This window comes from Herbaspirillum hiltneri N3, from assembly GCF_001267925.1.
GTDB classification, from domain to species: domain Bacteria; phylum Pseudomonadota; class Gammaproteobacteria; order Burkholderiales; family Burkholderiaceae_D; genus Herbaspirillum; species Herbaspirillum hiltneri.
This window is the reverse complement of sequence record NZ_CP011409.1, coordinates 1,548,150-1,605,820: the sequence shown is the minus strand read 5'-3', so window position 1 is coordinate 1,605,820 and position 57,671 is coordinate 1,548,150. Positions and strand designations below refer to the sequence as shown.

Annotated in this window: 44 protein-coding genes and 1 tRNA gene (2 of these 45 cut by a window edge); 15 read left to right on the top strand and 30 right to left on the bottom strand. The window is 60.0% G+C overall.

Features of this window, described 5'->3' with window-relative positions:
• On the top strand, positions 1 to 2,075 hold the 3' portion of the coding sequence (locus F506_RS07215; protein ID WP_053196154.1) for a CusA/CzcA family heavy metal efflux RND transporter. The gene continues 1,141 nt to the left of window position 1, outside the view; only the last 2,075 of its 3,216 coding nucleotides appear in the window; the start codon falls outside the window, past its left edge; its stop codon occupies positions 2,073 to 2,075.
• A gap of 153 nt (positions 2,076 to 2,228) precedes the next feature.
• Here the strand turns inward: F506_RS07215 and F506_RS07210 are convergent, their stop codons facing one another.
• The 7 genes from F506_RS07210 to F506_RS07180 form a co-directional block, all read right to left on the bottom strand.
• Positions 2,229 to 2,900, bottom strand: a complete 672-nt coding sequence (locus F506_RS07210; protein ID WP_053196153.1) for a DUF4145 domain-containing protein — start codon at positions 2,898 to 2,900, stop codon at positions 2,229 to 2,231.
• 19 nt (positions 2,901 to 2,919) lie between these two features.
• Positions 2,920 to 3,726 (bottom strand): hypothetical protein, encoded by an 807-nt coding sequence (locus F506_RS07205; RefSeq protein WP_235471416.1) that lies wholly within the window; start codon positions 3,724 to 3,726, stop codon positions 2,920 to 2,922.
• On the bottom strand, positions 3,726 to 4,787 hold the full coding sequence (locus F506_RS07200) for a ComEC/Rec2 family competence protein (protein ID WP_144424008.1): 1,062 nt from the start codon (positions 4,785 to 4,787) through the stop codon (positions 3,726 to 3,728). The genes F506_RS07205 and F506_RS07200 overlap by 1 nt, the downstream gene beginning before the upstream one ends.
• Before the next feature lie 344 nt (positions 4,788 to 5,131).
• Positions 5,132 to 6,280 carry an ABC transporter ATP-binding protein gene (locus F506_RS07195; RefSeq protein WP_053196150.1) on the bottom strand — a complete coding sequence of 383 codons (1,149 nt, stop codon included), beginning with the start codon at positions 6,278 to 6,280 and terminating at the stop codon, positions 5,132 to 5,134.
• A 29-nt stretch (positions 6,281 to 6,309) separates the two neighbouring features.
• Positions 6,310 to 7,209 carry a carbohydrate ABC transporter permease gene (locus F506_RS07190; RefSeq protein ID WP_053196148.1) on the bottom strand — a complete coding sequence of 300 codons (900 nt, stop codon included), beginning with the start codon at positions 7,207 to 7,209 and terminating at the stop codon, positions 6,310 to 6,312.
• On the bottom strand, positions 7,199 to 8,158 hold the full coding sequence (locus F506_RS07185; protein WP_053196146.1) for a carbohydrate ABC transporter permease: 960 nt from the start codon (positions 8,156 to 8,158) through the stop codon (positions 7,199 to 7,201). Before F506_RS07185 ends, F506_RS07190 begins: the two co-directional genes overlap by 11 nt.
• A 175-nt stretch (positions 8,159 to 8,333) precedes the next feature.
• The gene (locus F506_RS07180; protein WP_053196144.1) at positions 8,334 to 9,587 is read right to left on the bottom strand and encodes an ABC transporter substrate-binding protein; all 1,254 of its coding nucleotides are present in this window, start codon (positions 9,585 to 9,587) and stop codon (positions 8,334 to 8,336) included.
• A 251-nt stretch (positions 9,588 to 9,838) separates the two neighbouring features.
• Here F506_RS07180 and zwf point away from each other — a divergent pair, with 251 nt between their 5' ends.
• Both zwf and F506_RS07170 read left to right on the top strand, forming a co-directional pair.
• A complete protein-coding gene (gene zwf / locus F506_RS07175) occupies positions 9,839 to 11,314 on the top strand; it encodes a glucose-6-phosphate dehydrogenase (protein WP_053196142.1) in 1,476 nt (491 codons plus the stop codon).
• Positions 11,315 to 11,436: 122 nt separating this feature from the next.
• Positions 11,437 to 13,398, top strand: coding sequence for a glucokinase (locus tag F506_RS07170; protein WP_053196140.1), 1,962 nt, complete (start codon positions 11,437 to 11,439; stop codon positions 13,396 to 13,398).
• Positions 13,399 to 13,522: 124 nt separating this feature from the next.
• Here F506_RS07170 and F506_RS07165 read toward each other — a convergent pair whose 3' ends face one another.
• The 6 genes from F506_RS07165 to rpoD all read right to left on the bottom strand — a co-directional run bounded on the left by F506_RS07165 (position 13,523) and on the right by rpoD (position 21,554).
• Positions 13,523 to 15,364: an Lcl C-terminal domain-containing protein gene (locus F506_RS07165; protein WP_144424007.1), complete on the bottom strand. Its 1,842-nt coding sequence runs from the start codon at positions 15,362 to 15,364 to the stop codon at positions 13,523 to 13,525.
• 358 nt (positions 15,365 to 15,722) lie between these two features.
• A complete protein-coding gene (locus F506_RS07160) occupies positions 15,723 to 16,829 on the bottom strand; it encodes a porin (protein ID WP_053196137.1) in 1,107 nt (368 codons plus the stop codon).
• 514 nt (positions 16,830 to 17,343) lie between these two features.
• On the bottom strand, positions 17,344 to 18,372 hold the full coding sequence (locus tag F506_RS07155) for an NADP-dependent oxidoreductase (RefSeq protein WP_053196135.1): 1,029 nt from the start codon (positions 18,370 to 18,372) through the stop codon (positions 17,344 to 17,346).
• Between the two features lie 119 nt (positions 18,373 to 18,491).
• Positions 18,492 to 19,091 (bottom strand): TetR/AcrR family transcriptional regulator, encoded by a 600-nt coding sequence (locus F506_RS07150; RefSeq protein WP_053196133.1) that lies wholly within the window; start codon positions 19,089 to 19,091, stop codon positions 18,492 to 18,494.
• 128 nt (positions 19,092 to 19,219) lie between these two features.
• Positions 19,220 to 19,298: transfer RNA gene (locus F506_RS07145), tRNA-Ile, on the bottom strand.
• Positions 19,299 to 19,331: 33 nt separating this feature from the next.
• Positions 19,332 to 21,554, bottom strand: a complete 2,223-nt coding sequence (gene rpoD, locus F506_RS07140) for an RNA polymerase sigma factor RpoD (RefSeq protein ID WP_235471414.1) — start codon at positions 21,552 to 21,554, stop codon at positions 19,332 to 19,334.
• Between rpoD and F506_RS23620 the strand changes: the two genes are divergently transcribed.
• Positions 21,469 to 21,951 (top strand): hypothetical protein, encoded by a 483-nt coding sequence (locus tag F506_RS23620; protein WP_235471578.1) that lies wholly within the window; start codon positions 21,469 to 21,471, stop codon positions 21,949 to 21,951. The genes rpoD and F506_RS23620 overlap by 86 nt on opposite strands.
• Before the next feature lie 276 nt (positions 21,952 to 22,227).
• On the opposite strand, the gene dnaG is transcribed toward F506_RS23620, so the two are convergent.
• From dnaG to F506_RS07100, 8 genes are all read right to left on the bottom strand, one after another.
• Positions 22,228 to 24,042 carry a DNA primase gene (gene dnaG / locus F506_RS07135; protein WP_053196129.1) on the bottom strand — a complete coding sequence of 605 codons (1,815 nt, stop codon included), beginning with the start codon at positions 24,040 to 24,042 and terminating at the stop codon, positions 22,228 to 22,230.
• A 24-nt stretch (positions 24,043 to 24,066) separates the two neighbouring features.
• On the bottom strand, positions 24,067 to 24,516 hold the full coding sequence (locus tag F506_RS07130) for a GatB/YqeY domain-containing protein (RefSeq protein WP_053196127.1): 450 nt from the start codon (positions 24,514 to 24,516) through the stop codon (positions 24,067 to 24,069).
• Between the two features lie 182 nt (positions 24,517 to 24,698).
• A complete protein-coding gene (rpsU, locus tag F506_RS07125; protein WP_005665410.1) occupies positions 24,699 to 24,911 on the bottom strand; it encodes a 30S ribosomal protein S21 in 213 nt (70 codons plus the stop codon).
• Between the two features lie 158 nt (positions 24,912 to 25,069).
• Positions 25,070 to 26,278: a BaiN/RdsA family NAD(P)/FAD-dependent oxidoreductase gene (locus F506_RS07120; RefSeq protein WP_053196124.1), complete on the bottom strand. Its 1,209-nt coding sequence runs from the start codon at positions 26,276 to 26,278 to the stop codon at positions 25,070 to 25,072.
• Between the two features lie 43 nt (positions 26,279 to 26,321).
• On the bottom strand, positions 26,322 to 27,542 hold the full coding sequence (locus tag F506_RS07115) for a YbdK family carboxylate-amine ligase (RefSeq protein WP_144424006.1): 1,221 nt from the start codon (positions 27,540 to 27,542) through the stop codon (positions 26,322 to 26,324).
• Complete coding sequence (locus F506_RS07110) at positions 27,539 to 28,747, bottom strand: cation:proton antiporter (protein WP_053196123.1); 1,209 nt, start codon at positions 28,745 to 28,747, stop codon at positions 27,539 to 27,541. The genes F506_RS07115 and F506_RS07110 overlap by 4 nt, the downstream gene beginning before the upstream one ends.
• 225 nt (positions 28,748 to 28,972) lie before the next feature.
• The gene (locus tag F506_RS07105) at positions 28,973 to 32,332 is read right to left on the bottom strand and encodes a UvrD-helicase domain-containing protein (RefSeq protein WP_200907716.1); all 3,360 of its coding nucleotides are present in this window, start codon (positions 32,330 to 32,332) and stop codon (positions 28,973 to 28,975) included.
• Entirely contained in the window at positions 32,329 to 35,061 is a 2,733-nt protein-coding gene (locus F506_RS07100) for a PD-(D/E)XK nuclease family protein (protein WP_053196119.1), read from the bottom strand. Before F506_RS07100 ends, F506_RS07105 begins: the two co-directional genes overlap by 4 nt.
• A 392-nt stretch (positions 35,062 to 35,453) precedes the next feature.
• Here F506_RS07100 and trxA point away from each other — a divergent pair, with 392 nt between their 5' ends.
• The 6 genes from trxA (at position 35,454) to F506_RS07070 (ending at position 42,713) form a co-directional block, all read left to right on the top strand.
• On the top strand, positions 35,454 to 35,780 hold the full coding sequence (gene trxA, locus F506_RS07095; protein ID WP_016836562.1) for a thioredoxin TrxA: 327 nt from the start codon (positions 35,454 to 35,456) through the stop codon (positions 35,778 to 35,780).
• Between the two features lie 156 nt (positions 35,781 to 35,936).
• The gene (gene rho / locus F506_RS07090) at positions 35,937 to 37,205 is read left to right on the top strand and encodes a transcription termination factor Rho (RefSeq protein ID WP_053196117.1); all 1,269 of its coding nucleotides are present in this window, start codon (positions 35,937 to 35,939) and stop codon (positions 37,203 to 37,205) included.
• A 442-nt stretch (positions 37,206 to 37,647) separates the two neighbouring features.
• Entirely contained in the window at positions 37,648 to 38,862 is a 1,215-nt protein-coding gene (locus tag F506_RS07085; RefSeq protein WP_053196116.1) for an ABC transporter substrate-binding protein, read from the top strand.
• Between the two features lie 247 nt (positions 38,863 to 39,109).
• Complete coding sequence (locus tag F506_RS07080) at positions 39,110 to 39,379, top strand: type B 50S ribosomal protein L31 (RefSeq protein WP_053196114.1); 270 nt, start codon at positions 39,110 to 39,112, stop codon at positions 39,377 to 39,379.
• A 196-nt stretch (positions 39,380 to 39,575) separates the two neighbouring features.
• Positions 39,576 to 41,294, top strand: a complete 1,719-nt coding sequence (locus tag F506_RS07075; protein ID WP_053196112.1) for an ArnT family glycosyltransferase — start codon at positions 39,576 to 39,578, stop codon at positions 41,292 to 41,294.
• A gap of 48 nt (positions 41,295 to 41,342) precedes the next feature.
• Positions 41,343 to 42,713, top strand: a complete 1,371-nt coding sequence (locus F506_RS07070) for an MATE family efflux transporter (protein ID WP_053196110.1) — start codon at positions 41,343 to 41,345, stop codon at positions 42,711 to 42,713.
• 8 nt (positions 42,714 to 42,721) lie between these two features.
• Here F506_RS07070 and F506_RS07065 read toward each other — a convergent pair whose 3' ends face one another.
• Positions 42,722 to 44,782 (bottom strand): putative bifunctional diguanylate cyclase/phosphodiesterase, encoded by a 2,061-nt coding sequence (locus tag F506_RS07065; protein ID WP_053196108.1) that lies wholly within the window; start codon positions 44,780 to 44,782, stop codon positions 42,722 to 42,724.
• 619 nt (positions 44,783 to 45,401) lie between these two features.
• Here F506_RS07065 and F506_RS07060 point away from each other — a divergent pair.
• Positions 45,402 to 45,827: a hypothetical protein gene (locus tag F506_RS07060; RefSeq protein WP_053196106.1), complete on the top strand. Its 426-nt coding sequence runs from the start codon at positions 45,402 to 45,404 to the stop codon at positions 45,825 to 45,827.
• A 36-nt stretch (positions 45,828 to 45,863) separates the two neighbouring features.
• Here F506_RS07060 and ybiB read toward each other — a convergent pair whose 3' ends face one another.
• Positions 45,864 to 46,835 (bottom strand): DNA-binding protein YbiB, encoded by a 972-nt coding sequence (gene ybiB / locus F506_RS07055; protein ID WP_053196104.1) that lies wholly within the window; start codon positions 46,833 to 46,835, stop codon positions 45,864 to 45,866.
• Positions 46,836 to 46,985: 150 nt separating this feature from the next.
• Between ybiB and tsaD the strand changes: the two genes are divergently transcribed.
• Together tsaD and F506_RS07045 are read left to right on the top strand one after the other, a co-directional pair.
• Positions 46,986 to 48,011 carry a tRNA (adenosine(37)-N6)-threonylcarbamoyltransferase complex transferase subunit TsaD gene (gene tsaD, locus F506_RS07050; RefSeq protein ID WP_053196102.1) on the top strand — a complete coding sequence of 342 codons (1,026 nt, stop codon included), beginning with the start codon at positions 46,986 to 46,988 and terminating at the stop codon, positions 48,009 to 48,011.
• Between the two features lie 77 nt (positions 48,012 to 48,088).
• Positions 48,089 to 48,745, top strand: a complete 657-nt coding sequence (locus F506_RS07045) for a hypothetical protein (RefSeq protein ID WP_053196100.1) — start codon at positions 48,089 to 48,091, stop codon at positions 48,743 to 48,745.
• Positions 48,746 to 48,773: 28 nt separating this feature from the next.
• On the opposite strand, the gene plsY is transcribed toward F506_RS07045, so the two are convergent.
• The 4 genes from plsY to F506_RS07025 are packed head-to-tail and all read right to left on the bottom strand — an operon-like array spanning position 48,774 to position 51,403.
• Positions 48,774 to 49,382, bottom strand: coding sequence for a glycerol-3-phosphate 1-O-acyltransferase PlsY (plsY, locus tag F506_RS07040; RefSeq protein ID WP_053196098.1), 609 nt, complete (start codon positions 49,380 to 49,382; stop codon positions 48,774 to 48,776).
• A 47-nt stretch (positions 49,383 to 49,429) separates the two neighbouring features.
• A complete protein-coding gene (ybaK, locus tag F506_RS07035) occupies positions 49,430 to 49,924 on the bottom strand; it encodes a Cys-tRNA(Pro) deacylase (protein WP_053196096.1) in 495 nt (164 codons plus the stop codon).
• Positions 49,925 to 49,956: 32 nt separating this feature from the next.
• The gene (gene xerD / locus F506_RS07030; protein WP_053196094.1) at positions 49,957 to 50,916 is read right to left on the bottom strand and encodes a site-specific tyrosine recombinase XerD; all 960 of its coding nucleotides are present in this window, start codon (positions 50,914 to 50,916) and stop codon (positions 49,957 to 49,959) included.
• The gene (locus F506_RS07025) at positions 50,906 to 51,403 is read right to left on the bottom strand and encodes a methylated-DNA--[protein]-cysteine S-methyltransferase (RefSeq protein ID WP_053196092.1); all 498 of its coding nucleotides are present in this window, start codon (positions 51,401 to 51,403) and stop codon (positions 50,906 to 50,908) included. The genes xerD and F506_RS07025 overlap by 11 nt, the downstream gene beginning before the upstream one ends.
• 94 nt (positions 51,404 to 51,497) lie before the next feature.
• Here F506_RS07025 and F506_RS07020 point away from each other — a divergent pair, with 94 nt between their 5' ends.
• On the top strand, positions 51,498 to 52,151 hold the full coding sequence (locus F506_RS07020) for a VOC family protein (RefSeq protein ID WP_053196090.1): 654 nt from the start codon (positions 51,498 to 51,500) through the stop codon (positions 52,149 to 52,151).
• Positions 52,152 to 52,525: 374 nt separating this feature from the next.
• Here the strand turns inward: F506_RS07020 and F506_RS07015 are convergent, their stop codons facing one another.
• The 3 genes from F506_RS07015 to F506_RS07005 all read right to left on the bottom strand — a co-directional run bounded on the left by F506_RS07015 (position 52,526) and on the right by F506_RS07005 (position 55,486).
• Positions 52,526 to 53,806 carry a TRAP transporter large permease gene (locus F506_RS07015; RefSeq protein WP_053196088.1) on the bottom strand — a complete coding sequence of 427 codons (1,281 nt, stop codon included), beginning with the start codon at positions 53,804 to 53,806 and terminating at the stop codon, positions 52,526 to 52,528.
• On the bottom strand, positions 53,803 to 54,363 hold the full coding sequence (locus tag F506_RS07010; protein WP_200907735.1) for a TRAP transporter small permease: 561 nt from the start codon (positions 54,361 to 54,363) through the stop codon (positions 53,803 to 53,805). Before F506_RS07010 ends, F506_RS07015 begins: the two co-directional genes overlap by 4 nt.
• 118 nt (positions 54,364 to 54,481) lie before the next feature.
• Positions 54,482 to 55,486, bottom strand: a complete 1,005-nt coding sequence (locus tag F506_RS07005; protein WP_053196085.1) for a TRAP transporter substrate-binding protein — start codon at positions 55,484 to 55,486, stop codon at positions 54,482 to 54,484.
• 217 nt (positions 55,487 to 55,703) lie between these two features.
• Between F506_RS07005 and F506_RS07000 the strand changes: the two genes are divergently transcribed.
• Positions 55,704 to 57,671, top strand: the 5' portion of a protein-coding gene (locus F506_RS07000; RefSeq protein ID WP_053196083.1) for a PAS domain S-box protein. 57 nt of this gene lie beyond the right edge of the window; 1,968 of the gene's 2,025 nt are visible here — the first part of the coding sequence; it begins with the start codon at positions 55,704 to 55,706; its stop codon lies off the right edge, out of view.

The window sequence follows — 57,671 nt, the reverse complement described above, 5'->3', positions numbered from 1 at the left end:
TCACCTTCACCGGCATGGTGTCCAACCACGTCAGCGCCAACCTGCTGAGTCTGGGCGCGCTCGACTTCGGCATCATCATCGACGGCGCCGTCGTGATCGTGGAAAACTGCGTGCGGCGTCTGGCCCACGCGCAGCAGCATCACGGCCGGCCGCTGACACGCAGCGAACGCTTCCACGAAGTCTTCGCCGCCTCGCGTGAAGCGCGCCGCCCGCTGCTGTTCGGCCAGCTCATCATCATGATCGTGTACCTGCCGATGTTTGCGCTGACCGGCGTCGAAGGCAAAATGTTCCAGCCGATGGCCTTCACCGTGGTCGCAGCCTTGCTGGGCGCGATGATCCTCTCGGTCACCTTCATCCCGGCGGCAATTGCGCTGTTCATCGGCGACAAGGTCGACGAAAAGGAAAACGCTCTGATGCGCGCCGCCAAGCGCATCTACGCGCCGCTGCTGCAAGCCTCGCTGCGCAACAAGCCGGTGGTGCTGTCGCTGGCAGCTGCGGTAATCGTCCTGTGTACGCTGCTCGGCACCAAGCTCGGCAGCGAGTTCGTGCCCAGCCTCAACGAAGGCGACCTGGCGATCCAGGCCCTGCGCATACCCGGCACCAGCCTGACGCAATCGGTGGAGATGCAGCAGCAGCTGGAACGCACGCTCAAGGACAACTTCCCCGAGATCGAGCGCGTGTTCGCCCGCACCGGCACCGCCGAAGTGGCGTCCGACCCGATGCCGCCGAACATCTCCGACGGCTACATCATGCTCAAGCCGCAAGACCACTGGCCCAAGCCGAGGAAGACACGCGACGAACTGATCGCCGCCATCCAGGAGACCGTCGCCAGCCTGCCCGGCAACAGCTACGAGTTCTCGCAACCGATCCAGTTGCGTTTCAATGAACTGATCTCGGGTGTGCGCAGCGACGTCGCGGTCAAGGTCTTCGGCGACGACATGGACGTGCTCAACGACACCGCCGCCAAGATCGCAGCCACCTTGGGCAAGGTCCCCGGCGCGACCGAAGTCAAGGTCGAGCAATCGACCGGCCTGCCGATGCTGACGGTGAAGATAGACCGCGAGAAGACCGCCCGCTACGGCCTCAACATCGGCGACGTGCAGGACACCGTCGCCATGGCCATCGGCGGCAAGGAAGCCGGCACGCTGTTCCAGGGCGACCGCCGCTTCGACATCATCGTGCGGCTGCCGGAAAACGAACGCAACGACCTCGACGCCATCAAGCGCCTGCCGATCCCACGACCACAGGCCGACGGCAAACTCAGCTATATCCCGCTGGGTGAAGTCGCCGACTTCGACATCGCCCCCGGCCCCAACCAGGTCAGCCGCGAAAACGGCAAACGCCGCGTCGTCGTCAGCGCCAACGTGCGCGGACGCGACCTCGGCTCCTTCGTCGACGACGCTGCCGCCGGCATCGCCGCACAGGTAAAAATCCCGACCGGCTACTGGATCGCCTGGGGCGGCCAGTTCGAGAACCTGCAGTCGGCAACACAACGCCTGCAAATCGTCGTGCCGGTCGCCTTGCTGTTGGTGTTCGTGCTGCTGTTTGCGATGTTCAACAACGTCAAGGACGGCCTGCTGGTCTTCACCGGCATCCCGTTCGCGCTGACCGGCGGCGTGCTGGCGTTGGCCATGCGCGGCATCCCGCTGTCGATCTCCGCCGCCGTCGGCTTCATCGCACTGTCAGGCGTGGCGGTGTTGAACGGCCTGGTGATGATCGCCTTCATCCGCACCCTGCGCGAAGAAGGCCGCTCGCTCGACGACGCCATCTTCGAAGGCGCAATGACGCGCCTGCGACCGGTGTTGATGACTGCGCTGGTGGCGTCGCTGGGATTCGTGCCGATGGCGCTGGCAACCGGCACCGGAGCGGAAGTACAGCGGCCGCTGGCGACCGTGGTCATCGGAGGGATTTTGTCGTCGACCTTGTTGACGTTGCTGGTGCTGCCGTTGTTGTATCGGTTGGTGCATGCACCGGATTCAGAGGATAAGGACGAAGGCAATACAGCGCGATCATGGCGCACCTGCTTGCAGGCTTGGCTGCGCCGCGATAGGCGCAAGGATGTCTCGTCAATGTAAAAAGAAAAGCCCCGCAACATGATCGTTGTGGGGCTTATTTCGTTTTCTCTGCCTCTTCCCAATCGATTTCTGACCTCATCTTCCGCCGCTAAACTGGCCTTAGAACATCCCATATTGAGCTAAGGAGAACGGACTTGAGGACTCGTCAGGTCTTCATTTAAAAGTCTTTTTTGCATGATCTGGCAAGATATAAACACCCAGTAAAAGATGGTCAACCACATCGAAGGCAAGGCCAAGCTCTTGAAGAGAGTGGGGCTTAACTTCGTGAGCTGCATCGTTTCCGAGAGTACGAAGCTTATGTAGGATATCGGCGCCATCTCGTGTTAGTACGCCGAGCCCGACTAGCGAGTTAATCTTGTTATATAGATCGCCACCGGTTGCATTCTTGTCTTTACAGACGGTCTCTATGATTGCACGAGTGCCTATTCCGCAAAGAACTGGCTGAATGTCATTCAACGCCTGGAGTGATTCTTCATAGATCCGTTGAATCTTATCCGGCAACAACCCTGCGTCGGCTAGGGGTTGCCGACCTTGGCGAGGGTTCGGATATATGTCGATGCTTGCTTGGTATTCCCACTCGTTTTCGTCGATTTGCACATAGTCATGTTCTGTTCCGGCGATTTTCCTAAAAGAGAATGTTTCGCAACCGAGACATCTTATTATTTGATGCTCAATAGCCCAGCCAGTTGAATAGCCACCCGACTCGTCGGAACCGCTTAGAGTCGCTTCGGCAATAATTTCATGCTTTGTTTCACGATGGCAGTCGCGACAAAAGCAAGTGATCTTTTGGCCTTGTTGCTTGTTTATTGTGAGGTTACCTGTCATTTTTGCAATTTCGATTTGGTTAATCAGACGGCGGGCTAACGTTTTCAGTCTTTGACGCACTCTTGCGCGCGGTTGTCTTCTTAGCAGGGCTGCTCGACTGCGCTAAGAACGACTCACAGCTAAGAATCAATTCCCGACCGTACGCTTTAGAGGCATCCCATACGGCAGTTCGGCTCACAGCCAGAAGCATGTAAGCGGCGTGAGCTACCGCAACCAACAATACCACTGTAATTCGGCTTCCTTGAGGCGTGTCGACGTCCCAAGATAGACGCCACAAGATGAACGTGCAAACAGCGACGACGATGACGTTCAAGCACAGCGCCAACATTTTTACCCCGAGCAAATTTCGACGAAAACCGTACGTGATATTTTCCGTAAACAAGATGGGAAACTTCTTCGTATCGCGAGTGTTCTGACGAAGCCAGTTGCCGCATTGGCCATAGAATTCGTCAGCGGAGGTCTGGTTTGTGCTCTCATCTAAGGGGCTAGGTACCTCCATAGCCAGCTTCCCTGCTAGAAAAGATCGATATCGGTCTTTCGAACCGGCATCAATGGTCTTGTCGTTTCGGCGAAACATGGTGATCGATGGCATACCTCCGTGTTCTGTATAGAGCTTGCCTTCTATCGCGCGGCCCCGAACGCGCGAGAAATCTGCGATAGCAAACAGGAGCACAAGTGTCCCGAGAGTCGCTATAAGGTTCGAAAGCTCAAACGATTTCCACGAAATCAAAAGTGTCAGTGCAGCGAATGCGGGTGCCGCGGCGATGATCGCGGGAAATAACCTTGCGCGTATAGAGTAGGCATCGAAGAACTTGAAAATTTCCATCAGAGGCTCTCCACTTTGTTAGCAAACTCTTCTGCAACTGCCGGAATCATATTGGCGTGACCGCTGCCGGCGTAGTGCGATAGCCATTTGGTACGGGTCGAGTAGACCTTGAAGCCTCTGCGCATAAAAGCATTCGTAACTTGGCCACGTGGGTAGTCCGCCTTGTTTGAACCGACTGAGCAGAATGCTGTGCCGACTACTGTGCCTTGGGGTTGCTTAGGTCCTAACCATATGTCCAAGACCGACGGAGTTACGTTATGCCTACTTCCATGATGCGGCACTTGCACGAATTTGGGCCGGTCCAATCCAAGCTGAGCGCCAAAATTGGCAGCCTCCATTAATCCGATGGGGCCTACGTCCGCTGTGAGCAAAGCTCCTTTGCCGCCTAGTACGCCATACTGCACCACGCAGCTTTCGTTGGACGCAGAAGTCTTAGTGTCTTTCGCAAGCGTTTCCACATCCCACTTTTCTTCCAACCATTTTTTCGCAGCTTCTGCCAAAGACCGTAGCAGTCCAAAGCTCGGAGATCCGGCAGCTTCAGTCGTATATCTTTCAGGAGCTTTCTCAAAATCAGGGATCGAGTTGACATACCGATCTCTCGTGGGCGCAAGGACCTTGAATGCACCAATTGTAGAACCCTGAAAGACCTCATGTATTTGGGTCCCTTGCTTAATGGCAAGCTCCTCAAGTTCGACCAGATAAGGATGTCGCCCTTTAATGTCGTCAATCAGGCCTTGCAATGTGAAGTTGCCGTGGAAATGATCAAGAATTTCCGAGGCATAAAGCCACGGCCTGTTCATCCACAGATTCTTAACTTTGATTTTCTCCATCACACCAACAAGCCCGGTCGCGTGATCGTCATCAGCGTGCGAAAGCACCATGTGGTCGATGTGGTAGTTCTGGTAAAACTTAGTGATGTGGTTGATGATGGTTTCTGCCGTCCCAGCACGTCCCCCATCCACTACGTGAAGGTGATAGCCCGCGGTATCGTCGCCATAGCGAATAACAATTGCGTCCCCAGAACCTTCCCCTACAGGCAAGAAGTCGACTTCATAGTTCATTTTTTTGTCTCCCCAATTCTGAAATGACATCATAACAGCTGGCACTATCAAGGCTTCTTCAGATGATCACGTCGCAAGCGACATCCAGATGAGATAAAAAACATGCACTCCTAGCGGCACCAACGGGCAAGGTGCCTCTCTCCCGTCAAGAGGAGCAGCTGGCAAAGACCGAATCTAGCGACTCCTATTCGATGCACTATCATGAATTCGAAAAAGGACAAGCTCAACACCCCACGATACTGGACCCACTGAGGAGTTTTTAACTAAAATTGGCGCTCCTCAACACATCAGAAAAAAGCCCCGCAACATCACTGTCGCGGGGCTTCTTTTATCTACCCAACACGTCAAGCGATCCGCTGCTCCGAAGCCGGATCAAACAACAAGGCCTTGGTCAGATCGAACGCCAGCTTCAACGGCTCATTCGGCAAAGCGCCTGCGCGCGGATGCGTGCGGCAAGTCACCGGCGCATCGTTGAAGCGCGCCACCACCAGAGTATCCGGGCCGGTCGGCTCGGTCAGTTCGACGGTGCAGCTGACTTCGGTCGGACGGTAGTTGCCGCCGTGGCCGTTGCTCAGCGGATCTCCGTTGCGAGCGCTCATGGCGTCGGTCACGTGTTCCGGACGAATGCCGAGCACGATGTCGCGACCCACCCATTTGGAAACCGCATCGGCGTTGCCGTTCAGCGGCAGGCTCAGCAAAGTCTTCTGGCCGCCATGCTCCAGTTCGAATGCAGGGGCGGTGCCGTCAGTGGTGAGCTTGCCGCGCAGGAAGTTCATCGACGGCGAGCCGATGAAGCCGGCCACGAACAGGTTGCTTGGCGAGTCGTAAATTTCTTGGGGGCTGCCGAACTGCTGGACCACGCCGTCCTTCATGACGGCGATGCGGTCGCCCAGGGTCATCGCTTCAATCTGGTCATGCGTGACGTAGACGATGGTGCTGCCCAGGCGCTGGTGCATGCGCTTGATTTCGGCGCGCATTTCGACGCGCAGCTTGGCGTCCAGGTTCGACAGCGGTTCGTCGAACAGGAACAGCGAAGGATCGCGTGCGATGGCGCGGCCCATAGCGACACGCTGGCGTTGGCCGCCCGAGAGCAGCGCCGGCTTGCGGTCCAGCAGATGGGTGATCTGCAGGATGTTGGCGACGCGCTCGACGATTTCCTTTTGTTCGGCTTTGGGGATCTTGCGGATGCCGAGGCCGAAGGAAATGTTTTCGCGCACGGTCATGGTCGGGTACAGCGCGTAGGACTGGAACACCATGGCGATGTCGCGCTCTTTCGGGGCGACGTTGTTGACGACGCGGTCGCCGATCATGATCTCGCCTTCGGACACGCTCTCCAAGCCTGCGATCATGTTGAGCAGCGTCGACTTGCCGCAGCCGGAGCCGCCGACCAGGATCAGGAACTGGCCGTCTTCGATTTCGAGGTCGATGCCCTTGAGGACTTCATTACCGTTCGGGTAAACCTTGCGCACGTTGCGAATTGATAAGCTTGCCATTCTCTTACTTCTCCAAATAGATTCTTCTTTTAGCCTTTGACTGCGCCGGCAGTCAAACCACGCACAAAGTATTTACCAGCGAGGATGTACACCAGCAGCGTCGGCAGCGCAGCGATGATCGCCGCTGCCATGTTGACGTTGTACTCGGTCACGCCGGTCGAGGTGTTGACCAGGTTGTTGAGCGCTACGGTCACCGGTTTTGCATCCGAGCCGCCGAACACCACGCCGAACAGGAAGTCGTTCCAGATCTGCGTGAACTGCCAGATGAAGCACACCATGAAAATCGGCAGCGACAGCGGGAAGATGATCTTGCGGTAAGTCAGGAAGAAACCGGCGCCATCGATGCGCGCCGCCTTGACCAGCTCTTCCGGCACGGTCACGTAGTAGTTGCGGAAGAACAGCGTCGTGAACGCAATGCCGTAGACGATATGGACGAAGATCAGGCCGGGCGTCGTATTGGCCAGGTCGAACATGCCCAGCAGACGCGCCATCGGCAGGATCACCACCTGGAACGGGATGAAGCAGCCGACCATCAGTGCCGCGAACAGCGCCTCCGATCCGCGGAAGCGCCAGTGCGCCAGCACGTAGCCGTTGAGCGAGCCGATCAGGGTGGAGATCAGCACGGCCGGGATCGTCATCTTCAGCGAATTCCAGAAGAATGGCGCGAGGCCGCCGCAGTCGACGCCGGTGCAAGCTGTATCCCAGGCTTTGCCCCAGGCGGCAACTGTCGGCGCCATCGGCGGCGCCAGCAGGTTGCTGGTGCGGATTTCGTCGAGCGACTTGAGCGAGGTGGTGATCATCACGTACAGCGGCGCGAGGTAGTACAGCGCCACCAGCACCAGCAGGATGTAGATCAGCACGCGGCCGATGGTGAGCGGCTTGCGCTCCTGGTTCGGGCCCCCTTTGGGAGCGAAGGTATCAACGGCCATTGCGGGTTCCTTTCGTTTCCAGGTACATCAAAGGCACCAGCACGGCCAGCACGGTCGCCAACATCATCACGGCGGACGCGGCGCCGAGGCCGAGCTGTCCGCGCGTGAAGGAGAACTGATACATGAAGATCGCCGGCAAGTCCGACGAGTTGCCGGGTCCGCCGGCGGTCAGCGCCATCACCAGGTCGAAGCTCTTGATGGCGATGTGGCCGAGTACCAGCAGCACGCTGAAGAACACCGGACGTAGCGCCGGAATGACGATGCGGCGATAGATGGTCGGCAAGCTGGCACCGTCGACCATGGCAGCCTTGATGATGGAGTCATCGATGCCGCGCAGACCTGCGAGGAACAGCGCCATCACAAAGCCGGACGACTGCCACACTCCGGCGATGACCACGGTGTAGATCGCCATGTCGGAATTGACCAGCCAGTCGAAATGAAAGTTGAGGAAGCCCCAGTCATGCATCATTTTTTCCAGGCCGAGGCCGGGATTGAGAATCCATTTCCAGGCGGCGCCGGTGACGATGAAGGACAGCGCCATCGGATACAGGTAGACGGCGCGCAGTGCGCCTTCGGCGCGGATCTTCTGGTCCAGCAGGATCGCCATGAACAGGCCGATGGCCAGGCACAGCAGGATGAACAGGCCGCCGAAGATGCCGAGGTTGCTGGCGGCGGTCCACCAGCGGTCGAGCGCGAACAGTCTGGTGTATTGGTCGAAGCCGGCGAATTCGTAGTTGGGCATCAGGCGCGAATTGGTCAGCGACAGATAGCCGGTGAGTGCGATGAAGCCGTAGACAAAGACCAGCGACAAAATGATGGTCGGTGATAAGACCAGGCGCGGCAGCCAGTTGTCGGCCAGCGCGGCGAATTTTCCACTGCGCCGGGACTGGGGTGCGGCTTTGCTACTGTGGGTGCCGGTCGACGACAGGGAAACTGTTGAATTGGACATGCATGTCTCCTGAACCCGGGGAGGTATCGCGAAACCGGTCAAACAATCCTGCCGGCCTTTCACGATGATGGGCGCCCGACCGCTGCGCCCGCCCCGTAAATACCCTGTCCGCAAACACGCCGGAGCGTGCTGCGAGACAGGCCTTATTACACTGCTTCTGATTACTTCTTATTGCTTACTGAGTTTTAGCTGCTTTTGCCAGCGCTTGCACGGCGGCTTGCGAAGTCATGTTGGAGTTCATGAACTTGGCAATCACGTCAAACATCGCGCCTTGCGCTGCCGAGCTGACAGCCATGCCGTGGGCCATGCTTGGCTCCAGGGTATTGGCCTTGCTCGATGCGGCGAAGTCGTCCATCGACTTGGTGGCGCAGCTGTCGAACTTGCCGCGTGGGATATCAGGACGGACCGGGATCGAACCCTTGTTCAGGTTGAAGACTTCCTGGAACTCAGGGCTCATGATGGCGGTTGCCAAGGTCAGCTGGGCCTTTTGCGAATCAGGATTCTTGACCTTGAACATCGCGATCGAGTCGATGTTGAAGGTATAGGACTTGTCGGTGCCCGGTGCTGCTACGCACAGGTAGTCCTTGCCTGGTTGCTTGCCGGCGGTGGTGAACTCGCCCTTGGCCCAGTCGCCCATGAATTGCATGCCGGCCTTGCCGTTGATGACCATGGCAGTCGCCAGGTTCCAATCGCGGCCTGCGGAATCCTTGTCGATGTAGGTCTTGATCTTGCCCAGCGTGTCGAAGGTCTTGACCATGTTGGCGCTGGTCAGGGCTGTCTGATCCAGTTTCACCAGGGCCTTCTGGTAGAAGTCGGCGCCGCCGACGCCGAGGGCGACGGTTTCAAACACGGTGGCGTCTTGCCATGGCTGACCGCCATGCGCAACGGCGACGAAGCCGGCTTTCTTGATCTTTTCTGCTGCGTCGAAGAATTCATCCCAGGTCGTCGGCGTCTTGGCGCCGGCTTTCTTCAGCACGTCCGGGTTGATCCACAGCCAGTTGACGCGGTGAACGTTGACTGGTGCGGCGACATAGTGGCCCTGGTACTTCATCACGCTGGAGACCGACTTCGGCAGCAGGGAATCCCACTTGCCGGCAGTTGCGGCAGAGTCGATGTTGGCCAACACGCCTTCCTGGCCCCACTCTTGAATTGCAGGTCCCTTGATCTGGGCGGCTGTCGGAGGGCTGCCGGCGATGACGCGCGCCTTCAGCGCGGTCGTGGCGTTTTCGCCTGCGCCGCCGGCGACCGCGAAATCCTTCCAGGTCACTCCCTTGGCTTCCATGATTTTTTTCAGCTCGGCAACCGATTTTGCCTCACCGCCGGAGGTCCAGTAATGCAGCACTTCCACTTCCGCGGCATACGCTACGGTGGAAGCTGCGATCAGGCTGGTGGCGATCAGACTTTTTTTAATGGCGTGCTTCAACATCATTTTTATCTCCTGTGTTTGAAAAATTGCCGTCGGCTTGCACCGCGGCAAGGTCTTGGTTCCCTGGGGAAGAGAACTTGCTGTTGGTACGGCGGTGTTTTTGGAACACTCTTTGTTAACATCACTTTAGTAAAACTACAAAAATTGCCTTAATAAATTTAATTATTAGGACGAACTCCCGTCGCTCGCTTGTAATTGTAGTAATGCTACAGTAACATTGCAATATAAGTTTTGTTTAATTACATAGAAATCTCATGCAAGTCATACAAGAAGAAGCATGCTTGTTCAATTTCGTCCTGTTTGGAGCGACAGGCGACCTGGCAATGCGGAAGATTCTTCCGGCGTTGTTCTCCGCGCATCTTGATGGCAAATTGCATCAGGACGGCCGCATCATTTGCGTCGCCAAGCAGGACTTGAATCAGGAGTCCTATCTTGACTGGGTTCACACCCAGGCCGGCCCGCATGTCGGCGAAGGCATTGCCAATAAGAACGCCGACCAATGGCAAAGTTTTTTGCGCCGCGTTACTTATGTGGCGCTGGACGCGACCCGCGCCGCGGACTACGCGTTGCTCGGCGAACAACTGAACAACCAGGCCGTCACGGTGTATTACCTGGCGACGTCGCCGAAACTGTTCGAACCCATCTGCAACCACCTGGCCGCCAGCAGCATTGCGCTGGACAACGCCCGCGTGGTGCTGGAAAAGCCGCTCGGCCACGATCTGGCGTCTTCCCGCGCGATCAACGACGCCGTGGCGCGGGTGTTCGCCGAAGACCAGATCTATCGCATCGATCACTACCTGGGCAAGGAGTCGGTACAGAACTTGCTGGCGTTACGTTTTGCCAACAGCCTGTTTGAACCGCTGTGGCGGCGCGAGTCGATCGAGCACGTGCAACTGACCATCGCCGAGCAGCTCGGCGTGGAAGGCCGCGGCGAGTTCTACGACGGCACCGGCGCCTTGCGCGACATGGTGCAGAACCATTTGCTGCAGCTGCTGTGCATGGTGGCGATGGAACCTCCGACTTCGCTTGATGCCAATGCTATACGGGATGAGAAAGTGCGCGTGCTGCGCGCGCTCAGGCCGTTCAGCCGCGACGACCTGGAAACCCGCGCCGTGCGCGGCCAGTACGCCGCCGGCGCGGTGCGCGGCCAGGCGGTCGGCGGGTATCACCAGGAAGCCGGGATTTCGCCGCAGTCGAAGACCGAGAGCTTCATCGCGCTGCATGCCGAGATCAACAACTGGCGCTGGGCCGGCGTGCCGTTTTTCCTGCGCACCGGCAAGCGGCTTGCTGAACGCACCGCGGAGATCGTGATCACCTTCAAGCCGATCCCGCACGCGATCCTGCCGATGCCGCAAGGCGTGGAAAGCAGCAACCGGCTGGTGATCCGCCTGCAGCCCGAGGAATCGATACAGTTGCACTGCTTCGCCAAGCAACCCGGCGACAGCATGACGATACAGCCGGTGGCGCTGGACCTGGCTTTCGACCAGGCCTTCAAGCAAAAGCGAGCGGATGCTTACGAGCGCCTGCTGCTGGACGTGATTCGCGGCAACCTCGCGCTGTTCGTGCGGCGCGATGAGCAGGAAGCGGCATGGCGCTGGGTGGAACCATTGTTGAACCATTGGCAGAGCACTGCTGCGCTGCCGAAATCTTATCTTGCTGGAAGTTGGGGACCCAGTGCATCGTCGGCGATGATGTCCCGCGCCGGCGCGCACTGGCCAGAAGACCGGTGATGGCCACGGATTTGCGCAAAGCGAGCTAATATACGCCCACCAAAAATAAAAGCACCGCATAGTTCGACCGCGCACAGTCTCACCGATACGCACAACAGTTTTTTTTCGGAAAGTTTTACTACATGTCTTCAGCATCGCTCATACATGGCAGCTACAACCCGTCGAACACCTTTATGGATGGTCCGCGTTTGTTGGCTGACATCGGCGGCACCAACGCGCGCTTCGCGCTGGAACGCGCTCCCGGACAGATAGATACGATCCAGACCTTGCGTTGCGCCGACTATGCGGAGTTTTCGCAGGCCGCCAAGGCTTACCTGGAAACCAATGAACATCCGGCGATCCACCATGCGGCGATCGCGATCGCCAATCCGGTGCAAGGCGACCACATCAAGATGACCAATCATCATTGGGCGTTTTCGATTGAAGAGACGCGCAAGCTGCTCGGCCTCGATACGCTGCTGGTGGTCAACGATTTCACCGCGCTGTCGATGGCGCTGCCGCATCTGGAGCAATCGCATTGCGTGCAGATCGGCGGCGGACAGGGACTGGAAGGCGGCGTGATCGGGCTGGTCGGCGCCGGCACCGGCCTCGGCGTCGGCGGCCTGATCCCGAGCGAAGGACGCTGGATCGCGCTGGGCAGCGAAGGCGGTCACGTGTCGTTCTCGCCGGCCGATGAAAAAGAAGCGGCGATCCTGCAATATTGCTGGCGCACTTATAAGCACGTCTCGGCTGAACGCCTGATCTCCGGCCCCGGCCTGGAAATGATTTACGGCGCCTTGTGCGAAATCAACAAGATCAGCAATCCGGAAGAACTGTCGGCGCCGCAAATCGTCGACCGCGCACTGAACCAGAAAGACCCGCTGTGCCTGGAAGTGGTCGACTGCTTCTGCGGCATGCTCGGCACGCTGGCGTCGAATGTCGCAGTCACGCTCGGCACGCTGGGCGGCATCTACATCGGCGGCGGCGTGGTGCCGCACCTGGGCGACTACTTTGCGCGCTCGGCCTTCCGCGCACGCTTTGAAAGCAAGGGGCGCTTCGACGCCTACATGCAAAAGATCCCGACTTTCGTCATCACCGCGCCTTACCCGGCGTTCGTCGGCGTCGCCGCGATTCTGGCGGAGCGTCTCGGCGGCGGCAATGCGGTGCCGTTCCTGGAACGCATCCGCAAGGCGCGCTCGCAGTTCTCGCCGGCCGAAGAACGCGTGGCCAGCCTGATCCTGGCGCATCCGCGCGCGGTCATGAGCGAACCGATTTCGGAAATCGCCCGCCGCGCCAATGTCAGCCAGCCGACCGTGATCCGTTTCTGCCGCACCATGGGTTGCCAGGGTCTGGCCGATTTCAAACTGAAACTGGCCTCGGGCGTCACCGGCACCGTGCCGGTCGCGCACAGCCAGGTACATGTCGGCGACTCCGCGCTGGACGTTGGCGTGAAGGTGGTCGACAACACCATCGCCGCGATGATGGAAGTCCGCGACAGCCTCAATGCGGACACGCTGAGCAAGGTCATCGAAGTGCTGAGTCACGCCACGCGCGTGGAGTTCTACGGCTTCGGCAGCTGCGGCCTGGTGGCGGAAGACGCGCAACAGAAATTCTTCCGCCTCGGCATTCCGTCGACCGCCTACACCGATCCGCAATTGCAGGAAGTCTCGGCCTCGCTGCTGAAGAACACCGACGTCGCGGTCATCATCTCCAACTCGGGCCGCCTGCGCCATCTGGCAACCACGGTCGAAGTCGCGGTGAACTCCGGCGCCACCATCATCGCGCTGGCGCCGAGCAATTCGCAATTGGCCAAGCGCGCCGACTACACGCTGGCGGTCGAGCACGATGAAGGCAGCATGATGCACATCCCGATGGTGTCGCGCATCCTGCTGCTGTTGCTGGTAGACGTGCTGGCAGTGGGCGTGTCGCTGAACCGCTCGAGCCCGTTCGCAGAGCTCCAGCGCCAGGCCAAGCGCGGCATCTTGGCGCACATCGCCTCGACGCACGACGTCATCGGCGACAAAGTCTCGGCAGCCGACGATCATCCGGTGGAAAAGCACGGCGACGAAGGCAACAAACCCAATCTGATTTCGCACACCAAGTAGCACCAGGGAAGCGGCGGAGACAGGAAGCCTGGCTGCAGATGCAGTACCGGGCTTCCACATAAAAACAAACCGGCAAGGCCTGTTGGGCTTGCCGGTTTTTCTTTGAAGAGCACCGAAGCCTGCTTCAACGACGCGGCACTGCCTTGGCGTGGGGAATTGTGCAATGGTCCCGATCGCTGCATGCAGTTTTGCATTCCGGCGCAGGATCATTATCAGTAATGGTGACACCGCCAGGAAAATGCCCGCTGTTCCAGGTGCGCAGGAGAATGCGATCAAGCACCGTGCGAGCGCACAACTTGCGGTTATATTGCGCCACCAACCCGGTACCGATACGATCTATCCTTTCCTGAACATCCTTGAGCTCAGGATTACCGCGTACGGAGAAACCTGCAACGATGGTTTTCAGCGACGCGAAGTCCACTGACGCCAATCGCATGTTCGACAGTATCTCGAGACTGCCGCAGTCACCGCTACCCGGTCCGCAGGACTGACCGATCAAAGCCAGCGAAGTCATCCGAATCGTCCGCAGTTGCGGATTATCCCCAATGCTCACACTTTTCCCGACCGATATCGGAGAGGTGATCGAGAGCATCTTGAGTTGCTGGTGGGCCTGGATGCTGACGTCCCCACCGATCGTTTTCAATGAACGGAAGTCGAAAGGTTCAACAATTTCGTCGTTCAGGGGTATCTGCTCTTGCTTGCTGCCGAGATTCGCATTCTTGATCAACGTCAGATTGCCGCCAATTCCCGCGAGCCCTGGAAATACGAGGCGATCCAGAGCGGCATTGCCAACGGCGCTGAGTTCCCCGCCGATCGTCGTCAGGAAAGGTATAGCGACGGTGTGAATTTTCGCACTTCGGTCGACGCTTATGCTCCCCGTCACCTCTTCCAGATATGGCAGGATGACAGCCGCGACCGGACCGTGAATGTACAGGTCCCCGTGGATTTTTCGATAGTGTCCTGTCTCGAACAATTGCAGCTGACGGTTTGCGTCGTCGATGTTGGACGCATCAATGAACACGCTCCCCTCGTAGGTGCGCCCTGTCATCTTGTTGTCGGGCCACTGGGAAACGCAGCGTGTGTGCATGCCGTCGCCAGGGACAGTCACTCCGCGCTGGAAGTCCACGCCATAAAAATCCGAACCGACGCGGTGCAAGTCTGCCGTACTGCTGCTCAGGTACAGCTCGCCCGAAAAGAGCGGATCGAGGTAAGGACGGCTTTGCCCTGCGCTCACCAGGCTCAGAAGTTCATGCTGCGCAGGGACGCGCCAGCGCTTGCCGCCCAGGCCCGATCCGAGACAAGCATCCGCCAGGGCATTGGCGTCGTTGGCATGCACCGTCTGCTTTTGCCATCCCAGTCCGGTGGCATTGTCTTCGACCCAGCTTCCCCGGTCGGTGTAATGACTGTCTGGTTTGGCCTCGTAAAAGTCTGCGACGCACAGAACACCGGCCAGATTGCCCTTTGCGTTTCTGGAAAAACTTCTCCCGTCAAGGAAGTCGATGAGCCAATACGAATCCTTGTCGGCGCCGTTGATATCGGATGGCGTCGCAGTCCAATAGGGGCCCGAACGGATGCCAGGCAGACGATCGTGGTCAACGACCGGGTTGGCATATTTGTAGTTAACGAGCGTCTGCAGTTGCTGCCTCGTGGGGATCTGCATCTCTGGTCCGCCCAAGCTTTTACAATAACTTCGGGCGTCTTCGAAAGTCTTGCCGACCGGTAGCGCGAAAGATCTCTTGCTCCACAGCAAACCGGTTGCATCGTCTAACAGGGTGAGTTCATTCTCGGACGACCATTTCGGCGCATCCATCACCGGTTGCCTTGTTCCGTTGACGGTACGGGTAATACGCCACTCCGCACCGGGGAGCAACGGTTTGTCGCTTTTCTGATGTGTCGTCGCACACGCCGTCAACAAAACAGCCGCCAAAAGCAGGAATGCAAATCCGATCTTGCGATAGCTTTTCAACACAGCACCTCCCCCGAGTATTTCGCCTTGTCATATGCCAACCCCGGCTATCGCCGTGCGCTGAATATACGGCATCGGGTGCAGGAAAGGTAGTGCCGGGAAACTTGCGGAAGGAAACCCGCCCACGTGCAACGCATCGAGCCAATAAAAAAGCCCGCTCAACATCGAACGGGCCAAGAGGGGGAGTTCCTCAGGATGTCACTACACCTACGACTACTCTGCGTTACGTGTGCCGCCCGACTAAAGTACAGCACGTTTGCTGCAGACCTGCGCGGGACGATTCCATCGCAACTATTAACGATGGAATCATGCCCGCGAGGAGGTTGCCGGAATCACGCGATCCCGGGCTTGTCTTGCATTAGAACGAGTGGCTGATGCCAGTGTAGAACGCGTTCTGGTTTTGGCCCTTGATGCCGCCGCCGCCGTATTCGACCGAGAAGTCGGAGTTGGCGCCGTTACGAACGGTACCGACGGTCGCGTACAGCAAAGTGCGCTTGGACAGGCTGTAGTTGCCGCCAACGACGAACAGGTTCGCGCTACCGACACCCGCGTTCACGTTCACGTGGTATGCCGCGCCGATCAGGGTCAGAGCCGGAGTGATCTGGTAGTTCGCGCCGAGCCAGTAGTGGTTGGCGCGATCAGGCGAACCTGTCGCAACGGAATTGGCACGCAGGTTTTCATAACCGGCGAACAGTTTCAGCTTGTCGATGGTCACGGTGCCGCCCAGTGTCAGCTCTTTGGAAGAAGCGAACAGTGTCGAATATTGGCCGTTGGTGTCGCGTTGCACGTCATAGATGGCGCGCAGTTCATAGGTCGGCTGCACATACGCCAGCGAAATACCATCGCGGCTGCCGTTATTGGAAACGACGCCTGGCGCTGTCGGCACACCCTTCGTGAAGGAACCTGCTGCCTCGCCGAAGCCGTGCATCACGGTTGCAGTGAAGCCGCCGAAGTTTGGCGATTCATAGCTGACCATGTTGTTGGTTTGCGGCCAGTTGCGTTCCTTGACCAGTGTCGCCGTGCTCAGCGCTTGCTGGCCGGTCGGATCCAGCGCCCAGATCGGATCGCTTTGGATTGCCAGGTCTTTACCCATTTTCAGGGTACCGGCCGAGCCGCTCAGGCCGACGAAGGAACGACGTGTCCACAGACCCGAACCGCCGTTGACCTGACCGGTCGATGCGTCAAAACCGTTTTCCAGTGTGAAAATTGCTTTCAGACCGCCGCCCAGATCTTCGTTGCCCTTGAAGCCGAACATGCTGGTGCCCCATTCGTTGCCGTCAATACCCCATTTGCTGCCGCGGCTGCCATTGGCGCCGGCCTGGTTGCTTTGGTAATTGATACCGGCGTCGATACGGCCGTAGATGGTGACGTTAGTCTGAGCCTGAGCGCTTGCGCATGCGCCGGCCATGACGGCAGCAATAGCGAGCGGCTTCGCAATGAATGCGACTTTTGATGCTTTTTTCATTTCATCTCCTAAATTTGCTTGTGGGGACTTCCACTATTTTTCGAGCATTGCACTCGAATTCTTTTTATGGGCATTGTTTCCACACATCCATGTGATGGCTGTGTTTCTTTTTGCCTCTCTACATTTTATGTAGTTTTACTAAAAATTTTATTTAATTCTACACATTAAAAAATTATTTTCCACGATTTTTTTACCGCAACTACATAGATTCAATAGATTTATTGGGAATTACAACAGTTTGGAGGCTCTTGAATGAGGAATATGTGTACTAATGCTACAAGTAGCTTTGCTACTTATCCTTAGTTTTAAAACTACATTTTTGGTTTGAGTGTGTTGCCGGTGCGAACTTAGTCTTTCCGGACAGGATGATTTTTGCGGCAGAGGGCGTGGTACCTGCTGACAACAAAGGAATCGCATCCGAAGCTTCTCCGGACAGCACAAAAAGCGAAGGCCCGACAAACTGCCGGGCCTTCTATATAGAGAACAAGAAAAACAAGCTTGCGATACCACGCGATCAGTCGGCGACGCGCACCACCACCTTGCCGAAATTGCATCCTTCCAGCAAACCGATGAAGGCTGCCGGCGCATTCTCGATGCCAGCCACGACATCTTCCTTCAGCTTGACCCGCCCGGCGGCAACCCACTCACTCATGTCGCGCTGAAATTCCTCGTAGCCGTCGGCATAGTGATCAAGAATGATGAATCCCTGCACCCGGATGCGCCGAAACACCAGCGCACTCAGCAACTGAGGCAAGCGGTCGGGAGCAGACGACACCCCTGTTTCATTGTAATGAGCGATCGATCCCGATACCGGAACGCGCGCATGATCATTGAGCAGCGGCAGCACGGCGTCGAACACCGCACCGCCGACGCTCTCGTGATAGATGTCGATTCCGTCCGGGCATGCTTCAGCCAGCTTCCGCGCAAAGTCCGGATCGCGCCGGTCCAGACAGGCGTCAAAGCCGAGTTCATCAACGACGTAACGGCATTTGTCCGCCCCGCCGGCGATGCCGATCACGCGCGCGCCCTTTATCTTCCCGATTTGCCCGAGCACCGAACCCACGGCGCCGCTGGCCGCCGCTACGACCACCGTTTCCCCGGGGATGGGTTGGCCGATCTTGAGTAGTGCGTGATAGGCAGTGAAACCGGGCATGCCCAGTACACTCAATGCATAAGAAGGATGGGCGGCATCGCCGAGCCGAGTCAGATCGCTGCCGTCGGATAAGGCGTATTCCTGCCAGCCGTCGAAGCCCAGCACCAGTTCTCCCTTGCGGAATTGCGGATGACGGGAATCCACGACGCGACTGACGGTGCCTCCCACCATGACATCACCCGGCGCCAGCGGCGGTGCGTAAGAAGCGGCGTCGCTCATGCGGCCGCGCATGTAAGGGTCGAGTGAAAGATATACGGTCTGCAACAGCAACTGTCCATCCGAAGGTGCGGGAATGGCGACCTCCTCCAGGCGAAAGTCCCGGGGGAGCGGCGCCCCATCCGGACGATGCGCCAGCACGACGCGGCGATTGAGCAGGGGGTATTGCGGCATAAATTTCTCCTTTCAATAAGCGGATGAATTTCAATATTAATAGACCGGTCGTCTACAAATAAGACAAATAAAAGGCCGCCAAACACTTCCGCATATTGGCGGCCACTATAAATACGGAATCAGCCCGGCGAATCTGGAAGCCCCAGCAATTGCCGGGTGCTCGCCATTGTCGTGTCCAGCGGACCGCGATTGCGACTGATCTTGACCATCAGGCTGCCGCCCAGCCATAACTGATACAGCGTTGCCGCCAGCGCGGCGGGGTCTTGCGTTACCTGCAAGGATTGATCGGCCTTGCCTTCACCGATACAGCGCATGACGCGATCGATAATGCCGCGCGTGCCCCACTCCAGCGTCGCGCGCATGCTTTCTGACAGATCCGCGACCTCGGCGCTGAGCTTGACCGCCAGGCAGCGCTGATCGGGATCGTCGCCGGTCTGGGTATCAAGCCAGTACTGCCAGTAACGCATCAGCCGTTGCGCCGCCGGATCGCGACCGCCCAGCAAGACATCGAGCTGCGCATGGTGACCGGTGAAATACCAGGTCAGCAAGGCGTCGCCAAAAGCTTCCTTGGACGCGAAGTAGTGATAGAAGGAGCCTTTGGGGATCTTCGCAGCCGCCAGCAACTCCGTCAGCCCGACCGCCGTGAAGCCCTTTTCCAACATCAGGGACTTGGCGACGTCGAGCATGTGCTGGCGCAGATCAGGGGTGGAGGTGGTCATGCACGCATCTTAACCAATGATTAGACCGGTCGTCTACAAAAATCTTTGGAATGAGATTTTCACTGTCGAGATAAAACTAAATGCCCACAAAAAAGGGCTTACGTTTTACCGTAAGCCCTTGATATTGCTGGTGGCCCCCCCGTGAGTCGAACACGGCACCAACGGATTATGAGTCCGCTGCTCTAACCAAGCATGAGCTAGGGGGCCTGAGTCTGACCGGGACCGGGATCCCGCTCTGACTTAGTTACCTTCCAGGAAGCTCTTCAGCTTGTCGGAGCGTGAAGGATGGCGCAGCTTGCGCAGCGCTTTTGCCTCTATTTGACGAATGCGCTCACGCGTGACGTCGAATTGCTTGCCGACTTCTTCCAGGGTGTGGTCGGTCGACATTTCGATGCCGAAACGCATGCGCAGCACCTTGGCTTCGCGTGGCGTCAGGGAGTCGAGGATGTCCTTGACCACACCGCGCATCGACGCGTGCAACGCTGCATCGGCCGGGGCCAAGGTGTTGTTGTCCTCGATGAAGTCGCCCAGGTGCGAATCGTCGTCGTCGCCGATCGGCGTTTCCATGGAGATCGGTTCCTTCGCGATCTTCATGATCTTGCGGATCTTGTCTTCCGGCATTTCCATCTTGATGGCCAGCGTCGCCGGATCGGGTTCTGCACCTGTTTCCTGCAGGATCTGACGCGAGATGCGGTTCATCTTGTTGATGGTTTCGATCATATGCACCGGGATACGGATGGTGCGCGCCTGGTCGGCGATCGAACGCGTGATGGCCTGACGGATCCACCATGTGGCATAGGTCGAGAACTTGTAGCCGCGACGGTATTCGAACTTGTCCACTGCCTTCATCAGGCCGATGTTGCCTTCCTGGATCAGATCGAGGAATTGCAGGCCGCGGTTGGTGTACTTCTTGGCGATCGAGATCACGAGACGCAGGTTGGCCTCGGTCATTTCACGCTTGGCCATGCGCGCCTTCTTCTCGCCGGCGCCCATCTTCTTGTTGATGCCACGCAGGTCCGGCAGCGGCAGCACGACGCGCGCTTGCAGGTCGATCAGCTTCTGTTGCAGTTCCTTGATGGCCGGCACGTTACGGGCCAGCACGACGCTATAGGCGTGGTTGCCGCTGACTTCGCCGTCAACCCAGTCCAGGTTGATTTCGTTGCCCGGGAAAACCTTGATGAAATGCGCGCGCGGCATGTTGCACTTGTTGACGGCGACGTCGAGGATCTGGCGCTCGATCTGGCGCACTTCGTCGACTTGCGCACGCAGCGTGTCGCACAGCTTTTCCACGACCTTGGCGGTGAAACGAATGCCCAGCAACTCGTTGGAAATGATTTCCTGCGCCTTGACGTACGGCTTGGAGTTGTAGCCTTCTTTCTCGAAGGCCTTGCGCATGTTGTCGAACTGGGTCGAGATGGTGGCGAACTTGCCCAGCGCATCGCGCTTGAGCTGTTCCAGCTGCTCGGCCGAGAAACCTGCCGCGCCGGAATTATTGCTTTCGCCTTCTTCTTCCTCTTCCTCGCCGTCTTCTTCGTCGTCCTCTTCGTCTTCTTCATCCGAAGCTGCGGCGACAACGACTTCGCCTTCACTCATGTCAACCAGGCCGTCGACGATTTCGTCGACCTTGATTTCATCTTTCGAGATCTTGTCGGCGGCAACCAGAATTTCGGCGATCGTGGTCGGACAAGCCGAGATCGCCTGGATCATGTCCTTGAGGCCGTCTTCGATGCGCTTGGCGATTTCGATTTCGCCTTCGCGGGTCAGCAGTTCGACCGAGCCCATTTCACGCATGTACATGCGGACCGGGTCGGTGGTGCGGCCGAAATCGGAGTCGACGGTCGACAGCGCTGCTTCGGCCGCGGCTTCTGCATCATCGTCGCTGGCGACGTTGGCGACATTGTCGGACAGCAGCAATGTTTCAGCATCAGGCGCGTGTTCATACACGGAGATGCCCATGTCATTGAAGGTGCCGATGATGCCTTCGATCGCTTCCGGGTCGACGATGTTTTCCGGCAGGTGATCGTTGATTTCGGAGAAGGTCAGGTAGCCGCGCTCCTTACCCTGTTTGATCAGGGTCTTGAGCTTTTGGCGGCGACGCTCGAGTTCTTCTTCGGTGGCTTCGGTATCGGACGAAAACGCGTCTTTCAGCAGCGCCTTTTCCTTGGCCTTGCGGTCCTTGGCCTTGGCCTTGTCGACGGCCTTGAGTTCAGCGCGCTCGACGGCGTTCAACGCGGCGATTTCGTCGTTCTCGGGCTGGAATTCCTTCGGCTTGCGGCCACGGCGGCCGGGCACCTTGACGGACGGCAAAATGTAGCCGGACGTGTCGATGGCTGCCAGTGCGGCGGCGTCGGTCGTCTGGCTGACGCCAGGCGCGATCATGACGCTGACGTCTTTGGCTTCGCTCTTGGCTGCTGCTTTGACGGCAGGCTTAGCGGTTTTCGGTTCAGGTTTCTTGGTTGTCACAGAAGCTTTCGATTGCACAGAAGCCGGCTTGACGCTGGCTTCAGATAAGTTCTTCTTCGTTGGCGTTGCAGCCGCCTTGGTAGTCGCTTTGGCGATTACCGGCGCTGCAGCGCGAACCGCCGTAGAAGCAGGTTTGGCACTGGTTTTTTTCGCCGAGGCTGTCAATGCAGCTTTCGCCGGCGAGCTTGTTGCCCTTACTGCCGTCGCCGTTGCTTTGCCGGTGGGCTTTGCAGCAGCTGTTTTCTTCGGGACCGATCGTGATACGGGGGTCGACTTGCTTGCCGGCTTGACGGCCGGCTTGGTGTTTTTAGCGGAAGGTGTCGGAGTTTTTGCGGTTTTCTTCATTGCATCTGCCATAGAATCAAAGCCAAGTGAGTCAAACTCATTGCGCCAATAAAACCATGCTCTTCCTGCATTTCATATCACTTGGATACGATTTGCCCGCGCAACGTTCCTAAATCTTTCGTCCCCTGCATTTCTTGTCCATGCGATGGCTTATTTGCCTTCATTCGCTCTATGGACCGATGGTTCAATGAATCTTTGCCGCATCACGAGTTATGTTTCGCCGCGGAATTAAAGCCCTAGATTATACCATATATAGGGTGTTTTTCCCGGAGATCAAGGCAATCCTGCGTAACATCCAGCCCCGATCGTCCCTCAACACCTCTCAAAATCATCCGAAATCGGCTCCCGTGAGACGTTTCAGATGTTCCTTCCGCTGCATCAATTCGCGGTAGCGGCTTTGGGCAGCTTCATCTCTCAGGCCGGCGATCGACAACTGCGTCATCTCATCCTCGACCTGGCGCATTTTCATCTGACGCACCGCGCCGGCCATTTCTTGCCGGACGACATCGAATTCGGACTCGGCCTCGGTTTCCGCCGCGATTTCAGCGATCAGGCTTTCAAAATCCGCTCCGCCATCGCGCAGCAATTCGACCAGCGTCGCGAAATTGGCCTGCTCGCCCATGCTGCGGCATGCCTCAACCAGTTGCGTCACCATCTGCGCATGATCCGGCGCATGGTGACCGACCACGACCAGGGTGTCGTCATCCAGGTCGCTCGACAAGGCCGGATGCGCCACCAGCAGCCGCACGATCTGGCGCTCGAGCCCGACCGGCGCCATACGCTTGCTGCGCGGCGGCGGCGCCCGGCGTGCGACGGCCTGCACCACCGGATTGGACAGTTCGAACAGCGCCTCGATTTCGGCGGGCGTGGTCTGCGTCACCTGCGCCAGGCTGCGCACGATCTGCAGACGCAAGGACGACGGCGGCAAGGCCTGCAGCATCGGCTTGGCGTCAAACTGCGCGCGGGCACGGCCTTCCGGCGTGGTCATGTCGTTGTCGCCGACCACTTCCTTGATCAGGAACTGCGACAACGGCATCGCTTCCTTGATTTGCTGCTCGAATGCTTCGGCGCCTTTTTCACGCACATAGCTGTCCGGATCGTGCTCCTTCGGCAAGAACAGGAACTTGATGATCTTGTTGTCCGAGGCATGTATCAGGCAAGCGTCGAGCGCGCGCCGAGCGGCACGACGTCCGGCCGAATCGCCGTCGAAGCTGAACACCACTTCGTCGGTCTGACGCAATAATTTCTGCACGTGGATCGGCGTGCACGCCGTCCCCAAGGTCGCCACCGCCTGCGGAAAACCCAGCTGCGCCAGCGCCACCACATCCATGTAACCTTCGGTCACCAGCACGTAGCCCGCTTCGCGGATCGCCTGGCGCGCTTCGAACAAACCGTACAGCTCGCTGCCCTTTTGAAATAGCGGCGTTTCCGGGGAGTTCAAGTACTTCGGTTCGCCGCCGTCCATGACGCGGCCGCCGAAGCCAATGACCTGGCCCTTGGTATTGCGGATCGGAAACATGACGCGATGACGGAAGCGGTCGTAGCGCTTGCGGCCCATGCGCTGGCCGCCCTCCTCGTCGCTCTTGTCGATCACCAGGCCGGCCTCGACCAGCGCCGGCACCTCATAGTCCGGAAACACTTTGCGCAGGCTGTCCCATTCATCAGGCGAATAGCCGAGACCAAACCTGGCGGCGATTTCGCCGGTCAGGCCGCGCCCCTTCAGATACTCGACGGCGTTCGGTGCGGCGCGCAATTGCTGGCGATAAAAATCGCATGCTGCCGACATCGCATCCGACAGGGCCATGGTCTTGGCCTGCTGCTCGGCGCGCTGCGCCGGCGGGATGCGGTCGTCGTTGTCCGGCACCGTCATGCCGACGCCCTGGGCCAGATCCTTGACCGCCTCGACAAAACCCAGGCCGGAGTATTCGATCAGGAAACTGATAGCCGTTCCATGCGCGCCGCAGCCGAAGCAGTGATAGAACTGCTTGGTCGGACTGACCGTGAAGCTCGGCGATTTTTCGTTATGGAACGGGCACAGGCCCATGAAGTTGGCGCCGCCCTTTTTGAGCTGCACATACTTGCCAACCACATCGACTATATCGACGCGGTTGAGCAAATCCTGAATGAACGACTGTGGAATCACCGGGAGTTAGCGTCCTGACAAGATTCAGGCGGCGGTCAAGGCGGCCTTGACCAGAGCGGATACGGCGGTCATGTCGGCGCGCCCGGCCAGCTTCGGCTTCAACACGCCCATGACCTTGCCCATGTCCTGCGGACCGGCGGCGCCGGTGGCGGCGACAGCGGCCTGCACTTCAGCCTTGATCTCGTCGTCGGACAGGCCGGCCGGCATGTAAGTGGTCAGAATGGCCAGCTCGGCCTTCTCGATATCGGCCAGATCCTGGCGACCGCCAGCTTCGAACTGGCTGATGGAATCCTTGCGCTGCTTGACCATCTTGTCGATGATCGCCAGCACCATCGCGTCATCCAGCTCGACGCGCTCATCGACTTCCTTTTGCTTCATCGCCGCGGTGATCAGGCGAATCGTACCCAGCCTGGCAGCCTCTTTGGCGCGCATCGCTGCCTTCATGTCTTCGGTGATTTGCTCTTTCAGACCCATTGCATTCTCCAGAAATAGTACGGCTCTCTGAGCCTAGCATAAGCACGGCGGCGCCATCATCGGATTCAAAACAGATTCAAAACCGAGCCGCACGAGATGCGGAAAAGCGAAAACCCGCTGTGGTTTGAGCCAGAGCGGGTTTAACGTGGTCGCGCACGCCGAAGCGGCGCGACGGGAATTTCTTAGTACAGCTTCTTAGGCAGTTGCTGGCTGCGGATGCGCTTGTAGTGGCGCTTCACTGCAGCTGCCAGCTTGCGCTTGCGTTCTGCTGTCGGCTTTTCGTAAAACTCGCGCGCGCGCAACTCGGTCAACAGACCGGTTTTTTCAATAGTGCGCTTGAAGCGGCGCATGGCGACTTCGAACGGCTCGTTTTCTTTAAGACGAATAGTGGTCATGTAGATTCAAACCAAAGAGGTTAGGTTGGATACGGAAAGAACGCGATTTTAGCAGACCGAAGTGGCAAATGGAAGCTTTACCGTGGCTTTTTTCCAACCCGCGGCCAAAAAAACCAAATAAATCAACGATTTGGGATGCGTGCCGGAAACATACACCCCTATTCAATGGCTTCAATCGCCTGCCCCGCCGCCACGCCCGACGCCCAGGCCCACTGGAAGTTGTAGCCGCCCAGCCAGCCGGTCACGTCGACCGCCTCGCCGATGAAATGCAGCCCCGGCACCTTGTTGACCATCATGCTCTGCTGCGACAGCTCGCGCGTGTCGATGCCGCCCATGGTGACTTCGGCCTTGCGGTAACCTTCCGAGCCGTTCGGCTTGATGGTCCAGCGGTTGAGCGCTTCGCCCACCTGGCGCAATTGCTTGTCCGGCATGTCGGCGATGCGCGCCGCGCCGTCGAATCCGTTGGCCTTGAGCAAACCGTCAGCCAGCCGCGCCGGCAGCCATTGTCCCAGCAGGTTGCCGAGGTTTTTCTTGAGCGTGGTCTTGCCTTCGATGAGGGTATCGGCGACGTCGATCTGCGGCAGCAGGTTCAGCGTCAGCGAGGCGCCCTGCTGCCAGAAGCTGGAAATCTGCAGGATCGCCGGACCGGACAGGCCGCGGTGCGTAAACAACAGGTCTTCGAGGAAATAGCCGCGCTCCTTTTTGACGCCGGTCTCCACCTCGACCTCCAGCGCAATGCCGGCCAGGTCGACGAAAGGCTGCCAGCCGGCGCCGTCGAAGGTCAGCGGCACCAGGCCCGGACGCGTCTCGACCAGCTTGATGTCGAACTGTTTGGCGATGCGATAGGCAAAGTCGGTGGCGCCGATCTTGGGAATCGACAGGCCGCCCGTGGCGATCACCACATGGCGCGCCAGGATTTCGCCGGCATCGGTGTCCAGCCGGAACAGCTCGCCGTCCTTGCCGATCGCCGCCACGCCGCACGGCATGCGCCACTCGACGTTGCCCGAATCGCATTCGGCCTTGAGCATGGCGATGATTTCTTCGGACGAGTCGTTGCAGAACAACTGACCCTTGTGCTTCTCATGGAAGCTGATCTGGTAGCGCTTGACCAGCGAGAGGAAGTCCTGCGGCGTGTAGCGCGACAAGGCGCTTTTACAGAAATGGGGGTTTTGCGAGAGGAAGTTCTGCGGCGTCGCGCCGATGTTGGTGAAGTTGCAACGGCCGCCGCCGGAGATGCGGATCTTCTCGGCAAGCTTGGACGCATGATCGATCAGCACCACCGACTTGCCGCGCTGTCCGGCCACGGCGGCGCACATCATGCCGGCGGCGCCGGCGCCGATTACTGCTACATCGAAAGTTTGGTTCATGCTTGCTTTCACCAACCTCTTTCACTGGCGAAAGCAGGCGGCATTATTGGAAATAAGAAGGCGGCGACCGGTCCATCCACAGTTCGGACGACAGACGCATCATATCGTTGAGCGAGCCGCGCTGGGCAAATGCCTGGCGCAGCCAGCCGGCGTCGCTGAGCCGGTTGTGCGCCATGTGGCGCAGGCGTTTCAGGGTCAATTCCTCGACCTCGTTTTGCACATACGGTTGCAGCAACTGCAATTGCAACAGCAAATGCTCGAAGATCGGCAGTTTACTCGAAGTCGCCGGTGTCTCGCCATGCAAGGCCAGCATGCCGTTCAATCCGAAGCGGCTGGCCTCGAAGCGGTTGTACTGGTACAGCAGGTAAAAATCGTCGCGCATCACGAACGGCCGCTCGGTCAGGATCCAGCGCGCCAGCAGCTGCGCGTAGGCGCCCAGGTGGGCGGCATGCTCGATGGTCAACGGGGTGTCGCAGACGCGGATTTCGACGGTGCCGTACTCGGGCTTGGGGCGGATGTCCCAGTAGAAATCCTTCATGCTGGCGACGATGCCCATCTGCAGCAACTCGTCGTAGTAGGTCTCGAACTCGGCCCACCTGGTCTGCACCGGCGCCGTCCCCGACAGCGGGAACGCCCGCACCACGTTGCTGCGCGACGAGTCGAACCTGGTATCGGCGCCCTGGTAGAACGGCGACGCCGCCGACAGCGCAATGAAGTGCGGTACGAAGCGCGAGAACGCATGCGTCAGATACAACGCGTCGTCGCCGTTGGCCACGCCGATATGGATGTGCTGGCCGAACACGGTGAAGGTCTTGGCCAGGTAGCCGTATTTCTCGTGCAGGTGATAGAAGCGCTCGCTCGGCGTGATGCGCTGCTCGTTCCAGTGCTGGAACGGATGCGCGCCGCCGCCGGAGACGTCGATGTTGAGATACTGGGCGCCCTTGTTCAGGGCGCCGCGCAAGTCCTTCAACTCTTCGATCAGTTCATCGACGCGCGTGTGGATGCCTGAGTTGAGCTCGATCATGCCTTGCGTCATTTCCAGCTTGATCTGTTTTTGCAGCTCGCGCGGCTCGATCCAGGTCAGCAGGTCGACGGCGTCGCTGGCGAGGTTGTAATTGCGGCGATTGACCAGTTGCAGTTCCAGCTCGATGCCCATGGTGAACGGCGTGGAGGAAGTGAACGGCAGGATGCCGGCGCTGGACGTCGGAAAATGCGTCAGTCCGTCTTCTTCGTGGAGAGTAGTAGTGGTAGTAGTGGTAGTCATTCGCGTCCGCTTTCACCAGATTTGATCAGGGCGAATTGGGTGGCGACGGGGCCAAACAATTCCAGCACGATCAGACATCCCGCCAGCAAGGGCACGACGTCGGACGTGGTATGCGGGTACAGGCTGGAAATCGTCTGCATCAACCCGAGTCCCGCCTCGGTCATCGGCAAGGTCCCCAGCGTGAGCAGCCCGGCCTGCTTCCAGTTCATGCGCGCAAAGCGGGCGAACAGGAACACGCCGCAGCCCATCGCCACGAACCGTGCGGCAATCAGGATCAGCACCGACAGACCGACCATGCTCAGGTCCGCCAGGCGCATCGACGCGCCCACGGTGACGAACAGCATCACCACGAACAATTCGTTGGCGACGCCGAATTCCAGCTCCATCAGGTCGTACTGGCGATCGAGGTTCTTCGACATGATCGCGAAGATCAGCATCGTCAGCATCACCGGCAGGTGCAGCGCATGCGCCACGCCGATGGCCAGCGCGATGACTGAAATGACCAGCACGAACTGGCGGCTGCCCTGGCGACCGAGCAGACGCGCCAGCGGCATCATCAGCCAGTACGTCAGGTAAGCCAGCAGCAGCGAACCGATCAGCGAATATGCAGTGTGCTCGACCAGCGTCAGCACCGGCGTGCCCGACTCATGCGCAATCACCGGCAGCAAAGCGTAGGCGGCCAGGATGGCGACGAAGTTGTTGAGCGCGGTCATCGTCGCCAGGCGGCGCGTGACCTGGCCTTCGGCCTTGAGATCGCGCAGCACCACCAGCACCACGGCAGGCGCAGTGGCGATGGCCCACACACCGCCCAGCAGGGCCAGTACGTTGGAGGTGCCGAACCACAGCAAAGCCACGCTGACGAAGGTGAAGCAGAGTACGGCCGAAGTAACGACGGTGGCCAGCAGCCACTTCTCCCGGCGCAGCCAGCCGATGTCGACGTAGCGGCCCAACTGATACACCACCAGCGCGACGGCGATGTCGGCAAAGATATTGGTCACGCTCAGCACGTCGCCGGACAGCCAGTTCAGGCCGCCGCCGCCGAGAATGAAACCGACAATCAGGTAACCAGTAATGCGCGGCACCCATGGCGACTTCGACACGATATGACCGGCTATCAGCCCGAACAGCAATAAGCTACCGAACAGCAGCAACGCGTTCCATTGGACCGGTTGCGCAAGGGCGAAAGACGGAAGAGTCCACTGCATAGCTCCTCCTGACATATTTATTTTGACGGTGCGCGCGCTTCGCCTGTTCCTTGGCGACGCTGTTGGACACGCACTGATGATTGATATGAAGCGATGCTTCCTGAACGCTTCCTGACATTAACTACGGTAGGGAACCCGAGGTTAAACCATTTTTTATATTAAACGAAATTTTTTCCTTGATCTGATCGTCGTTTTGTTTGCGGTTGAGTGGCGAATGCGATGCCATTATTCCCAAAGCCGACCATCGGCAGTAATCAGCGCAGACCTTATTTGCTTGTCAGAAAACACTGACAACAACGCCGTCCGGTAACGCGCAAGCTGCGCCTGGTAAGCGGTGCGCTCGCTGTCGAGCAGATTGCGCTTGTAGTCGAGCACCCACACCTCGTCATCGAACACGACTACGCGGTCGCAACGCAATACGCCGTCGGTTGTGACGATTTCCATTTCATCGCGGGCGTAACGATGCAAAGCGGGATTGAAGAAACGCTCCAGCGCCGGTTGCGCCAACATGGCGACGGCCTGGGCGCGGATCACCGCCGCCAGCGGACGCGGACACGGCAGCCAGCGCGCGATCGCGGCTTCGTCCGGCAAGGCGACCGGCCAGGCGCGCGCATGCAGCGCACGTTCGAGCAGCGCATGCAGGGCCACGCCTTCGTCGATGGCGTCATTGCTGTAACTCTCCGGTGCGTCGGTAGCCGGTGCGGGCAGCGGCGCCGGCGTGAACAGCGGCAGTTCGAAATATTCCTCGCGCTGTCGCACGGCGTCGTTGGCCTGCGCCGGCGGAACGATCTGCTCCACGCCCTGTTCTTCGCCGGCACGGTCGAACAGCCGCGCGTACCAGCTGCCTTCCTGGATGCCGCCTTCGAGCGCGCCCTTGGTGCCGGCCACGCCGCTGACGATCAGCAATTGCTTGGCGCGCGTGAGCGCGACGTAGAGCAGGTTCCAGTCTTCCTGCATCTTGAAATGTTCTTCGGCGTCGAACCAGCGATCGCGGGCCGTGCCGCGCTCGCTCTTGCGGCCGAAGGCGGAGAAGTGCGTGGGCGCATCTTCATCCTGCGGCCAGTCGCACAGGATGCCGAAGTTGTCGCTGGCGGGGTCGCTGTGGTTGGTGTCCATCATCACGACCACCGGCGCTTCCAGGCCCTTGGCGCTATGCACCGTGAGGATGCGCACGGCGTCGGCGGCGGCATCGATGCTGGCCTCGTCGGGCGCGTCGCTTTCGGCATGGCGCTGCAATACGCGCAGCGCATCGATGAATTTCGGCAGGCTGGGATAACGGCCGGCGTCGAGATTGAGCGCCAGCTCGACGAAGGCTTCGATGTTGCCCAGCGCCTGGCTGCGCATGGATGGCGCGACGGCCTGGGCGTAGCGCGCGGCCAACTGGCCTTCGTGCAGGATGCGGTCGAGCAGATCGTGCACCGGATAATGCGGTGCGGCGTCCAGCCACTGCGCCAGCAAGTGGGCAGCGCGTGCAATGGCGGCCGATGCGGCGCCGGATTCCTGCGCTGCCATCGCCAGTACGCGCTTCCACCAGTCGGCTTCGCCACGTTGCGCAAGCGCGATCAGGTCCTCGTCGGACGCGCCGATGATCGGGCTCTTCAATACATGGGCCAACGCGCGCGTGTCGTTCGGCGTGATCAGGAAAGTCAGCAGCGCGATCAGGTCAGCAATTTCAAGCGAGTCGAGCAGGCCGCCGCGCTTGTCGGAGACAAACGGAATGCCGGCCTCGCGCAAGGCGCTTTCATAGGCGATCAAGTGGCGGCGCTTCTTCACCAGCAGCATGACGTCGCCCCACTTGAGCGCGCGCCCGCCGACCTGTATGCGCTGACGCGCCAGCAGGATCGCCTGCGCCACCTGGCGGCCTTCGTCGCGCCGGCGCGCATCGTCTTCCTCCTCGCGGGGAGTGAGCAAGGGATTGCGCATCGCCGCCGGCGCGCCGTCGGAAGCATCTTCTTCAACCGCCTCGGGCGCCTGCACCAGCGGCAAGCGCCACACCGCACCGCCATCCATGCCCAGCGTAGTCTGCGGCGCAAACAGGTCGTTGCGGCCGCTGAAGCTGGCGTTGAGCACATCGACGATGACGCTGGCGTTGCGGCGCGTCTGGTTGGCGCGCAAAACCGCCGCGCCCTGCTGCTCCAGCAAGCTGCGCGCAGCTGCGAACACGCGCGGCTCGGCGCGGCGGAAACGGTAAATCGATTGCTTGGGATCGCCCACCACGAACACGCTCGGCTGCGCCGCATCGCCGCCGTAGGCGCGCAACCAGGCGCGCACGATGCTCCATTGCAGCGGATTGGTGTCCTGGAATTCGTCCAGCAGGATGTGCTTGTAGCGCGCGTCGAGACGGCTTTGCAGATAGGCCGCGCTTTCTTCGTTGGTGAGCAGGCGGTAGGCGTGCCATTCCAGGTCGGCGAAATCGAACACGCGCTGCTCGGCCTTCACTTCCTGATAGGCATCGAGATAGGCGCGGCCGGCTGTGAACAAGGCGCGATTGAGCCTGAGCACGATGCCTTCGGCGCTGCGCCGCTGCAATTGCCGCAGCACGTTGCCGGTCAGTTCGAACACTTCGTCGAACAGCGACACGGCGACGTCTTCGTCGACGCCGTAATGCTTGCTCAATGCCGCCTTCAAGTCCTTGGTCTTGGTGTTGCCGCGCGGCTTGCCGCTGTCGTCATGGAACTGCGACGCCAGCGCGACGAACTGCTCTGCCGACGCTTCACCGCTCACCAGCGTTTCAATGGCGACGGCGCGCTTCTGGTTGGTTGCCGTGCCCTTGCCGAGCAAGGAAGAAATCTCGTACAGCCGCGCCTTCAGGGCCTCGTCCGTCCACACGGTCAATCGCGCATCGCGCGCGGCATCAGGACCGCACAACTCCTCCAGCCATTGCAGCGGCGCGTCCTCCGACGACAGCGGCGGCATGGTTGCGGCCCACCATTCGGCGCGCTTGTCGAGGAAGGAATCCAGCAGATTGCGCGCGCCGCTGTCGCCCGCCAGGTCGTACAGCTCCAGCAAGGCTTGCCTGATCTGCTGTTGCGCCGGCTTTTGCACCGCCTGCATGAAGCGGCGATAAGCCTCGTTCATGAGCTCGCCGTTCTTCTCGGTCAGCGCATAGCCGTGCGGCACGCCCGACGCCAGCGGCGCAATCTGCAGCAAGCGTGCAAACCAGCTGTGGAAAGTGTCGATGGACAAACCCTGCTGGCCGGCCAGGATCTGCTCATACAGAGAGCGTGCCAGCGGCATCACGCGCGGCAACTCGGCGGCGTCGACGCCGCGCTCCAGCAGCAATTGGCGCGCCTGTTCGGCCGGCGCCAGCGTCAGTTCGTGCAGCAGCTCCATCAGGCGCTCGCGCATTTCCTGTGCGGCCTTGCGCGTGAAGGTAATCGCCAGCAGTTCGGCCGGCTGTGCTCCCGCCAGCAGCAGCCGCAACATGCGCGCCACCAGCAGCCAGGTCTTGCCGCTGCCGGCGCAGGCTTCCACCACGACCGACTGGCGCGGATCGCAGGCGGCCGCGGTGAATGCCGCCGCCTCGGCGGGACGGCCGTTGATTTCGTAGGCCGCGATCGCCCCTTTGTCATTCATGTCGCTCATTGCCAGACTCCCTTGCGGCACAGTCCGCGCACTTCGCAATACTGGCAAACCGATTCGATACCGTTGGCCGGCAGCGGCGCATCGTTGCCGATGGCCTGCATGACGGTGATGATCTGCTGCTGCAAGGCCTGCTGCTGCGCCTCAAAATCGGGAGCGGCAACGTCACCGGTCTTGTCCCTGTACGGTTCCAGTGCGACGTAATGCGCAGCGGCCATCGTTTGGCCGGACAACAGGCCGTAGAACGGCAACTGATGATCCTCGGCGTTCCTGAGCTTGGCGGCCAGCGACGGCAATGAGCTGGTCTTGTAGTCGAGCACCGCGCGTTCGCCTTCGGCGTTTTCATCGACGCGGTCGAGGCGGCCGTACAACTCGATGCCGCCGTCCGGCCAGGCCAGTGCATGCTGCAACGGCAATTCGCCAAGCACGAAATGCCAGCCCAGCGACTCCCGCTCGTTGGCCCAGACCAGGTACGCCGGCATCACCTTGCGCCAGCGCGCCTCGTAACCGAGCGCGGCGGGATGTTCGCGGATGGCCTTGCCGAACACCTCGTCCGAGATGGTCGCCAGCAAGGCGGCACGCTGCTCGACGGGCGTCTTCGCGTCGCGCAGCGCTTCGTGATACTTCATCAGGATCTCGTGCAGCCAGCCGCCATAGTCGCGCTTCTCAGGCATATCGGACAGTTCGTCCATGACGTTCACGCGCAGCATGTGCTGGGCAAAGAATTGATAGGGACACGCCACCAGCCGATTGTACGCGCTGGCCGACAGGCGCGCCGGCGTCAGCTCTGCAGCCGACGGCGCAGGCATCGTGGAGGGTGCGGCAAGCAGTTCGTGCAGCGGCAGATCGTGGCGCAGCTCGCGCAGCGGTTCCATGCCGGCCTTGGCGAGGCACAGCTCGAGACGCTCCAGCCACGGGCTCTTGGGATTCGGTTCGCCGTCCTTGTGGGTCTGCCAGCACAGCACCACTTCGCGGTTGGCGCACAGCAGTTCGGTCAGGTCGCGCAATTGCTGATGCTGGCGCGACAGCCGCGTGGGCAATCCAAGTTCGTGGCGCACGGCATTCGAGAAGAACAGCGTTTCCTGCGGCTGCGACGGCAGATGCTCGGCGTCGGCGCCGATCACCAGCACCGCGTCGAAATTGCGCAAGCGCGCGCCGTTGAGCGGCAGCATGACGATGCGGCGGTCGGTGATCGGCGGCATGAAGGTGACGGCGTCGAGCTGCAGGTTCAGCAGCGCGCGCCATTCGGCGAAGGAAAACAGTTCGCCGCCATCGGCATCCGCCTGGCGGGCGCCGAGGTCGTCCAGCAATTGCAGCACTTGCTGGCCGGCGATGTCCTGCGCGAACGCGTCGCGCATGTCGAGCGCATCCAGCAGCTGTTGCGCGCACGCGCTCCAGTCCGCCAGAGTCTTGCGGCCGTCGAACAGCGCGGCCTGCGCAGCCACCGCCTGCAAGACGCCGGCGGCAAGCGAACCGTCCTTGAACACCGCCTGCACGCTGCGCCACTCACCGGAAATATTCTCGCGCCGCAATTGCCATTCGATCTGCATCACCGCCGCGCTCTTGTCCGCCATGCCGGCGAAGATGAACGGTGACTTCAACAGGTCGAGCAGCGCGGTGGTTTCGCCGCGCGAGGTCACGACGTCGCACCATGCCGCCATCGCCGCAGCGGCGCGGGTGGTCGACAGCTTCCAGCCGGTTTCGTCGGCCACCGAGACTTGCGCGCGTTCCAGCAAGGCGCGCAGGCGGCGCGCGCTGACGCGATCCTGGGCGACGACGGCGATGTCGTTCTTGCCTTGCCGCAGCCAGTCCAGTACGACCTGCGCGCTTTGCAGCGAGGCGTCTTCGAGGCTGGCGGCCGGGCACAGCGCCAGCGTCGGCGCATCCATCTGCGGCGCGAACAGATCGTCCGGCGCCGGCGCCAGCGGCGTGTCGCACAATTCCGGCCAGGCGGTCCGGTACAGCAAGGGGATATCCGGGCCGCGCCAGTCGATCTGCACCGGTTGGACCTCGGCGTGTTCGCCGTAGGCTTCGAGGAAGGCCAGTTCCATCGGTTCAGGAGCCACCGGGCTGATCCACATCAGGGGCGCCAGGGGCGCATGCGCGCCGGGCCGGGCCAGCGCCAGCATGCGCGCGTAGCGCTGTGCGGTCTTGTCGTTGCCGTCGAGCTGGCTCTGCCAGATCGACCAGACCAGTTGCGCCTCGTCCGAGAGCATGCTGCGCGCCGACGGCGACAGCTGCGCCAGCGCGGCTTGCCAGCGTTCATCGGCGTCGCCCGGAGCGCGCTCCATGGCCGGCAGCAACGCCTGGGTCAATTCATCCGACAGCGACAACAGCGTCTGCGCCAGCGGCAGCAGGTCCGTGTTGCGGCGCGCCGTAAACATTTTCTTAAGCCAGCCGTGCTGGCGCAATTGCGCGTACAGCTGCATCAGGCGTTCGCTGTCGTCCTGCTGCGGCTGGGGCGGCTGCATGGCCAGCCAGCCAGCCATGGTGTTGATGCGCGGCGGGATGAAGCCGGCCTGCGGCGGCGCATGACGCTGGAGCGCCTGGGCCAGCGCCGTTCGCCAGTGCACCGCATGCGAAAACGCCGGCACCACCACCTGATAGCCGGAAAAGTCGCGCGACCCCGCCCTCGCCGCTGCGCCCAGCATGTGATCCGCGTCCAGCAAGGCGGCCGCGGTCTGTGGCCAGAAATCGACGGAAGGGCTGATCAGCAGGGGCGAATGCAACATTAAAAGGGGCCGGAGAGAAAAATATATTTATCGAAATGATTGCCGCAATCTATCGACCCGGCACGTCTTTGCGGCATTGTATGCGACCGGCCGGGTCAATTGCCAACCTTGGCAACCGCACTGCAACAGGCTTTGCCGGATGGCGGCCCATCGGCGGCGGCGAGGCACACTTTTTCTGAAAATGGGTTATGATTGCCTCCGTACCCCGCCGAATACCCGTTGCCGCGCTTCAAAATAACTTGAATCAGGGCACAACGACTCCATCTGCTTTAAGCAATGTTACGCAATGAAGCAACCCCGGAAGCGTTGATGGCATACGCCAAGCAACTGGTATGTTCCCCCGGCGCTATTTGACCACTTACTTATATATTCCCTCAGATCGAGGATCTACCATGAGCGAAAACATCAAACACATCTCCGACGCCTCTTTTGAAGCAGACGTCCTGAAATCCGACAAGCCTGTCCTGGTGGACTTCTGGGCTGAATGGTGCGGTCCTTGCAAGGCAATCGCCCCGATCCTGGAAGAAGTCGCCAAGGAATACGACGGCAAGCTGCAGATCGCCAAGCTGGACGTCGATGCGAACCAGGCCATTCCGGCCAAGTTCGGCATCCGCGGCATTCCGACACTGATCCTGTTCAAGAACGGCGCAGCAGCAGCGCAAAAAGTCGGCGCTCTTGCAAAAGGCCAGCTGACCTCGTTCATCGACAGCAACATCTGAGATTCACGGCGGCGCTGCGCTCGCATCGCCGCCCGTGCCTGCAGCTTGAATCAACCTGCAGGCCAGTTCTTTTTTGGTTTCCTTCGTTAGTTTCTCTTTAACACGCCACGCAATTCCCTCCCCCACCTTTTACTATTCCCATCCCGGGACACTCTTATGCACTTATCAGAATTAAAGGCGTTACACGTCTCCGCATTGCTTGAAATGGCAATTGGCCTGGACATCGATAACGCGGCGCGCCTGCGCAAACAAGAACTGATGTTCGCGATCCTCAAGAAACGCGCGAAATCGGGAGAACAGATTTTCGGCGACGGCGCCCTTGAAGTGTTGCCTGACGGCTTCGGCTTCCTGCGCTCGCCTGACGCCAGCTACATGGCGTCCACTGACGACATTTACATTTCGCCCTCGCAAATCCGCCGCTTCAATCTCCACACCGGCGACTCCATCGAAGGCGAAGTACGCACACCGAAAGACGGCGAGCGCTACTTTGCGCTGGTCAAGGTCGACAAGGTCAACGGCGAAGCGCCGGAAGCCTCCAAGCATCGCATCCTGTTTGAAAACCTCACGCCGCTGCATCCGAACAAGATCATGCAGCTCGAGCGCGAAATGCGCGGCGAGGAAAACATCACCGGCCGCATCATCGACCTGATCGCGCCGATCGGCCGCGGCCAGCGCGGTCTGCTGGTGGCGTCGCCGAAGTCCGGTAAATCGGTCATGCTGCAGCACATCGCCCACGCCATCACCACCAACCATCCCGACACCGTGATGATCGTCCTGCTGATCGACGAACGTCCGGAAGAAGTGACCGAAATGCAGCGCTCGGTGCGCGGCGAAGTCGTCGCATCGACCTTCGACGAACCGGCCACGCGTCACGTCCAGGTCGCCGAAATGGTGCTGGAAAAAGCCAAGCGCCTGGTTGAAATGAAGAAGGACGTGGTCATCCTGCTGGACTCGATCACCCGTCTGGCGCGCGCCTACAATACCGTGATCCCGGCGTCCGGCAAGGTCCTGACCGGCGGTGTGGACGCCAACGCGCTGCAACGTCCGAAGCGTTTCTTCGGCGCTGCGCGCAACGTCGAAGAAGGCGGCTCGCTGACCATCATCGCAACGGCCCTGATCGAAACCGGCAGCCGCATGGATGACGTGATCTACGAAGAATTTAAGGGTACCGGCAACATGGAAGTCCATCTGGAACGCCGCCTCGCCGAGAAGCGCGTCTATCCGGCCATCAACCTCAGCAAGTCCGGCACGCGCCGTGAAGAACTGCTGATCAAGCCGGACCAGCTGCAAAAGATCTGGGTCTTGCGCAAGCTGATGTACGACATGGACGAAATCGAAGCGATGGAATTCATTCTCGACAAGATGAAGTCGACCAAGAACAATGCAGAGTTCTTCGACATGATGCGCCGCGGCAGCGAACGCTGAGGGAGCACCGCCTTGCCGGGACGCAATGCTGCGTCGCCGTCGAAGCTGTCGACTGGAAAAAGTCCGCCCGGGTGCCCAGGCGGATTTTTTTTTGCCCGCATCGCCTTATTTGCTTTTTCGCCGGCCGGGAAAAACCGCTTGACCGCAATTTTCTTCCTACACTACTATTTCAGCCACGCCGCGCTCTGCGCAAAGACAGATCCGGCAATAAAAATTAAATCGAGAGACAGCATAGAACCGACAGGTTCACCCGATTCAGACCGTTCAGATCATCACCGGCATCGTTCCTGCTGCCGGGTATTCATCCGCAAGCGCAGCACCGTTGTATGTTGTAGAGCACCGCAGTACTGCCGGTCATGGATCCATGCCGGGGTTTCAACTTACCGTCCACCAGACGACATAAAAACAGCAACGCAGACACAACCAATCAGGAGGAGCAAAGATGAAGGTCAAGATGACAGCCATCGCGGCGACCGTGGTCGCCGCATGTGCAGCAGGATTTGCCGGACCGGCGGCGGCGCAGATTTCGGGAGATGTGGTCAGGATCGGTCTGATCACCGACTTGTCGGGCGTCTACATCGACATCGACGGCCAGGGCGGTGTCGAGGCCATCAAGATGGCGATCGCCGACTTCGGCGGCAGCGTCAACGGCAAGAAGATCGAACTGATCACCGCCGACCATCAGAACAAGGCCGACATCGCCGCCTCCAAGGCGCGCGAGTGGTTCGACCAGCAAGGCGTGGACATGCTGATCGGCGGCACCAATTCCGGCACCAGCCTGGCCATGGCCAAGGTTGCCGGCGAAAAGAAAAAGACCTTCATCGCCGTCGGCGGCGCCACCGCGCGGCTGACCAATGAAGAATGCACTCCCTATACCATCCACTATGCCTACGATACGGTGGCGCTGGCCAAGGGCACCGGCTCGGCCATCGTCAAGAACGGCGGCAAGAGCTGGTACTTCCTGACCGCCGACTATGCCTTCGGCGCCTCGCTGGAAAAGGACACCTCCGACATCGTCAAGGCCAATGGCGGCACGGTAGTCGGTTCGGTCAAGCATCCGCTGGGGGCCTCGGACTTCTCGTCCTTCATGCTGCAGGCGCAGGCCTCGAAGGCGCAGATCCTCGGTCTGGCCAATGCCGGCGGCGACACCATCAACTCGATCAAGGCGGCCAACGAGTTCGGCATCAACAAGACCATGAAGCTGGCCGGCCTGCTGATGTTCATCAATGACGTGCATGCGCTGACCCTGCAGGTCACGCAAGGCATGTACCTGACCGACGGCTGGTACTGGGACATGAACCAGGAAACCCGCGACTTTTCCAAGCGTTACTTCGCCAAGATGAAGCGCATGCCGTCGATGCTGCAGGCGGCGGATTATTCGGCGACGATGCAGTACCTGAACGCAGTGAAAGCCAGCGGCACCGATGATCCGGACAAGGTCATCGCGCAGATGCACAAGACCAAGATCAACGACTTTTTCGCCAAGAACGGCTATATCCGTCCCGACGGCCGCATGGTGCATGACATGTACCTGATGGAAGTGAAAAAGCCGTCCGAGTCGAAGTATCCGTGGGACTACTACAAGGTGGTGCAGACCATTCCTGCCGAACAGGCATGGACCACCAAGGCTGAATCCAAGTGTTCCCTGTGGAAATAAACTTGCACTGAACACCCTGCCGGCGGGCGCCGCCCCGTCCGGCAGCGTCTCCCCGGCCAGGAAAACGGCCCGGAATCGGTAAAAAACAACATCCCCGCTCGCGCTCCGGCCATTTAGATTTGGCGCAAACCCATGATTTCATTGTATAATTTCGGACTTTTCACCGGCAAGTGATCGACAATCGGGTCAAGAAGCAAGGCGACCGACGAAGTGACGATTGGCTACCACTACTTTTCAAGGCAAAAAAATGAAACAAGGCATTCACCCGGATTACCGCGAAGTTCTGTTCCACGACGTTTCGAACGACTTCAAGTTCATCACCCGTTCGACTATCGGCACACGCGAAAAGGCCGAATTCGAAGGCAAGGAATACCCACTCGTGAAGATTGAAGTTTCTTCCGAATCGCACCCGTTCTACACCGGCAAGCACAAGATCGTCGACACCGCAGGTCGCGTCGAGAAGTTCCGCCAGAAGTTCGGCACAGTCGGTTCCAAGACTGCAATCGCAGCAGAATAATCTCTGCACGATGTCGAAAAAGGCAGCTGAGGCTGCCTTTTTTGTTTTTTGCGGAACGGGGTGCAGCTTTACCGCTGCACGGTTGCCCGCCGTTACTATCCAATACATCCTTTAACAGGATTTTGCTGCACAATATCGGCTACCCGATAATCGCACCCGCACAAGTGCAGCAACATACAAGAGCAATAACACCTTGATGAAGCCAGTCCGCCTCCCTGCCGCCGCGACCAATGCTCTGCCTCGCTGGGGCCTGCTCGCGCTCGGCTTGCTGTATATCCTGCCCGGCCTGATCGGCCGCGACCCGTGGAAGAACGATGACGCCGCCAGCTTCGGCATCATGTGGACCATGGCGCACGGCAATCTGATGGACTGGCTGGCGCCGAATATCGCCGGCATGGCGATGCCCGCCGAGAGTCCGCTGGCGTACTGGTTCGGCGCCATCTGCATCAAGCTGTTCGGCTGGCTGCTGGGCGATCCGCTGGCGGCGCGCATTTCGACCGTGGGTTGCTTCCTGATCGGCTCGCTGTCGATCTGGTACGCCACCTATCTGCTCGGCCGCCGCAGCGAAGCACAACCGCTCAAGCTGGCCTTCGGCGGCCAGCCGGAGCCGCGCGATTTCGGCCGCACGCTGGCCGATGGCGCTTTCCTGATTTACCTCGGCTTCCTGGGCTTGCTGCTGCACAGCCACGAGACCAGCGCCAAAACCCTGCAAATCGCGCTGGTGGCCTATGCCATGTACAGTGCGGCGCGCGTGTTCGACACCAACAAGCCGCATCAGGCGCTGTCGCTGGGCGCAGTGCTGGGCCTGCTGGTGCTCACGCATGGCTGGTTGCTGCCGGCCGGCGTGCTGCTGGGATTGCTGGTGTTGTCGGGCCTGCATTACCGTCCGGTGTTCAAATCGCTGATCGGCCTGTCGCTGCCGGCGGCGCTGGCGATCTGCCTGATCTGGGTCTTCTCGATCCGCGCCTTGCTGCCCGAAGCCAGTGCGCAGTTCTCGACTTGGCTCAGCTGGAATATTTATCAGATCAACTGGCCGACCATGGCCTCGCTGAAGTTCTTCGGCAAATACGGCGTGTGGTTCGCCTGGCCGGCCTGGCCGTTCGCCAGCTGGGCCGTGTACGCCTGGCGCCGCCAGTTGCATTCGCTGCATATTTCGCTGCCGCTGGCCTTCTTCATCCCGCTGACGCTGCTGGTGCTGCTCAACGTACACAGCGAAGAAGGCATCCTGCTGCCGCTGCTGCCAGCGCTGGCGATCCTGGCGGCATTCGGCCTGCCGACCATGAAGCGCGGCGCCATCAATGCGGTGGACTGGTTCTCGGTGATGACGCTGACGACCTGCGCGGCCTTCATCTGGATCGGCTGGATCGCCAAGGAGACCGGCTGGCCGGCGCAGATCGCCAAGAACGCCTTCAAGCTGGCGCCCGGCTACAAGCCCGGCTTCAATGCGATCGCACTGGCGATCGCCGTGCTGACCACGCTCTTCTGGATCCTGCTGGTGCACTGGCGCATTTCGCGCCGGCCTTCGGTGCTGTGGCGCGCGGTGGTGCTGTCGTCCGGCGGCGTGGTGCTGTGCTGGGTGCTGCTGATGACCCTGTGGCTGCCGTGGGTCAACTACGGCAAGAGCTATGCCGGTGTAGCGCAACAGATCGAAGAACGCATGTCGGCGGTCAAGCAGTGCGTGGAATCCAACGTCGGCCCGGCGCAGCGCGCGTCGTTCGCCTACTTCGGCCACGTGCATTTTGAAGACCGGCCGGACATGCGCTGCGATTTCCTGCTGCTGCAGGACAGTATCGACAACCAGAACGCCGAGCAGATGCTGCGCCAGTATGAAGGCCGCTGGCAGCTGCTGTGGGAAGGCCGGCGCCCCTCCGATCGCGACGAGCGCTTCCGCCTGTACCGCCGCATCGGCAACTGAAGCGATCTCGGCGCTCCGCACGGGGCCCGACGTCGACGCTGAAAACGCATGACATCACGCATCCATACTTTCCGCATTGCTTCGCTGGCCTGGCCGATCCTGATCGGCCAGCTGGCGCTGATCGCCAACGGCGTGATCGACACGGCGATGGTGTCGCGCTTCTCGGCAATGGATCTGGCGGCGCTGGCCCTGGGGGTGTCGATTTACGTGAGCGTGTTCGTCGGCTTGTCGGGCGTGCTGCAGGCCCTGCTGCCGACCATCGGCCAGTTGTACGGCGCGCGCCGTTTCGGCGACATCGGCCGCGAAGTGAAGCAGGGATTGTGGCTGGCCTTCTTCCTCAGTTGCATCGGCTGCCTGGTGCTGCTGTTTTCGCCGGTGTTCCTGTCGTTCGCGCAAGCGTCGCCGGAACTGGCGGAAAAAGCCACGCTCTACCTGCGCATCGAAGCGCTGGCGCTGCCGGCGACCCTGGGGTTTCGCGTGTATGCCGCGCTCAACACCGCCATTTCGCGTCCCAAGATGGTGATGGCGATCCAGATCGGCGCCCTGCTCCTCAAGATTCCGCTCAATGCCTGGTTCATCTTCGGCGGCTTCGGCTTGCCGGCGTTCGGTGGCCCGGGCTGCGCCATCGCCACCAGCCTGATCGCCTGGCTGATGCTGCTGACCGGCTGGATGCTGGTGCGCGGCGCACCGATTTATCGCGAACTGCGCGTGTTCGGCAGCGGCTTCGTCGCACCGCAGTGGAAGGCGCAGCGCAGCCTGCTGAAACTCGGCATCCCGATGGGCCTGAGCTATTTCATCGAAGTGACGGCGTTCACGCTGATGGCGATCTTCATTGCGCGCCTCGGCGCGGTTGCGGTCGCTGGACACCAGATCACCGCCAACGTCGGCACCGTGCTGTACATGCTGCCGCTCTCGCTGGCCAACGCCACCGGCACGCTGGTGGCGCAAGCCATCGGTGCGCGCGACTGGCAGACCGCCAAGAAGATTTCACGCGCCGGCATCCGCCTGTCGGCGATCCTGTCGGTGCTGATCGGCGTGGCGGTATGGTTCGCGCGGGAGCAGATCATCCGCGCCTATACCCCGGATGAAGTCATCATCGCCTCGGCCTTGCCGCTGTTTCTGTTCATCGCGTTTTACCAGCTGTTCGACTCGCTGCAGGTGACCACGGCCTTCGTGCTGCGTGCCTACAAGGTGGCGGTGATCCCGACCGTGATCTATGCGGTGGCGCTGTGGGGTATCGGACTCGGCGGCGGTTACGTCCTCGGCCTCGATCCGTTCGGCGTATCGCCGGCATGGTTGCACGGCGCCGCCGGCTTCTGGCTCGGCAACAGCGCCAGCCTGGGCCTGGTGGCGTTCTTCCTGATCTGGTATTTGCGGGTGGTCCAGCGGCGGGTAGTCCAGCGCCGAGTAGTCAGCTAAAGGAGCGTTCAGGCGAACGCCCTGCCGTGTCCCAGGAAGTGCTGCACATCCCGCGCGGCAGCCGGACGCGCCAACAGGAATCCCTGTACCTGGTCGCAGTTGAGTTTTTGCAGCGCGGCGAGCTGCGCTTCGGTCTCCACGCCTTCGGCCACCACTTCCATGTTCAGCGCATGCGCCAGCGCGATGATGGCCGACACGATCGCTGGTCCGGAATCGCCGCCCTGGTCCAGCCGAGAGGTGAAGAATTTGTCGATCTTGATCTGGCGGCAGTGGAATTGCTGCAGGTACGCCAGGCTGGAATAGCCCGCGCCGAAATCGTCGATGGCGATGTCGTAGCCGAGCTCCTGCAGATCGGTGATGATGCGCGCGCTCTTTTCAACGTTCTTCATCGCCGCGGTTTCGGTGATTTCAAACATCAGGCGCTGCGGCGCGATGCCGGCCTGGCTGACGATCTCGGTGACGCTGTCGACCAGGTCGGGACGCATCTGCAGCGGCGACAGATTGAGCGCCACCTTGACCGGCGGCATGCCGGCCGCATCCCAGCGCACGATCTGCGCGCACACTTCGCGCAACACCCAATCGCCGATCGGAATGATCTGGCCCGAGCGCTCGGCGATCGGGATGAATTCGGTCGGACTCATGCTGCCCAGTTCCGGATGATCCCAGCGCAGCAATGCCTCGACGCCGGTCAGTGTGTGCTGGCGGCCTTCAAATTTTGGCTGGAAATGCAGCGACAGCTGATTGTGCTCCACCGCCAGCTGCAGCGCGTGGCGCACCGTCAGATGCCGCATCGCGCTGGCGTGCATGGCCGGCTCAAAGAAACGGTAAGTGTTGCGGCCGTTCTGCTTGGCCTCATACATCGCGGCGTCGGCGTTCTTCATCAACGCGTCGACGGTGTCCCCGCTGTTGGGATACACCGCGATGCCGATGCTCGACGTCACCCGCAGCGTCGCCTCGTCGACGCGAAAATCCTGACGCAGCACGCTCAGGATATTTTCCGCCAGGTTTTCGACCACGTCGGGCGAGGCCAGGCTGCCCATGACCGCCACGAACTCGTCGCCGCCGATGCGCGACACCATGTCTTCGCTGCGGATGCAGGCGCGAATCCGCTGTCCGACCGCAATCAGCAAGCCGTCGCCCACCGAGTGACCGAGCGAATCGTTGATGGCCTTGAAGCCGTCCAGGTCCATGAACAGCACGGCAAACGACAGCCCGCTGCGCTTGGAGACGTGGATCGCATGCTGGATGCGCTCGGCCAGCAAAGCGCGATTGGGGAGGCCGGTGAGCACATCGTGCGTGGCGAAATGCAACAGCTTGTCGTTGGTGCGGCCGACGATCTTCCTGAGCAGCTTGGTCTTCTGTGCACCGCTGAAAATCAGCGCGGCGATCAGCACGAACAAGGTGCCGAGCACCACCGCGCTCATCAGGTTGTCGCTGTCAATGCTGGCGTAAGTGCTGCTGATGCTGTCGGGAGAAAAGTTGGCGGCCGCCATGTTCAGGCAATGCATGAAGAAGATGCCCAGACCGAGCGTGCCGGCAAAAATCACCCGGCGCCAGAAGTGTTCTCCCTTGTGCGTGTTGAGCGTGTAGATGATCCAGATGTTGAGCACCGCGACGGCCATGGTCGCCAGCACCGACAGAATCTCCAGCCACGGCGTGTAACGCACCGCCGGGATGATCTGCATCGAATGCAGGCCGAGCCAGTGCACCGCCGCCATGCCGGCCCCGAGCGCGACGCCGTCGGCAAGCATGCGCGGCCAGCGCAGCCGGCGCTGGGTAGAGCGGTGCAGAAGATAAAACGACAGACCGATGCACAGCAGCAGCGATACGACGGTAAACAGGGCGTTGTAGCCGACGCTGATCGGCAACTGGAACGCCAGCATGCCGGTGAAATGCGTGGACCAGATGCCGACGCCGAACACCAGCGCGCCGCCGGCCAGCCACATGCGGCGGTAGCGTGCGGTTTCCTGCGATGCGATGCGTTCAGCGATTTCCAATACTGTGTACGAAGCAAGCGTCGCAACAAATAGAGAAAAACAAATCAGCAAAAGGTTATAGGAGCCGGCCATGATCTGAGAAATCCGTCTGCATCTTCCGTTCGAACTGCGTGTTACGAAAATGAATCCCGTGAATCCACGACGACAAACAAAGCTTCGTCAATGCGCGAGAACGCATCGATGTTCACAAACAAAATCAGGAAAAAAAGCGTCGCAAACGCTTGTGTTTTGGCATGCGCAGCCGCTTGTCGTTTGCTCTTTATTCATTCGCGACAATCGGTTCTATCCGGCGCAATCCCTTTATCCGCGCCTATTCTAGCTGGTTTGTCCCAAAAAATCCCGGCTTCTTCCCCGGCGTTTTCGCCAAGCGAAAAGAACTGCCGCTTCTGACAATGCCTCAGCTTGGCCGCGACGCTTTGCGTTCATGAGCACGGCAGCGGTTTTTTCCTGCCGGCATGCCTGCAAACGACGTTCGCGCAAACACCATTACCGGCCTGTAAGTCTTGCTGGGCGTCATGTTGGGAGATTCCCACAGGTTACAATTGTTATCTATCAGTCAAGTTGAAAATAAGACAAGATAGCTACAACTTGGTGACGTTAAGCGGCGTTGATTATAAGTCACATCCTCCGCGTAATTATTCCGAAAACCAAAAGTACCCATTCCTCACCCACTAGGCAGTAAGTTCCAGTCATGGAAAACGCGAACGAAAAATTTGCAAAACGACTGCGCGCCTCGATGGAAAAAGCGGGATATGAACCAAAGCCCGCTGTTCTGGAACGCGAGTTCAATTTGCGCTACTGGGGTAAACCGATGACCTTGCACGGCGTGCGACGCTGGCTACTCGGCGAATCCATGCCAAACCAGGACAAGCTGGAGACGCTCGCCGAATGGCTCATTGTCACGCCGCAACATCTGCGCTTCGGTGAAGAGATCGGCAAGCGCATCGACAAGCGCCGCGCGCGCTGGGAAGAAGCCATCGGCTATCGCGAACGGGAGGCCTTCGAAGCCTTCATCAATCTGCCTGCGCCGCAACGCAAGATCGTCAAGGAAGTCATCTTCGCCTTCGCACAGATCACGGCAACGGCGGCGGTCAAGGCCGTCAAACCCAAAGCCTGAACACCTGCACGCCTGCAGTATCAACGCCCGTCGGCGTCAGGGCGTACGTGCCTTGATCGCCCTGGATACCGCCATGCAATGCCCGACCTGTTCGGCGATCGCAATCGGTACGCTTTTCTCACCGCGCAGCACCGCCTCAATCCAGCGCGCCGTCGCAGCGGCATCCCTACCCTCCGGCAAGTCCGGAATCTCTTCCGCCACTTTTTGCTTCTCCACCAGCAGCGTGCGTTCGGCGCCATGGAACCAGTCAATCTGCTGCGCGCGCCGCGCATTGGCAACGGTCTCTCCTTCGGTGCCGCGCATCAGGAAAGCATCCCCGCGCTGTGCCGGCGCTGCGCCGACAAAATACTTGCCGAGCATTTCCAGGTATTCGGGATGCGTGTACGAGGTCAGGCGCAAAGCCGGCGCGGCAAACGGCTGCATGATCTTGACCAGCGTATGCGTCGAATTGCGCACGCCGAGTAGGCGGCGCATCGCCAACAGGCGCGCCAACTTCGGCGCCAGCACCTGAATCGGGATGAACGCCGGTTGCCGGTTGGCCAGCGCGGCTTCGGCTTCGTGCGGACCGATCGCATGATGGATCCCGAGCGCTTCGAAAATCTCTGCGCTGGTGACGCGTTGCGGATCCTGCGTCACACCGTGCATCAGCACCGGCACGCCTTCGCGCGCCAGCAGCAACGCCAGCAAGGGAGTCAGGTTGGCCATGTGGCGCGAGCCGTTGTAGCTCGGAATCACCACCGGCGCGTAGTCGCCCAGCGGCGCCTGCAACGGCGTGAACGAGGCTTCGGCGGCGGCCAGGAAACCGGCAATTTCTTCCACCGACTCCCCCTTGACGCGCATGGCCAACAGGATAGCGCCGAGTTCGAGATCGCTGACGCGACCATCCAGCATGGCGCCGTACAGCAGTTGCGCATCGTCGCGCGACAAACTCCGTGCGCCATCCTTGCCGCGTCCGATCTCCTTGATGAAGCGGGCCGCAGCCAGCATTTCCTTGCCTGATTCCGTCATGATCGTACTCTCGTATTGCTGCCGTTTTTGATGAGCGCAAGGGTACACCATGCGACGCATCTTGTGCGCCGCCGTGGCTGTGCGCGCCTTTCCTTTACAATAGCGCCTTCGGACGCACACGCGTCCCCACTGTTTTCCCTGCTGCAATCCATGATAGTTCTCGGCGTCGAATCCTCCTGCGATGAAACCGGTCTGGCGTTATACGACACGCAAAGAGGCCTGCTCGCCCATGCCTTGCATTCGCAAATCGCGATGCACCAGGAATACGGCGGCGTGGTCCCTGAACTGGCCTCGCGCGACCACGTCCGGCGTGCGATTCCCCTGCTCAGGCAAGTCTTCGAACAAAGCGGCATCGCCCATGGCGATATCGACGCCATCGCCTACACGCAAGGTCCCGGCCTGGCCGGCGCCCTGCTGGTGGGCGCATCGGTTGCCTGCGGCCTCGGCCTCTCGCTCGACAAGCCGGTGCTCGGCGTGCATCACCTGGAAGGTCACCTGCTGTCGCCGCTGCTGTCGTCCAACCCGCCGCAGTTCCCGTTCGTGGCGCTGCTGGTGTCGGGCGGCCATACGCAATTGATGCGCGTGGACGGCGTCGGCCAATACGAACTGCTCGGCGAAACCCTCGACGACGCCGCCGGCGAAGCCTTCGACAAGTCGGCCAAGCTGCTCGGTCTCGGCTATCCGGGCGGTCCGGCGATTTCGCGGCTGGCCGAGTTCGGCGATCCGGGCGTGTATCAGTTGCCGCGTCCGATGCTGCACTCCAAGAATTTCGACTTCAGCTTTTCCGGCCTGAAGACCGCTGTGTTGACCGTGGTCAAGAACCAGACCACCAACATCTGCGAACAGGACAAGGCCAACATCGCGCGCGCCTTCGTCGACGCCCTTGTCGACGTGCTGGTGGCAAAATGCATGAACGCGCTCAAGCACACCGGCATGAAGCGCCTCGTGATCGCCGGCGGCGTCGGCGCCAACAAGCAATTGCGTGAAGGCCTCAACGCCGCCGCGGCCAAGCGGCGCTATCAGGTCTTTTATCCGGAGCTGGAATTCTGCACCGACAACGGCGCCATGATCGCCTTTGCCGGCGCCATGCGCCTGCAGCAGCATCCCGAAGCGGCAAAGCGCGACTACGCATTCAGCGTGCGGCCGCGCTGGCCGCTGGATGAGATCAACACTTAAAAACAGACGATACTTCAAATAAGTTCTATTCCCGCAGGAAACAGGCACAACTAAGATGCATCTTTTTTTTAAAACAGATGCCTCAAAGCGACTTCGCTTCCTTTGCGAAAAAATACAAATCAAAGTTCAAGAAAATTTCCGTAGCAACAAAAGGCGAACACGAAGCTGACGACGTACAGGCGGAAGCCTGGTTAATGGCCGAGAAAATCCGGGAAAAACAAGGGATCGATGTTGACTATCTGAATCCTGCCCACGTCGATCTGCTTTTCAGTTATCTCTACCAGAAGCTGGTGAACTATGATGAAAAGCACATCCGCATGGCGGTCCGGCTGGATGCGTGGGACTATGGCGACGATCCTGCACACGATTGCCATCCCCTGCTCAATCAGCTGAGCAGCGGTCCGGGCGATGATCCATTGACGATATTGGAACTGAAGGAATGCGTTGATCATGCATCGCACGTCAGCCCGCATCATTCGCGCGCCGCCGCTTACGTCAAATTGCTGGCGCACTGCGACAACAGCATCGCAAGACTCGCCGGTTGCCTGCTGATTTCCACCTCATGGTGCTATCGCTGCTATAACCGCGCCAGGCAGACCGTGGAACGGCAGATGCAATTGCCGGAGACCATCCAAACGGAATTCATGCCGCGCACATGGCGCACATTCCGCTTGATCAGAAAATCGCCGCAGCATCAACGCTCGTTCAATTTTTCATTGCCGTGGGAGCACTGACGATTTTTCATCGGTCTTCGATACCGGCTTATTTCTTCTTCGACCCGATCTTGCTTTCCTTGCCGGCCAGCAGATTGGCGATATTCTTGCGATGGCGGAACACCAGCAGCGCGCTCATCGCCAGCACCGCCAGCAGGATGCCGTCCGCGCTGCCGAACAGCAGGCCGTAGTAGAACGGCGCAAATACGCTGGCGATCAGCGCCGCCAGCGACGAGTAGCGGAATGCATAAGCAATCACCAGCCAGGTGACCAGCGTCGCCACACCAAGCCAGACGTTCAGCGCCAGCAGAATGCCGAGCGCGGTCGCCACGCCTTTGCCGCCGACGAAGCGGAAGAATACCGGCCACAGATGGCCGAGGAAGACAGCGATGGTCGCCAGCGCGACGCCGGTGTCGCCGACGCCGAATTGCGGACCGAACCTGATCGTCAGCCACACTGCCAGCCAGCCCTTGAAACCGTCTCCCAGCAAGGTCAGCGCCGCTGCCTTCTTGTTGCCGCTGCGCAGGACGTTGGTGGCGCCCGGGTTTTTCGAGCCGTAGGTACGCGGATCGGACAGGCCGAAGGCCTTGCTCACCACCACGGCGAATGAAATGGAACCGATCAGGTAGGCGGCGATTGCAAACAATACTGTATTCATTGAACCCTTCTTTCTTGACGCGCCCCGCTACGGCAGGGCGGCTTGTTTTATTCTTCCAGCGCGCAGTGTACAGGCTTGCCGGGCAAGACTTTGACGATGGCGTCGGGCGCAATGCCGATCAGGAAACCGCGCCTGCCGCCGTTGATGTAGATCTTCGGAATCGCCAGAATGCTCTCTTCGACATAAACGGGCATGGCCTTGCGCGTGCCGAACGGCGAGGTGCCGCCGATCAGGAAACCGGAATGGCGATTGGCCACTTCCGGCTTGCACGGCTCCACCGACTTGCAGCCGATCTGCCGCGCCAAATTCTTGGTCGACACCTTGCGGTCGCCGTGCATCAGCACCAGCATCGGCTTGGCGGCCTCATCCTGCATCACCAGCGTCTTGACAACGTGATGCTCATCCACGCCGAGTTCACGCGCCGATACGCTAGTGCCGCCGTGCTCTTCATAGGGATAGGGATGTTCGGTAAAGGAAATGCCATGCTTGCGCAGGAATTGCGTCGCCTGGGTTTCGGAGATATGGTCTTTTTTGGAGCTCATTTGGCGCACATTATGCCGCAACTTGGAACCGGTTATCCACGCGGGTGATGTTCCGCATGCAATTTTTTCAGGCGCTCGCGCGCCACGTGGGTATAGATCTGGGTGGTTGAAATATCGGCATGGCCGAGCAGCAGCTGCACCACGCGCAGGTCGGCGCCGTGGTTGAGCAGATGCGTGGCGAATGCATGGCGCAACGTGTGCGGCGACAGCGGCGCGCGAATGTCGCCTTGCAGCGCGTACTTCTTGATCAGCGTCCAGAACATCTGGCGCGTCATGGCGCCGCCGCGTGCGGTGACGAACAGCGCGTCGTCGACCTGGCCTTCGAGGATCTGCAGGCGGGCTTCGCGCAGGTAGCGCTCGATCCAGCCGCGCGCCTCTTCGCCGAATGGCACCAGTCGCGTCTTGTTGCCCTTGCCGGTGATGCGCAGCACGCCTTCGTTCATGCCGACCTCGACCGACTTCAGCAACACCAGTTCGGACACCCGCAGGCCGCTGGCGTACATCAGTTCCAGCATGGTGCGGTCGCGCAGACCCAAGGGCGTGGAGACGTCGGGCGCAGCCAGCAGGGCCTCGACCTGGCCTTCCGACAGCACCTTGGGAAATCGCGGCGGCTGCTTGGCCGAGCGCAGGTGCAGACAGGGATCTTCGCTGATGCGGTTTTGCCGCAGCGCCAGCAGGAAGAAGCGCTTGAGCACCGCCAGCCGGCGATTGGCGGAACTGGCCTTGGTGTCGGCGTGGCGTGCGGCGAAATAGGCGCTGAGGTCATCCGCATGCGTAGCCAGCAAATCCTTGCGGCGCTCCGTTTGCAGCCAGTGCGCGAACAAGGTCATGTCGCGCCGGTAGGCTTCCAGCGAATTCCTGGCGAGGCCATCCTCCAGCCACAGCGTGTCGCAAAACTCGTCGATGGCGGCCAGGCTTGCGCCGGTGGCTTCGACCTTGGGCGCGCGGCCGGCGTGGCTTTTTCCCACGCGTTTGGGCGCTTCAGTAGCCATCGACGCCTTCGTGCGCCAGCAGCCAGCGCTTCACGCTGAGCGGGAAGCCGTCCTCGTCGTCGCGGTGCGAAAAGCCGCCCAGTCCGCCCGCCGCCGTTACCCGGTGGCAAGGCACGACCAGCGGAAACCAGTTGGCGCCGCACGCCTGCCCCACCGCGCGCGGCGCGGACTGAATGAACTTGGCGATCTGGCCGTAGGTGCGTACTTCGCCGCGCGGAATCGAGGCGATCGCGTCCCACACGCGGCGCTGGAAATCCGAACCGACTTCGGCCAGCGGCAGCTTGAACCGGTAGTCCGGCTTGTCGATGTAGCGCAGGATCTGCTTGGCTGCCTTGTCGGCCGCGGCGTCGATTGCATCCTTTTCGCGGAAGTGCCTGGGCAGGTAGACCATCTCCAGAATCACCCCTGCAGAAGTGCGAATACCGATGCCGCCGAACGGTACGTGTACGATGGCGGAAAAAATGTCGCCCGCTTGTGTATTCTTCATGACTCGGAAACATTGAGGGAATACGCTATTTAAGCACATCGCCGCGGCGCTCTGCCAACCGCCGCCAACCTCGCAGCAATCCAGGAACCAATATATGACAACACCCACCAGCCACGCCGATCACCTTGTCGTCACCGCCCCTTCGCTGGCCGAAGGGATTGCCTACATCGAGCAGACCCTCGGCGTATCGCCGCAAGCTGGCGGCGAGCACGTGCGCCTGGGCACCCACAATGCCCTGCTCAAGCTGGGGCACGGCTTTTATCTGGAAGTCATTGCGGTCAATCCCGCCGCCCCTGCGCCGCAACGCGCGCGCTGGTTCGGACTGGACACCATGGCCGCCGGCAGCAAGCCGCGCCTGGCGACCTGGGTGGTGCGCACCGACGATATCGAAGCGGCGACGGCCGCCGCAACCATCTCGCCCGGCATCGTCGAAGAAATGAGCCGCGGCGCGCTGCAATGGCGCATCACCATTCCCGCCGACGGCAAACTGGTACTGGACGGCGTGATGCCCAGCCTGATCCAGTGGAACAGCTCCAGCCATCCGACCGACAACATGGCCGACCTCGGTTGCAGCCTGGTCAGACTGGAAGGATTCCATCCGCAAGCCGAGGCCATCGCCGCTTGGCTGACGCAGATCGGCCTGCAAAGCCACATCGACATGCATCAGCCGGCGCCGGGACAGAAGCCGCACATGCTGGCACTGATCCAGACGCCGACCGGCCTGCATCCGCTGGGAATGGCGGAGTAAGCCCACAACGAGATCCGCGCGGAAAATAAAAAAGGCGCATCTTGCGATGCGCCTTGAAATTACCCTTGTGCGTCCCGGCCGTTTAAACAGCTTCTTGAACCCACGTCTCCTCAGTATCCTCGGTATCAATACCGTTTGTTATGTGCATCACCCACTTTAAATCTCGTTTTAAAGCCATGAACTACCGACAATACTGCGGCTGAAATTCTATTGTCTTTGCAGACGAAGGTCGCACTTTAACAGTACTTGCTCAGCATTAAAAGTACTTTTTGCGCAAATTTAAAACATGTTATTAGACAACATTTCATTCTGACAATATCGCCGTCGCCGCCGCTTCCAGCCTGCGGCGACGGGCCCTGCAAATCAGACCGATATCAGTCAAAAACCAGGTTAGGCAACCACAACGAAATCTGCGGCACATAGGTTATCAGCGCCAGGAACGCCAGCATCGTCAGCAGCCACGGCATCACCGCAATGGTCAGTTCGGTAATCCCCATCTTGGTAATGCCCGAGGCCACGTACAGGTTCAGGCCGACCGGCGGATGGCACATGCCGACTTCCATGTTGACCACGATCAGGATGCCGAAGTGGACCGGATCGATGCCCAGCTTCATTGCCACCGGGAACAGGATCGGCGCCATGATCAGCACGATCGACGACGGCTCCATCACGTTGCCCGCCAACAGCAGCAACACGTTCACCACCAGCAGGAAAGTGATCGGGCCGAGGCCGCTGTCGGTGATCATCGCCGCCATCGCCTGCGGGATGTTTTCGCTGGTCACGAGGAACGAGAACAGCACCGCGTTGGTGATGATGTACAACAGCATGGCCGACATCGAGGCGGAGTCGAGCAAGACCTTCGGCACTTGCTTCAGGCTCATGTCCTTGTAGACGAACACCGCAATGATGAAGGCATACACCGCCGCCATTGCCGCCGCCTCAGTCGGTGTAAACGCGCCGGAATAAATCCCGCCCATCACGATCACGATCAGGAACAAACCCCAGCCGCTCTTGCGGAAAGCAGCCCCGCGCTCGGCCCAGCTCGCCTTCGGCAAGCGTGGGTAGTTATGCTTGCGCGCGAGGTACCAGGTAGTCAGGCCGAGCAGGAGCGCCAGCATTAGACCCGGCACGACGCCGGCCATGAACAGCTTGCCCACCGAGGTATTGGTCGAGACCGAATACATCACCATCACGATCGACGGTGGGATCAGGATGCCCAGGGCGCCCGAGGTGGTAATGACGCCGGCGCCGAACTTCTTGGGAAAACCCTGACGCACCATCGCCGGCAGGATGATGGAGCCGATCGCCACCACGGTTGCCGGCGATGAACCGGACACGGCGGCAAACAAGGCGCACGCCATCACGCCGGCCAATGCCAGACCACCATGCCAGTGACCGACCATGGACGTGGCGAAGTTGATCATGCGTCGCGCCACCCCACCGTGGGTGAGGAAGTTGCCGGCGAGAATAAAGAACGGGATCGCCATGATCTCGAACTTCTCGATGCCGGTGAACAGTTTCAGCGCGACCGACTGGATCGGCACGTCGGTCATGGTGAACAGGAAGGTCAGGACCGTCAGGCCGAGCGAGATCGAGATCGGCATCCCGGTCAGCATCAGGCCGAACAGCAGGACGAAGATAATTGCTGCGTTCATGCTTTTCCTCCTGCGATTTCTTCGTCGAGGCCTTCGACGTGGGTGTGGTCGTGCTTAGGCAATTCACCGGTCTTGATGAAGGCCCAGCAGACCTGCAGGAAACGGAAACACATCAGATACGAACCCAGCGGCACCGCCAGATAGACGATCCACATCGGTACTTCCATGACTTCCGACGTGCTGGAATGCTGTGCGATTTCCCACACGAACTCGGCGCCCAGGGTGCCGACGATGCCGGTAAACAAGGCCCCGGCCAGCAGGCCGAACACGACGAACTTGTTGCGCCATGGCGTGTTCATGCGATTGATCAGCACATCGACGCCGACGTGGATGCCGGTGCGCACGCCATAGGCGGCGCCGAACTTGGCCATCCAGACGAACATGTAGATGCACAATTCCTGCGCCCAGCTGGTGTTGATCTGGATCAGCTCATCCTGCAGCCAGGGAATCGGCAAACCGGATGCATAGCGATGCACCACGGCGACAAAGATGATGACAGTCGCTGCCGCCATCAAAAATGCAATGAGCCACTCTTCCAAGTGGTCTAAAAATTTCAACATCGTGTCTCCTCAGTGGGTGGCCAATAAAAATCGCCCTGCCCTGTCGTTTTTTCCGGTGCAGGTTGTCGCTGCACCGGACGTTCCTTGAACTTTTTATTTGCGACTGAAACCCGATTTACTTCTGACCCAGTGCAGCAGCTTCCTTGTTCACGGCGGAAATCAGATCCTTGCCGATACGGTCTGCCATTTGTGTCTGAACCGGCAGCAAGGCTTTGCGCCATTCGGCCTTTTCCTTGTCGTTGAGACGATAGATAGTGGTCTTGCCGGTCTTTTGCACCGCTGCCAGTGCAGCGTCGTTCTCTTGCTGCGCGATCGCGTTGGCGTACTTGGTAGCGTCCTTCATCGCGCCTTCCAGGGCAGTGCGGATGTCGGCAGGCAGGCCGTCCCAGAACTTCTTGTTGACGATGACGGCATAACCCAGATAGCCGTGATCGGAAACCGTCACGTGCTTCTGCACTTCATGCATCTTCTGGGTGTACAGGTTCGATGGCGGATTCTCGGTGCCGTCGACCACGCCGGTCTGCAGCGCCTGGTAGACCTCGGAGAACGCCAGCACTTGCGGATTGGCGCCGAGTGCGCGCATCTGCGCATCGAGAACCTTGGACGACTGGATGCGCATCTTCAGGCCGCGGAAATCGGCCGGCACGTGCAGCGGCTTGTTGGCCGACATGACCTTGAAACCGTTATCCCAATACGCCAGACCGGTAATGCCCTTCGGCTCCAGCTTCTTGAACAGATCCTTGCCGATCGGACCTTCGGTCACGCGATACAGCACTTCCTTGCTCGGGAAAATATAAGGCAAGTCGAAGACTTCGAATTCCTTCACGCCCAGCGGACCGAACTTGGCCAGCGACGGCGCCAGCATCTGCACGGCGCCCAGTTGCAGCGCCTCAAGCTCTTCCTTGTCCTTGTACAGCGTGCTGTTCGGATAGACTTCGACCTTCACGCGGCCTTTGGTAGCTTTCTCGGCCAGTTCCTTGAAACGCTCTGCGCCCTTGCCTTTAGGCGTGTCGTTGGCCACCACATGGCTGAATTTGATGATGATCGGCGCCTGGGCGAAGGCGTTGCCGGCAAAGACGGCGGCGGCGGAAAGCGCGAATACGAATGACTTGAGCTTCATGGTTGTCCCCTTTTTGGTTTTGAAAAATATGGAAAAGGCGTGGTCACAATTCTGACTGAGCGCATTTTGACATGACAAAATACTGACACAACTGTGGATAACCACAATTCGCATGACGCACTGCAATATCCAGCGCCCTCTCCCGCGAACATCCTCCGCAATCGCCCTGCTCGCGATAAACTACGCGCACCGCATCGTTGCAAGCTCCACACACCAAATGAAACCGCAGCGCCTTTCCTCCCCTTCCCATCTGCTATCGCCGGGACGCCGCCACCTGCTGCGCTGGGTCATGCCCATCCTGCTGGTGCTGCTGTTCCTGATGACGCTGATCTGGCTGCCGCGCCAGGCGCAGCAGATGGAGTCGAGCGAGCGCCAGGAACAGCTCATCGCCGACTCGCTGTGGGTGGAACAGGCGATCCGTTTCCAGCTCAGCCGCGATGATGAAAGCATGCGCCTGATCGCGCGCGAGATCGTCAACGAACACCTGAAGAAAGATCAGTTCCGCAGCCGCCTCAACGCACTGCTGCGCAACAACCGCGAGTTCTATCGCGTCACCTGGTTCGGTGTCGACGGCAAGCCGATCGCATCGACCGATGATTTCCCGGTCCCGCGCCACGAATTGTCGATGCCCTCGCAACAGGCTGAAGAACATGCGCGCACCATTCGCCGCCCGATTTACAGCGCACCCGCGGTGCCGTCCGGGATCGCCGAACCGGTGGTGATGGATTACCACATCCCGCTGTTCCGTGAAAGCCAATACCTCGGCAGCGTCGTCGCCAGCTATTCAGTGTCGCGTGTGCTCAATGAAATGGTGCCTTGGTGGTTCGCCCAGGACAATGAAATCCTCCTCACCGACACCGACGACAAGGTGGTTGCACGCCGCACCGCCGGCGGCCCCGGCCTGAACGTCTACACCCATCGTCGCGAGCTGGAGCTGCCCGGACTGACGCTGCGGCTGCATACCAACAGCACCAAGAGCGCGCCGAAACTGCTGCCCAACTTGCTGGTCGGCTCGGTCATCGTGTTGTCGCTCGGTTTGCTGTGGAGCCTGTGGGCGCTGTGGCGCGACATCAACCGCCGCATGACGGCGGAAGAAGCGCTGGTGCACGAAGTGTCCTTCCGCAGCGCGATGGAAAATTCGCTGGTCACCGGCATGCGCGCACGCGACCTCGAAGGCCGCATTACCTACGTCAATCCGGCCTTCTGCACCATGGTCGGCATTCCCGCCGACGAGCTGGTCGGCAAGATCCCGCCGATGCCCTACTGGGCGCCGGAAGCGATGGATGAATACCAGGAACGTTTCTCGAAAGTGCTGGCCGGCCGCATCACGCCGCAATTCGAAACCATCTTCCAGCGCAAGGATGGCGAGCGCTTCCCGGTACTGATTTTCGAATCGCCGCTGGTAGACCAGAACGGCAAGCAGACCGGCTGGATGGGATCGATCCTCGACGTCACCGATCGCAAGCGCGCCGAGGACCTCAGCCGCATGCAGCAGGAAAAACTGCAGACCGGGGCGCGCCTGGCCAGCATGGGCGAGATAGCATCGACCCTGGCGCATGAACTGAACCAGCCGCTGGCGGCGATTTCCAGCTACACCACGGGAGCGCTCAACATGATGCAGAACGGCTCCATCGATCCGGCCTCGCTGCAACCCGCACTCGAAAAAATCAACACCCAGGCGCAGCGCGCCGGCAATGTCATCCGCAGCGTGCACCAGTTCGTCAAGAAGCGCGAGCCCACGCGCCAGCCGGTATCGATCAAGAACATCGTCGACAACATCGCACCGCTGGTCGAACTGCAGGCGCAGCAATTCCTGGTGGTGGTGCAGACCGCGATTCCCGCCGACCTGCCCGACGTACTGGGCGACGCTGTGCTGCTCGAACAGGTGCTGCTCAACCTCACGCGCAACGCCATCCAGGCGATGGCGGCGAGCGCGCCGGAGCGCCGCATCCTGCGTATCGCCGCCACGCTCGACCGGCAGACGTCGTCGCAGCAATCGACCCAGCAATCGGTGGTGGTGTCGGTCATCGACCAAGGCCACGGCATCCCGCCCGAAGTCGCCGCCGCCCTGTTCTCGCCATTTTTCTCGACCAAAGCCGAAGGCATGGGCATGGGTCTCAACATCTGCCGCACCACCATCGAATTCCATGGCGGCACGTTGTCCTATGCCGACAACCCCACAGGA

Excerpts from the sequence above, each read along its gene's own strand:
- F506_RS07210 (WP_053196153.1), bottom strand. The coding sequence starts at position 2,900 with ATGACAGGTAACCTCACAATAAACAAGCAACAAGGCCAAAAGATCACT.
- F506_RS07205 (WP_235471416.1), bottom strand. The coding sequence starts at position 3,726 with ATGGAAATTTTCAAGTTCTTCGATGCCTACTCTATACGCGCAAGGTTA.
- F506_RS07200 (WP_144424008.1), bottom strand. The coding sequence starts at position 4,787 with ATGAACTATGAAGTCGACTTCTTGCCTGTAGGGGAAGGTTCTGGGGAC.
- F506_RS07195 (WP_053196150.1), bottom strand. The coding sequence starts at position 6,280 with ATGGCAAGCTTATCAATTCGCAACGTGCGCAAGGTTTACCCGAACGGT.
- F506_RS07190 (WP_053196148.1), bottom strand. The coding sequence starts at position 7,209 with ATGGCCGTTGATACCTTCGCTCCCAAAGGGGGCCCGAACCAGGAGCGC.
- F506_RS07185 (WP_053196146.1), bottom strand. The coding sequence starts at position 8,158 with ATGTCCAATTCAACAGTTTCCCTGTCGTCGACCGGCACCCACAGTAGC.
- F506_RS07180 (WP_053196144.1), bottom strand. The coding sequence starts at position 9,587 with ATGATGTTGAAGCACGCCATTAAAAAAAGTCTGATCGCCACCAGCCTG.
- zwf (WP_053196142.1), top strand. The coding sequence starts at position 9,839 with ATGCAAGTCATACAAGAAGAAGCATGCTTGTTCAATTTCGTCCTGTTT.
- F506_RS07170 (WP_053196140.1), top strand. The coding sequence starts at position 11,437 with ATGTCTTCAGCATCGCTCATACATGGCAGCTACAACCCGTCGAACACC.
- F506_RS07160 (WP_053196137.1), bottom strand. The coding sequence starts at position 16,829 with ATGAAAAAAGCATCAAAAGTCGCATTCATTGCGAAGCCGCTCGCTATT.
- F506_RS07155 (WP_053196135.1), bottom strand. The coding sequence starts at position 18,372 with ATGCCGCAATACCCCCTGCTCAATCGCCGCGTCGTGCTGGCGCATCGT.
- F506_RS07150 (WP_053196133.1), bottom strand. The coding sequence starts at position 19,091 with ATGACCACCTCCACCCCTGATCTGCGCCAGCACATGCTCGACGTCGCC.
- F506_RS23620 (WP_235471578.1), top strand. The coding sequence starts at position 21,469 with ATGACGCTGACGTCTTTGGCTTCGCTCTTGGCTGCTGCTTTGACGGCA.
- F506_RS07130 (WP_053196127.1), bottom strand. The coding sequence starts at position 24,516 with ATGGGTCTGAAAGAGCAAATCACCGAAGACATGAAGGCAGCGATGCGC.
- rpsU (WP_005665410.1), bottom strand. The coding sequence starts at position 24,911 with ATGACCACTATTCGTCTTAAAGAAAACGAGCCGTTCGAAGTCGCCATG.
- F506_RS07120 (WP_053196124.1), bottom strand. The coding sequence starts at position 26,278 with ATGAACCAAACTTTCGATGTAGCAGTAATCGGCGCCGGCGCCGCCGGC.
- F506_RS07115 (WP_144424006.1), bottom strand. The coding sequence starts at position 27,542 with ATGACTACCACTACTACCACTACTACTCTCCACGAAGAAGACGGACTG.
- F506_RS07110 (WP_053196123.1), bottom strand. The coding sequence starts at position 28,747 with ATGCAGTGGACTCTTCCGTCTTTCGCCCTTGCGCAACCGGTCCAATGG.
- F506_RS07105 (WP_200907716.1), bottom strand. The coding sequence starts at position 32,332 with ATGAGCGACATGAATGACAAAGGGGCGATCGCGGCCTACGAAATCAAC.
- F506_RS07100 (WP_053196119.1), bottom strand. The coding sequence starts at position 35,061 with ATGTTGCATTCGCCCCTGCTGATCAGCCCTTCCGTCGATTTCTGGCCA.
- trxA (WP_016836562.1), top strand. The coding sequence starts at position 35,454 with ATGAGCGAAAACATCAAACACATCTCCGACGCCTCTTTTGAAGCAGAC.
- rho (WP_053196117.1), top strand. The coding sequence starts at position 35,937 with ATGCACTTATCAGAATTAAAGGCGTTACACGTCTCCGCATTGCTTGAA.
- F506_RS07085 (WP_053196116.1), top strand. The coding sequence starts at position 37,648 with ATGAAGGTCAAGATGACAGCCATCGCGGCGACCGTGGTCGCCGCATGT.
- F506_RS07080 (WP_053196114.1), top strand. The coding sequence starts at position 39,110 with ATGAAACAAGGCATTCACCCGGATTACCGCGAAGTTCTGTTCCACGAC.
- F506_RS07075 (WP_053196112.1), top strand. The coding sequence starts at position 39,576 with ATGAAGCCAGTCCGCCTCCCTGCCGCCGCGACCAATGCTCTGCCTCGC.
- F506_RS07070 (WP_053196110.1), top strand. The coding sequence starts at position 41,343 with ATGACATCACGCATCCATACTTTCCGCATTGCTTCGCTGGCCTGGCCG.
- F506_RS07065 (WP_053196108.1), bottom strand. The coding sequence starts at position 44,782 with ATGGCCGGCTCCTATAACCTTTTGCTGATTTGTTTTTCTCTATTTGTT.
- F506_RS07060 (WP_053196106.1), top strand. The coding sequence starts at position 45,402 with ATGGAAAACGCGAACGAAAAATTTGCAAAACGACTGCGCGCCTCGATG.
- ybiB (WP_053196104.1), bottom strand. The coding sequence starts at position 46,835 with ATGACGGAATCAGGCAAGGAAATGCTGGCTGCGGCCCGCTTCATCAAG.
- tsaD (WP_053196102.1), top strand. The coding sequence starts at position 46,986 with ATGATAGTTCTCGGCGTCGAATCCTCCTGCGATGAAACCGGTCTGGCG.
- F506_RS07045 (WP_053196100.1), top strand. The coding sequence starts at position 48,089 with ATGCCTCAAAGCGACTTCGCTTCCTTTGCGAAAAAATACAAATCAAAG.
- plsY (WP_053196098.1), bottom strand. The coding sequence starts at position 49,382 with ATGAATACAGTATTGTTTGCAATCGCCGCCTACCTGATCGGTTCCATT.
- ybaK (WP_053196096.1), bottom strand. The coding sequence starts at position 49,924 with ATGAGCTCCAAAAAAGACCATATCTCCGAAACCCAGGCGACGCAATTC.
- xerD (WP_053196094.1), bottom strand. The coding sequence starts at position 50,916 with ATGGCTACTGAAGCGCCCAAACGCGTGGGAAAAAGCCACGCCGGCCGC.
- F506_RS07025 (WP_053196092.1), bottom strand. The coding sequence starts at position 51,403 with ATGAAGAATACACAAGCGGGCGACATTTTTTCCGCCATCGTACACGTA.
- F506_RS07020 (WP_053196090.1), top strand. The coding sequence starts at position 51,498 with ATGACAACACCCACCAGCCACGCCGATCACCTTGTCGTCACCGCCCCT.
- F506_RS07015 (WP_053196088.1), bottom strand. The coding sequence starts at position 53,806 with ATGAACGCAGCAATTATCTTCGTCCTGCTGTTCGGCCTGATGCTGACC.
- F506_RS07005 (WP_053196085.1), bottom strand. The coding sequence starts at position 55,486 with ATGAAGCTCAAGTCATTCGTATTCGCGCTTTCCGCCGCCGCCGTCTTT.